This window comes from Streptomyces sp. NPDC002144, from assembly GCF_053593695.1.
On sequence record NZ_JBSFDB010000034.1, the window covers coordinates 1 to 56,987 of the forward strand.

46 protein-coding genes (1 of these 46 running past the window's edge) are annotated in these 56,987 nt (G+C 72.2%); 20 read left to right on the plus strand and 26 right to left on the minus strand.

What is annotated here, in order from left to right; genetic code table 11:
• Window positions 1-414 precede the first annotated feature (414 nt).
• Window positions 415-864 (plus strand): PTS sugar transporter subunit IIA, encoded by a 450-nt coding sequence (locus tag ACWCQ1_RS37255; protein ID WP_133044767.1) that lies wholly within the window; start codon window positions 415-417, stop codon window positions 862-864.
• 78 nt (window positions 865-942) lie between these two features.
• The gene (gene ptsP, locus ACWCQ1_RS37260; RefSeq protein WP_358603475.1) at window positions 943-2,613 is read left to right on the plus strand and encodes a phosphoenolpyruvate--protein phosphotransferase; all 1,671 of its coding nucleotides are present in this window, start codon (window positions 943-945) and stop codon (window positions 2,611-2,613) included.
• Between the two features lie 72 nt (window positions 2,614-2,685).
• Here ptsP and ACWCQ1_RS37265 read toward each other — a convergent pair whose 3' ends face one another.
• The 3 genes from ACWCQ1_RS37265 to ACWCQ1_RS37275 all read right to left on the minus strand — a co-directional run bounded on the left by ACWCQ1_RS37265 (window position 2,686) and on the right by ACWCQ1_RS37275 (window position 6,233).
• Window positions 2,686-3,579, minus strand: a complete 894-nt coding sequence (locus ACWCQ1_RS37265; RefSeq protein ID WP_451028357.1) for a hypothetical protein — start codon at window positions 3,577-3,579, stop codon at window positions 2,686-2,688.
• A gap of 22 nt (window positions 3,580-3,601) precedes the next feature.
• Window positions 3,602-4,042: a hypothetical protein gene (locus ACWCQ1_RS37270; protein WP_451028358.1), complete on the minus strand. Its 441-nt coding sequence runs from the start codon at window positions 4,040-4,042 to the stop codon at window positions 3,602-3,604.
• A 223-nt stretch (window positions 4,043-4,265) separates the two neighbouring features.
• Window positions 4,266-6,233: an acetoacetate--CoA ligase gene (locus ACWCQ1_RS37275; protein WP_451028359.1), complete on the minus strand. Its 1,968-nt coding sequence runs from the start codon at window positions 6,231-6,233 to the stop codon at window positions 4,266-4,268.
• A 213-nt stretch (window positions 6,234-6,446) separates the two neighbouring features.
• Between ACWCQ1_RS37275 and ACWCQ1_RS37280 the strand changes: the two genes are divergently transcribed.
• Window positions 6,447-8,825 carry a glycoside hydrolase family 31 protein gene (locus tag ACWCQ1_RS37280; protein WP_358603463.1) on the plus strand — a complete coding sequence of 793 codons (2,379 nt, stop codon included), beginning with the start codon at window positions 6,447-6,449 and terminating at the stop codon, window positions 8,823-8,825.
• On the opposite strand, the gene ACWCQ1_RS37285 is transcribed toward ACWCQ1_RS37280, so the two are convergent.
• Together ACWCQ1_RS37285 and ACWCQ1_RS37290 are read right to left on the minus strand one after the other, a co-directional pair.
• Entirely contained in the window at window positions 8,816-9,352 is a 537-nt protein-coding gene (locus tag ACWCQ1_RS37285; RefSeq protein ID WP_358603460.1) for an NUDIX domain-containing protein, read from the minus strand. The two genes, ACWCQ1_RS37280 and ACWCQ1_RS37285, sit on opposite strands and share 10 nt — an antisense overlap.
• Before the next feature lie 47 nt (window positions 9,353-9,399).
• Entirely contained in the window at window positions 9,400-10,209 is an 810-nt protein-coding gene (locus tag ACWCQ1_RS37290; protein ID WP_451028360.1) for a M15 family metallopeptidase, read from the minus strand.
• A gap of 97 nt (window positions 10,210-10,306) precedes the next feature.
• Between ACWCQ1_RS37290 and ACWCQ1_RS37295 the strand changes: the two genes are divergently transcribed.
• From ACWCQ1_RS37295 to glpK, 4 genes are all read left to right on the plus strand, one after another.
• The gene (locus ACWCQ1_RS37295) at window positions 10,307-10,732 is read left to right on the plus strand and encodes a zinc ribbon domain-containing protein (protein ID WP_133045036.1); all 426 of its coding nucleotides are present in this window, start codon (window positions 10,307-10,309) and stop codon (window positions 10,730-10,732) included.
• The gene (locus tag ACWCQ1_RS37300; protein ID WP_451028361.1) at window positions 10,729-11,919 is read left to right on the plus strand and encodes a lipid-transfer protein; all 1,191 of its coding nucleotides are present in this window, start codon (window positions 10,729-10,731) and stop codon (window positions 11,917-11,919) included. Before ACWCQ1_RS37295 ends, ACWCQ1_RS37300 begins: the two co-directional genes overlap by 4 nt.
• 134 nt (window positions 11,920-12,053) lie before the next feature.
• Window positions 12,054-13,703 carry an EAL domain-containing protein gene (locus ACWCQ1_RS37305; protein ID WP_451028362.1) on the plus strand — a complete coding sequence of 550 codons (1,650 nt, stop codon included), beginning with the start codon at window positions 12,054-12,056 and terminating at the stop codon, window positions 13,701-13,703.
• Window positions 13,704-14,108: 405 nt separating this feature from the next.
• Window positions 14,109-15,620 carry a glycerol kinase GlpK gene (gene glpK / locus ACWCQ1_RS37310; protein WP_358603445.1) on the plus strand — a complete coding sequence of 504 codons (1,512 nt, stop codon included), beginning with the start codon at window positions 14,109-14,111 and terminating at the stop codon, window positions 15,618-15,620.
• 77 nt (window positions 15,621-15,697) lie between these two features.
• On the opposite strand, the gene ACWCQ1_RS37315 is transcribed toward glpK, so the two are convergent.
• Genes ACWCQ1_RS37315 through ACWCQ1_RS37335 form a run of 5 tightly spaced genes read right to left on the minus strand, consistent with a single transcriptional unit; the run spans window position 15,698 to window position 23,686 of the window.
• Window positions 15,698-16,303, minus strand: coding sequence for a GTP-binding protein (locus ACWCQ1_RS37315; RefSeq protein ID WP_358603442.1), 606 nt, complete (start codon window positions 16,301-16,303; stop codon window positions 15,698-15,700).
• Window positions 16,284-19,901 (minus strand): hydantoinase B/oxoprolinase family protein, encoded by a 3,618-nt coding sequence (locus ACWCQ1_RS37320; RefSeq protein ID WP_451028363.1) that lies wholly within the window; start codon window positions 19,899-19,901, stop codon window positions 16,284-16,286. Before ACWCQ1_RS37320 ends, ACWCQ1_RS37315 begins: the two co-directional genes overlap by 20 nt.
• 24 nt (window positions 19,902-19,925) lie before the next feature.
• Window positions 19,926-20,321 (minus strand): DUF742 domain-containing protein, encoded by a 396-nt coding sequence (locus ACWCQ1_RS37325; protein WP_133044779.1) that lies wholly within the window; start codon window positions 20,319-20,321, stop codon window positions 19,926-19,928.
• 9 nt (window positions 20,322-20,330) lie between these two features.
• Complete coding sequence (locus tag ACWCQ1_RS37330) at window positions 20,331-20,765, minus strand: roadblock/LC7 domain-containing protein (protein WP_133044780.1); 435 nt, start codon at window positions 20,763-20,765, stop codon at window positions 20,331-20,333.
• Window positions 20,762-23,686: a nitrate- and nitrite sensing domain-containing protein gene (locus ACWCQ1_RS37335; protein WP_451028364.1), complete on the minus strand. Its 2,925-nt coding sequence runs from the start codon at window positions 23,684-23,686 to the stop codon at window positions 20,762-20,764. Before ACWCQ1_RS37335 ends, ACWCQ1_RS37330 begins: the two co-directional genes overlap by 4 nt.
• A gap of 418 nt (window positions 23,687-24,104) precedes the next feature.
• Between ACWCQ1_RS37335 and ACWCQ1_RS37340 the strand changes: the two genes are divergently transcribed.
• Window positions 24,105-24,635: a hypothetical protein gene (locus ACWCQ1_RS37340; RefSeq protein ID WP_133044783.1), complete on the plus strand. Its 531-nt coding sequence runs from the start codon at window positions 24,105-24,107 to the stop codon at window positions 24,633-24,635.
• 89 nt (window positions 24,636-24,724) lie between these two features.
• On the opposite strand, the gene ACWCQ1_RS37345 is transcribed toward ACWCQ1_RS37340, so the two are convergent.
• The 4 genes from ACWCQ1_RS37345 to ACWCQ1_RS37360 form a co-directional block, all read right to left on the minus strand.
• A complete protein-coding gene (locus ACWCQ1_RS37345; protein ID WP_451028365.1) occupies window positions 24,725-29,350 on the minus strand; it encodes a hypothetical protein in 4,626 nt (1,541 codons plus the stop codon).
• Between the two features lie 37 nt (window positions 29,351-29,387).
• Window positions 29,388-30,278 (minus strand): hypothetical protein, encoded by an 891-nt coding sequence (locus ACWCQ1_RS37350; protein ID WP_358603428.1) that lies wholly within the window; start codon window positions 30,276-30,278, stop codon window positions 29,388-29,390.
• Window positions 30,279-30,309: 31 nt separating this feature from the next.
• A complete protein-coding gene (locus ACWCQ1_RS37355; RefSeq protein ID WP_451028366.1) occupies window positions 30,310-31,836 on the minus strand; it encodes a hypothetical protein in 1,527 nt (508 codons plus the stop codon).
• 132 nt (window positions 31,837-31,968) lie between these two features.
• Window positions 31,969-32,670 (minus strand): GntR family transcriptional regulator, encoded by a 702-nt coding sequence (locus tag ACWCQ1_RS37360; protein ID WP_133044787.1) that lies wholly within the window; start codon window positions 32,668-32,670, stop codon window positions 31,969-31,971.
• A gap of 130 nt (window positions 32,671-32,800) precedes the next feature.
• On the opposite strand from ACWCQ1_RS37360, the gene ACWCQ1_RS37365 reads away from it, so the two are divergent.
• Genes ACWCQ1_RS37365 through ACWCQ1_RS37385 form a run of 5 tightly spaced genes read left to right on the plus strand, consistent with a single transcriptional unit; the run spans window position 32,801 to window position 37,266 of the window.
• Window positions 32,801-34,096 (plus strand): MFS transporter, encoded by a 1,296-nt coding sequence (locus ACWCQ1_RS37365; RefSeq protein ID WP_451028367.1) that lies wholly within the window; start codon window positions 32,801-32,803, stop codon window positions 34,094-34,096.
• On the plus strand, window positions 34,093-34,938 hold the full coding sequence (locus tag ACWCQ1_RS37370) for a putative hydro-lyase (RefSeq protein ID WP_358603421.1): 846 nt from the start codon (window positions 34,093-34,095) through the stop codon (window positions 34,936-34,938). Before ACWCQ1_RS37365 ends, ACWCQ1_RS37370 begins: the two co-directional genes overlap by 4 nt.
• 56 nt (window positions 34,939-34,994) lie before the next feature.
• Entirely contained in the window at window positions 34,995-35,753 is a 759-nt protein-coding gene (locus tag ACWCQ1_RS37375) for a LamB/YcsF family protein (RefSeq protein WP_451028368.1), read from the plus strand.
• Entirely contained in the window at window positions 35,750-36,367 is a 618-nt protein-coding gene (gene pxpB, locus ACWCQ1_RS37380) for a 5-oxoprolinase subunit PxpB (RefSeq protein WP_451028369.1), read from the plus strand. Before ACWCQ1_RS37375 ends, pxpB begins: the two co-directional genes overlap by 4 nt.
• Window positions 36,364-37,266 (plus strand): 5-oxoprolinase subunit C family protein, encoded by a 903-nt coding sequence (locus tag ACWCQ1_RS37385; protein WP_451028370.1) that lies wholly within the window; start codon window positions 36,364-36,366, stop codon window positions 37,264-37,266. Before pxpB ends, ACWCQ1_RS37385 begins: the two co-directional genes overlap by 4 nt.
• Before the next feature lie 86 nt (window positions 37,267-37,352).
• Here ACWCQ1_RS37385 and ACWCQ1_RS37390 read toward each other — a convergent pair whose 3' ends face one another.
• The 5 genes from ACWCQ1_RS37390 to ACWCQ1_RS37410 all read right to left on the minus strand — a co-directional run bounded on the left by ACWCQ1_RS37390 (window position 37,353) and on the right by ACWCQ1_RS37410 (window position 42,795).
• Window positions 37,353-38,198 (minus strand): SGNH/GDSL hydrolase family protein, encoded by an 846-nt coding sequence (locus tag ACWCQ1_RS37390; RefSeq protein ID WP_451028371.1) that lies wholly within the window; start codon window positions 38,196-38,198, stop codon window positions 37,353-37,355.
• Window positions 38,195-39,352 carry a glycosyltransferase gene (locus tag ACWCQ1_RS37395; RefSeq protein ID WP_133044794.1) on the minus strand — a complete coding sequence of 386 codons (1,158 nt, stop codon included), beginning with the start codon at window positions 39,350-39,352 and terminating at the stop codon, window positions 38,195-38,197. The genes ACWCQ1_RS37390 and ACWCQ1_RS37395 overlap by 4 nt, the downstream gene beginning before the upstream one ends.
• Window positions 39,349-40,485: a glycosyltransferase family 4 protein gene (locus tag ACWCQ1_RS37400; protein ID WP_451028372.1), complete on the minus strand. Its 1,137-nt coding sequence runs from the start codon at window positions 40,483-40,485 to the stop codon at window positions 39,349-39,351. The genes ACWCQ1_RS37395 and ACWCQ1_RS37400 overlap by 4 nt, the downstream gene beginning before the upstream one ends.
• Window positions 40,486-40,682: 197 nt before the next feature.
• Window positions 40,683-42,101 (minus strand): HEAT repeat domain-containing protein, encoded by a 1,419-nt coding sequence (locus ACWCQ1_RS37405; protein WP_133044796.1) that lies wholly within the window; start codon window positions 42,099-42,101, stop codon window positions 40,683-40,685.
• 301 nt (window positions 42,102-42,402) lie between these two features.
• On the minus strand, window positions 42,403-42,795 hold the full coding sequence (locus ACWCQ1_RS37410) for an ankyrin repeat domain-containing protein (protein WP_208778734.1): 393 nt from the start codon (window positions 42,793-42,795) through the stop codon (window positions 42,403-42,405).
• A 258-nt stretch (window positions 42,796-43,053) separates the two neighbouring features.
• On the opposite strand from ACWCQ1_RS37410, the gene ACWCQ1_RS37415 reads away from it, so the two are divergent.
• Both ACWCQ1_RS37415 and ACWCQ1_RS37420 read left to right on the plus strand, forming a co-directional pair.
• Window positions 43,054-43,248, plus strand: a complete 195-nt coding sequence (locus ACWCQ1_RS37415) for a hypothetical protein (RefSeq protein ID WP_133044798.1) — start codon at window positions 43,054-43,056, stop codon at window positions 43,246-43,248.
• 40 nt (window positions 43,249-43,288) lie between these two features.
• A complete protein-coding gene (locus ACWCQ1_RS37420; RefSeq protein WP_451028373.1) occupies window positions 43,289-44,896 on the plus strand; it encodes a hypothetical protein in 1,608 nt (535 codons plus the stop codon).
• A 78-nt stretch (window positions 44,897-44,974) separates the two neighbouring features.
• Here the strand turns inward: ACWCQ1_RS37420 and ACWCQ1_RS37425 are convergent, their stop codons facing one another.
• On the minus strand, window positions 44,975-46,474 hold the full coding sequence (locus ACWCQ1_RS37425) for an SCO1417 family MocR-like transcription factor (protein ID WP_133044800.1): 1,500 nt from the start codon (window positions 46,472-46,474) through the stop codon (window positions 44,975-44,977).
• Between the two features lie 64 nt (window positions 46,475-46,538).
• Here ACWCQ1_RS37425 and yczE point away from each other — a divergent pair, with 64 nt between their 5' ends.
• From yczE to ACWCQ1_RS37445, 4 genes are all read left to right on the plus strand, one after another.
• Window positions 46,539-47,243, plus strand: a complete 705-nt coding sequence (yczE, locus tag ACWCQ1_RS37430) for a membrane protein YczE (protein ID WP_451028374.1) — start codon at window positions 46,539-46,541, stop codon at window positions 47,241-47,243.
• The gene (locus ACWCQ1_RS37435; RefSeq protein WP_358603389.1) at window positions 47,240-48,016 is read left to right on the plus strand and encodes a glycerophosphodiester phosphodiesterase; all 777 of its coding nucleotides are present in this window, start codon (window positions 47,240-47,242) and stop codon (window positions 48,014-48,016) included. The genes yczE and ACWCQ1_RS37435 overlap by 4 nt, the downstream gene beginning before the upstream one ends.
• 58 nt (window positions 48,017-48,074) lie before the next feature.
• Window positions 48,075-49,409, plus strand: a complete 1,335-nt coding sequence (locus ACWCQ1_RS37440) for an MFS transporter (protein ID WP_451028375.1) — start codon at window positions 48,075-48,077, stop codon at window positions 49,407-49,409.
• A 267-nt stretch (window positions 49,410-49,676) separates the two neighbouring features.
• A complete protein-coding gene (locus ACWCQ1_RS37445) occupies window positions 49,677-50,051 on the plus strand; it encodes an RNA polymerase-binding protein RbpA (RefSeq protein WP_003977404.1) in 375 nt (124 codons plus the stop codon).
• Between the two features lie 98 nt (window positions 50,052-50,149).
• Here the strand turns inward: ACWCQ1_RS37445 and fxsA are convergent, their stop codons facing one another.
• The 4 genes from fxsA to ACWCQ1_RS37465 form a co-directional block, all read right to left on the minus strand.
• Entirely contained in the window at window positions 50,150-50,710 is a 561-nt protein-coding gene (fxsA, locus tag ACWCQ1_RS37450) for an FxsA family membrane protein (protein WP_133044804.1), read from the minus strand.
• 97 nt (window positions 50,711-50,807) lie between these two features.
• Entirely contained in the window at window positions 50,808-51,602 is a 795-nt protein-coding gene (locus tag ACWCQ1_RS37455; protein WP_133044805.1) for a polyprenol monophosphomannose synthase, read from the minus strand.
• Window positions 51,603-52,172: 570 nt separating this feature from the next.
• Window positions 52,173-53,774 carry an amidohydrolase gene (locus ACWCQ1_RS37460; protein ID WP_451028376.1) on the minus strand — a complete coding sequence of 534 codons (1,602 nt, stop codon included), beginning with the start codon at window positions 53,772-53,774 and terminating at the stop codon, window positions 52,173-52,175.
• Between the two features lie 57 nt (window positions 53,775-53,831).
• On the minus strand, window positions 53,832-54,272 hold the full coding sequence (locus ACWCQ1_RS37465) for an Lrp/AsnC family transcriptional regulator (RefSeq protein WP_020138156.1): 441 nt from the start codon (window positions 54,270-54,272) through the stop codon (window positions 53,832-53,834).
• A 268-nt stretch (window positions 54,273-54,540) separates the two neighbouring features.
• On the opposite strand from ACWCQ1_RS37465, the gene ACWCQ1_RS37470 reads away from it, so the two are divergent.
• Window positions 54,541-54,978 (plus strand): hypothetical protein, encoded by a 438-nt coding sequence (locus tag ACWCQ1_RS37470; RefSeq protein WP_133044807.1) that lies wholly within the window; start codon window positions 54,541-54,543, stop codon window positions 54,976-54,978.
• Between the two features lie 10 nt (window positions 54,979-54,988).
• Here ACWCQ1_RS37470 and ACWCQ1_RS37475 read toward each other — a convergent pair whose 3' ends face one another.
• Window positions 54,989-56,083 (minus strand): phosphotransferase family protein, encoded by a 1,095-nt coding sequence (locus tag ACWCQ1_RS37475; RefSeq protein WP_451028377.1) that lies wholly within the window; start codon window positions 56,081-56,083, stop codon window positions 54,989-54,991.
• A 13-nt stretch (window positions 56,084-56,096) separates the two neighbouring features.
• Window positions 56,097-56,987, minus strand: partial view of a hypothetical protein gene (locus tag ACWCQ1_RS37480; protein ID WP_451028378.1) — the 3' portion only. Its footprint extends 210 nt past the window's final position; only the last 891 of its 1,101 coding nucleotides appear in the window; its start codon lies beyond the right edge, outside the window — the gene reads right to left on this strand; the stop codon is at window positions 56,097-56,099.

Here is a 56,987-nt window from a genome sequence, read left to right on the forward strand (position 1 = left end):
GGCGTTGATTTTTGGCACGCTGTTGAGTTCTCAAGGAACGGACGCTTCCTTCGTACTCACCCTTCCGGGCTTTCCTCCGGGCGCTTCCCTTCGGTGTTCCAAACTCTATCAGCGTTTTTCCGTCCCCCTGACCACTCTCCTGCAGGCATGCAGAAGGCGACCCCGAGATAGGATCTGACGAGTTTGGTTCCTGCTGATCAAGCGCGCTCGTTCGCGTCGCTCGTCCTCAAGCAGGGGTACGACTGTACACGGGGCCTCGAAGGGCGTGCAAATCGATAGGGTTGGTGGTCTAGACCTCTACCCGGTACCTTCATGCGGAACCGTCACTTCGCCTGACATACGCTGCTGCACAGCGTGCCGTCAGGGACGGACAGTGACGGCCCCTGTATGCAACTCCACTCCGGGAGGCTTCCCATGACCACCGTGACGTCCCCGCTGGCCGGACGCGCCATCGGACTGGCGGCAGTGCCTGATCCGGTCTTCTCCGGGGCCATGGTCGGCCCGGGCACCGCCATCGACCCCGTCCGTGAGCCCTCCGAGGCCGTCGCCCCCGTGGACGGGGTCATCGTCTCTCTCCACCCGCATGCCTTTGTCGTGGTCGACGAGCAGGGGCACGGCGTCCTCACCCACCTCGGCATCGACACCGTGCAGCTCAACGGCGAGGGTTTCGAGCTGCTCGTGAACAAGGGGGACACCGTGACCCGCGGTCAGGGTGTCGTCCGCTGGAACCCGGCCGCCGTCGAGGCCGCCGGAAAGTCAGCGGTGTGCCCGGTCGTGGCGCTGGAAGCCACGGCGGAAGCTCTCTCCGATCTTCGTGACAGCGGCGAAGTGAAGGCTGGCGACAGTCTCTTCCTCTGGAAGTGACGTCAGTGCCGTCGTATGACGGCGAGTAGGACAACCACCGCGGCGGCGGGACCCGCCGCACTATCGGAGACGGGTGAGATGGAGACAACGCTGCGAGGCGTCGGCGTGAGCCACGGTGTGGCGATCGGCGAGGTTCGGCACATGGGAACGGCGGTGCTGGAGCCGCCTGCCAAACAGATCCCGGCGGAGGACGCGGAGCGGGAGCAGGGGCGGGCCCGCCAGGCGGTGGAGGCTGTGGCGGCCGATCTGATCGCGCGCGGCAATCTGGCGGGCGGAGAGGCCCAGGCGGTGCTCGAGGCCCAGGCCATGATGGCGCAGGACCCCGAGCTGATGGCGGACGTCGAGAGGCGCATCGCCGTCGGCAGCACGGCGGAGCGGGCGGTGTACGACGCGTTCGCCGCCTACCGTGCCCTGCTGGCCGGTGCCGGTGAGTACCTCGCCGGTCGCGTGGCCGACCTGGATGACGTGCGGAATCGTATCGTCGCCCGGCTGCTGGGAGTGCCGATGCCCGGCGTCCCGGACAGCGACGAGCCGTACGTCCTGATCGCCCGTGATCTCGCGCCCGCGGACACCGCGCTGCTGGATCCCGCCCTGGTCCTCGGTTTCGTCACCGAGGAGGGCGGGCCGACCAGTCACAGTGCGATCCTCGCGCGGGCGCTCGGTGTGCCGGCCGTGGTAGCGCTGCCGGGGGCCGGTGAGCTGGCCGAGGGGACGTTGGTCGCCGTCGACGGCAGCACCGGTGAGATCTTCGTGAACCCCAGCGAGGAGAAGAAGGCGCAGCTGGAGGCCGCGGCTGCCGAGCGGAAGGCCGCGCTGGCCGCCGCCACCGGGCCGGGTGCCACCTCCGATGGTCACAAGGTGCCGCTGCTGGCCAACGTCGGTGGTCCGGCCGACGTTCCGGCCGCCGTCGAGGCGGGCGCCGAGGGTGTCGGTCTGTTCCGTACGGAGTTCCTCTTCCTGGACGACAGCAAGAACGCCCCGTCGGAGGAGAAGCAGGTCGAGGCCTACCGACAGGTTCTCCAGGCGTTCCCCGAGGGCCGTGTCGTCGTACGTGTTCTGGACGCGGGGGCGGACAAGCCGCTGGACTTCCTCACGCCGGCCGATGAGCCGAACCCCGCGCTGGGCGTGCGGGGTCTGCGGACGCTGCTCGACCACCCGGAGGTGCTGCGCACGCAGCTGACCGCGCTGGCGAAGGCCGCCGAGGGTCTGCCGGTCTACCTCGAGGTCATGGCCCCGATGGTGGCGGACCGTGCCGATGCCAAGGCTTTCGCGGACGCGTGCCGTGAGGCGGGGCTGCGGGCAAAGTTCGGGGCGATGGTCGAGATCCCGTCGGCCGCGCTGCGGGCCCGCTCGATCCTGCAGGAGGTGGAGTTCCTGTCACTGGGGACCAATGACCTCGCTCAGTACACGTTCGCCGCGGACCGTCAGGTGGGTGCGGTGTCCCGGCTGCAGGACCCGTGGCAGCCCGCGCTGCTCGACCTGGTGGCACTGTCGGCGGAGGCGGCCAAGGCCGAGGGCAAGAGCTGTGGTGTGTGTGGTGAGGCCGCGTCCGATCCGCTGCTCGCGTGTGTGCTGACCGGTCTGGGTGTCACCTCTCTTTCCATGGGTGCGGCGTCGATTCCATATGTGCGGGCGGCGCTGGCGAAGTACACGCTGGCCCAGTGCGAGCGTGCCGCCGCGGCCGCCCGGGCCACGGAGAGCGCCGAGGAGGCGCGCAACGCGGCCCAGGCAGTGCTGTCCGGCGAGTAGCCGGGCCGGGTCGGTCGCCGGCTGTCGTCTGCCGAGGGGCGTTCCACCTGTGGGTGGGGCGCCCCTCGGGTGTCAGTGGCGGTGGCCCGGTGTCTCTCCTCCCTCTCCGAGGTCGGGCGGTACGCAGTAGTCGACGTCGGATTCCGGGGAGATGATGTCGCCGGATTCGATGTCGGTGCAGTAGGCGTCGAACACCTCACCGGCGGTGAGGGGGCGCAGACCGTCTCCGCGCAGGCGCCAGCCGTAGACGCGGTCGGTGGTGCCGGGGCCGCTGGTACGGATGACGAGTCCGCCGGGGCTCTGGGTGGCGATGCCGAGGGCGAGGACGGTGGTGAACTCGAGCGCTTCGGCCTCGTCGAGTTGGAGGGCCCCGTGCTCGTCCTCGTCCGCGTGGAGAACGGAGACGAGCGTTTCGGCCGGTGCCGAGACGCTGCACACGAGGTGTCGGTTGCTTCCTCCGGCGGTGTCGAGGATGCGGACGAGTAGGCGGGACGCTCGTGTGAACGCGGCTCGGCCGATGTCCTCGCCGCAGGAGGCGCAGGCTCCCAGTCGGGCGAGGAGCGTCGAGGCGTACTCCCAGGTGGCCTGGCGTACGGCTTCGTCGACGAGGGCGGGGACGAGGTCGGACAGGGGCTGGCCCTCGTAGGGAAGGACGGGGCCCGTGCTCGCCAGTTCGGCGGTGAACCGGGTGCGGCTGGAGGGGAGGTCGGGGTCGAGGTCCGCGTCTGCGCAGAACTCGGCGTATTCCTGCGGGTCGAACAGGGCCACCGTGGTGTGGCTGCCTTGGGCGGCGCGGACCTTGAGGAGCGCCTCGACCTGTTGGAGATAGGTCTGGTGGTCGTCGAAGGCGAAGCTGCGGTACCGCCGCATGGCGCGGAAGTCGTGCTCGTCGGTCAGCAGGCCGATGGTGCCCGCGATTTCGCGGCGCAGGACGCGTCGCATGGTCTGGTGGTCGGTGTGCGCCATCTTTCCCCCTGTGCACGGTCGATCAATGCTCACTCACAGTAACGGGCAGCACTGACAACGGGGTCCGGGCAAGGCGATCGCGGACCAGGCGGTGCTGAATGACGCAGGTCAGCGCGATGAGAGCGCCGAAGGCGGTCCAGCCGGCCGGGCCGGTGGCGATGGCCGCGGTGACTGCGAGTGGCCCGATGCTGCGCTGGGCGGACTGGGCCAGGCCGTGGACGCCGAGGAGGGCGCCCTGGGCGGCGCAGGGTGCGAGGGCGACGGACAGTTCCCAGGAGACGCTGTCGTGCAGCAGCTCGGCCAGGGGTGAAGCCGCCCGTGGCGAAGGCGGCGGACCGCGGGAGCAGCAACCTGCGGGCGGCTGGTGTCGTGGTGCCGAACCGGGCCAGGGGGACTTGCAGGAGCGACCATCCTGGTCCGCCACGACGGGCCGGCTGCTGCTGACGTCGGGCGACGACGGCACGCAGCGGGATGTGTCTCTGGGTTGCGGTGCGGGACGAGTGGGCCGTCGTGAACGGTCTGCGGTCGTACGGCTGGTGGGTGGCGGCGGGGCCAGGTTCCGGCTGTCATCGGCACCGGGAGTACGGATCTCCGTGGCCGAGTTGGAGCCCGCCGACGGGGCGCGGCTGGCCTCGGGCTTTGCCGCGGTACTCGGTGAGTCCGAGGCCACCTACGGGGGCTGACGATCAGGCGCGTTTACGGGCGAGTTCCTCGTAGAAGTGCAGCAGGTCGAGGTTGTCGATGGAGCCCGGGTTGACAGCCTTCTCCATCGGGGTGCCCTGCAGGAGGCGCTTGACCGGGACCTCGATGCGCTTGCCGGTGAGGGTGTGCGGCACGCCGGGCACCTCGATGATCTCGTCCGGGACATGACGGGGGGAGAGCTGTTCGCGGATGGTCTGCTTGATCCGGCCCAGAAGGTCCTCGTCCAGGGTGGCGCCGGGCACCAGGTGCACGAACAGCGGCATCCAGTAGCCGCCGTCGGGCTGCTCGATGCCGATGACGAGGGACTCCCTGATCTCCGGGAGGCGCTCGACAGCCTCGTAGATGTCCGCGGAGCCCATGCGCACACCCTGACGGTTGAGCGTGGAGTCGGAGCGGCCGTGGATGACGACGGAGCCCCGGGAGGTGACGGTGATCCAGTCGCCGTGCCGCCACACACCGGGATACGTGTCGAAGTAGCTGTCGTGATAGCGGCTGCCGTCGGGGTCGTTCCAGAAGTAGATCGGCATGGACGGCATGGGATTGGTGACCACGAGCTCGCCGACCTCGTCGATCAGGGGCTTGCCGCTCGGGTCCCAGGACTGCAGGTCGGTGCCGAGGCCGGGGGCCTGCAGTTCGCCGATGTGGACAGGGAGGGTGGGTACGGCCCCCGCGAAGCAGGAGCACACGTCCGTGCCGCCGCTGACGGATGCGATCCACAGGTCGTCGCGGACCTCGTCGTGCAGCCAGCGGAAGCCGTCCGGCGGCAGCGGTGATCCGGTGGTGGCGACGCACTCGACCTGGGAGAGGTCGAAGTCGCGGGCGGGGTGCACGCCGGCTTTTCTGCAGGCCATGACGTACGCGGCCGAGGTGCCGTAGAGGGTGGCGCCGGTGCGTTCGGCGATCCGCCACTGGGCCGCCGTGTCGGGGAATCCGGGGCTGCCGTCGTAGAGCACGATCGTGGTGCCGGTGAGGAGGCCGGAGACGAGGAAGTTCCACATCATCCAGCCGGTCGAGGTGTACCAGAAGAAACGATCCTCGGGGCCGAGGTCGCAGTGCAGGCCGAGCTGCTTGAGGTGCTCGACGAGGATGCCGCCCTGGGACTGGACGATGGCCTTGGGCAGGCCGGTCGTGCCCGAGGAGTAGAGCACCCACAGAGGGTGGTCGAAGGGGACCTGTTCGAAGACGGGTTCGGTGTCCGCACCGGTCAGGGCCGACCACTCCAGGGCGCCCTCGGGCGCGTCGGTGCCAAGGAGCGGGATGTGGACGACGGCACGCAGCGTGGGCAGTTCGCGGCGCAGCTCGGCGACGATCTCCCGGCGGTCGTGCTCCTTGCCGCCGTAGCGGTAGCCGTCGACGGTGAACAGGACGACCGGTTCGACCTGCTGGAAACGGTCCAGGACGCTGCGGGCCCCGAAGTCGGGGGCGCAGGAGGTCCAGACACCGCCCACGGCCGCCGTGGCGAGCAGGGCGACGACGGCCTCCGGGATGTTCGGCAGATAGCCGCTGACACGGTCTCCCGGGCGTACACCGAGGGCGCGCAGCTCGGCGGCCAGGGAGCCGACCTCGCGGCGCAGCTGCGACCAGGTGACGGGCCGGGCTTCGTGGGTCTCGTCGACATACAGGAGGGCCGGTTCGTCCGCGCGGGTCGGGGACGCACGCAGGGCGTGCTCGGCGTAGTTGAGGGTCGCCCCGGGGAACCACTGGGCGCCCGGCATCGAACGGTCGCCGAGCACGCGCGCGTAGGGCGTCGAGAAGCGGACGTCGAACCACTCCGTGACGGCCTGCCAGAAGGTCTCCAGCTCGGCCACGGACCAGCGGTGCAGTGCCGCGTAGCCGCCCTCGGCGGGAGCGCCGTGGCGTTCGGCCGCCCAGGCCTGGAACCTGGTGACCTGTGCCTGCTCGATACGTTCCGGATCCGGCTGCCAGAGCGGCTGGGGGTTCACGGTCGACATGGGGCGGCTCCCGGACTGTGCGCGTCGTGTGCGTCGGTCGCGCACGGGCTGGGGTGTGCGCGTGACGCGGCTGACAGGGACGATGCCATGTGATCGACTTCTACACCAGGGTGCCCCCCACATAGTCCGTGTCGTAAAGATGTGCTCCCAGCACGGGTGAACGGCAGTTGAACGGCACGCGCGTGTGGGGCGGTCAGTGGCAGGGTGAGCAGCATGGACGGTCGTGACCTGGTGCGTTCGATAAGGGTGGTCGGTTCGGTGGGGGCGTCCCAGGGGTTGCGGGCCGTGAAGGCGGCATGGCGCAGGAGGCGCGCGGACGCCACGGCGCTGCCACCGCGGGGTGCCGAGCGTGCGCGGGTGCCCGGTCGCGTGCGGGAGGTGGAACCGGCCGCGGGTGGCGGTGTCGTGCGGTTCGGCCGCTCGGAGCTGAGGATCGTGGTGACCGTGAACGGGGCGGTGTTCTGGGGCTGGGACGGGGCCGGTCCTGAGCCGTCGTACGCGCTGGCGGGCCGCTCTCCGGAGCCCGATCCCCGGGCGGTCCTGGAGCCCGACAAGGACGGTGGCTGGCGGGTCGTGGCCGAGCGGGTGACGGTCGTCGTCTCGCGGCACGGCGCGGTCGAGGTGCGTACGCCCGGCGGCGTGACCCTGCGGCGGGATCTGCCGCCCCGGTGGTGGGAGCCGGTCGGTGGCGGGCCGGCGCGCTGGTTGCAGCGCTCGGAGGTGCCGGCGGACGCGCGGTTCTTCGGGCTGGGGGGCCGCTCGTCGGGGCCGCGGCTGCGGGAGGGGACGTACCGGCTGTGGAACACGGACCCGGGCGGCAGCTTCGCTCCCGGGGACGATCCGCTGTACATCACCATGCCGGTACAGATGGTGGTGGCCGACGCGGCCACGCATCTGGTCTTCCACGACTCCTCCTGGGACGGCACGGTGTCGCTGCGGGAGGGCGAGGAGGGCGCCGGTTCCGGGCACGATCGGCCGGGCATGAGCGAGCTGCGGATGGACGGCGGTCCGCTGCGCTGCTGGGTGATGGTGGGCACCCCCGCGCGCGTGCTGCTCGCCTGGGCGTCGTTGACCGGCGCGCCGGCGCTGCCGCCCGCGTGGGCGCTGGGGCATCATCACGCGCGCTGGGGCTTCGGCAGCGAACAGGAGGTCCGGCGGATCGTCGCGGGCTACCGGGAGCGCGGGCTGCCGCTCGACGCCGTCCATCTGGACATCGACCACTACGACGAGCACCAGGTGTTCACCGTCGACCGCGAGCACTTCCCCAAGCTGCCGGTGCTGGCGGAGGAGCTGCGCCGCGAGGGGATCCGGTTGGTGTCGATCGTCGACCCTGCGGTCAAGGCGGAGGAGGGCAACGCCGTGTACGACGGCGGCACGGCCGAGGACGCGTTCGTCCGGGACGCCTCGGGACGGGTCGTGCACGGAGTCGCGTGGCCCGGGGAGGCCGTTTTCCCGGACTTCACCGACGCGCGCGTGCGTGAGTGGTGGGGCGGACTCCACGCGGAGCGGCTGGCTCAGGGGTTCTCGGGTTTCTGGCACGACATGAACGAGCCCACGTCGTTCACCGCGTTCGGGGAGAAGACGCTGCCGCGCTCGGCCAGGCACTCCCTGGAGGGGCGTGGCGGAGATCACCAGGAGGCGCACAACGTCTACGGTCTGTGCATGGCCAGGGCGGGCTACGAGGGCCTGCTGGAGCTGGCTCCCCATGAGCGGCCGTTCCTCTTCTCGCGCTCCGGCTGGGCCGGCCTGCAGCGCTACGGTGGCACCTGGTCCGGCGACGTGGCCACGGGCTGGCCGGGACTGCGGGCCTCGCTGTCGCTGGTCCTGGGACTCGGGCTGTGCGGGGTGCCCTACTCGGGACCGGACATCGGCGGCTTCGACGGAAGTCCGTCTCCCGAGCTGTACCTGCGGTGGTTCCAGCTGGGCGCGTATCTGCCGCTGTTCCGTACACACGCCGGTCTGCGCGCGGGGCGGCGGGAGCCCTGGGAGTTCGGTCCGGAGGTGCTGGAGCACGCGCGCGTGGCGCTCGAGGAACGCCGGCGGCTGCTGCCGTACCTCATGACGCTGGCGCATCTCGCGCGGCGCACCGGAGCACCCTACGTACGGCCTTTGTGGTGGAATGCGCCCGAGGACCGCGCGCTGCGTGACTGCGAGGACGCCTTCCTGCTGGGCGACTGCCTGCTGGTGGCACCGGTGCTCGACCCGGGCACGGACCGGCGGGCGGTTCAGCTGCCGCGGGGCCGCTGGTACGACGCGGTCACCGAGCAGGTGTACGAGGGGCCGGCGCAGGTGCTCATCGACGCCCCCCTGTCACGGATCCCGGTGCTGGTACGCGCGGGTGCCGTCCTTCCGGTGCGCGGCAGCGACGGCGGGCTGGAGCTGGAGGCGTGGGCGCCGGCGCAGGGCCGCACGGGGGGCGGGCTGGTGGTGCCGGACGCGGGTGACGGGTGGGACGAACCGGACCTGGAGCGCTACGTCACCCGTTGGCAGGGACGCAGGCCGGTGGTCGAACTGGAGGGTGAGGGCGGCCCTTCCGAGCCGCCCTATCCGGTGCGTGTACGTGGCCTCGGGGAGGCCGGAGCTCAGACGTAGCGGCCCTCGAACCAGGCGCGCACCGCCAGCGTGTGCAGCGGGAAGGCGAGTTCCTCCGGCCGGCGCAGGAGGTGCCAGCCCTCCGTCTCGTCCGTGGCGGCCGACTGCGGCAGCCCCTCCGCGGGCCGTTCGGGGAGCAGACCGAACAGCAGCAGATGGCCGTCGGGGGAGCTCATGGCGTCGACGAGGCGGACGTCGCGGCCGGCCGCGTCGATGCCGGTCTCCTCCTTGAGCTCGCGCACGACGGCCTGCCGCCAGTCCTCGCGGTCGTCGAGGAACCCGCCGGGCAGGGCGACGCCCCCGCGCGCGGGAGCGACGGTTCGCGTGATGACGACCAGGGCGGTGCCTTTGGTGTCGTACACGGGCTGGAGTGCGACCGCGACCGGCAGCGGGTTGCGGTAGGCCACGGTATGGCAGGCCGGGCAGGTGCGCGGCCAGCCGGAGACGCCCTCTCCATAGGGCGCTCCGCAGCTCGAACAGTGTGAGTCGGGCGCGGAGTTGGGGGTGGAGGCTTGAGTTTCGGACACGAAGCGGAATGTATCCGATCGGGGGAATGGCGTCTCGCGGAGGTTGCTCAACGGCGGCCGTCGAGCGACTTCCAGGACACGGGGAAGTTGAAATAGGTGTCCGGGTAGGGCTCGGGCCGGTACGTGTAGTGCCACCACTCCTCGGCGAGGTTGACGAATCCGAGGCTCTCCATGGTGCTCTTCAGCAGCAGACGGTTGGCGCGCTGTGGGCCCTGGACACGCGGGTCGAGGGTGTGCGCGAGGGTGTCGAAGCAGTCGAAGCCGGTGCCCATGTCGACGGAGTTGTCGGGGAAGCGTTCGTCCTTGGGTGCGAAGCAGGGCACGAGCGGCTCTCCGGGGTGGTAGGGCCGGGTGGGCCTCGCCGGGAGCTTCACGATGGTGAGGTCCATGGTCGAGCCGCGGCTGTGGCCGGACTTCTCCGCGATGTAGCCGTCCGCGAACAGCCGGGTCTTGTCGACGTTCGGATAGAACTCGCCCTTCGTCGCCTGGTCGTCGAGGTCCTCGGCCCAGCGCACGAAGTGGTTCACGGCGCGCTGCGGCCGGTAACAGTCGTACACCTTGAGCGTGTAGCCCTCGCGCAGGAGCTTTTGCTGGGCCTTGTGGAGGGCTTCGGCGGCGGGGCGGGTGAGGATGCACACCGGTTGCTCGTAGCCGTCGATGCGTTCGCCGACGAAGTTGTGCGGGGTGAAGTACCGCATCTCCTGGATGATCGTCGGGTCCACGCTTCTCAGGGCCACGAAGTCCTTCGGCGCCTTGGGGTCCGTCTCGGCCCGGGCGGGTGCGGAGGCGGCGGTCACGGCCAGCAGGGCGGCGAGGGCGGTGACGAGACCGCGTACTGCACTGGTGAGTCGTGTCATGTCTCCTGCACTGCCCAATTCCGGACGCGCGTGACACACTTCTGACGTTCCGTCAGATTCGGCGTCGGGAGGGATTGTGACTCGAGCGCGAACACCTGTGGTCGACGGATGGTTCACCGGGGACGGTGACGACTTCAGACTCCTCGGTACCCGCTGCGCCGCCTGCGCCTCGGTGTTCTTCCCTCGTGAGGACGGCCACTGCCGCAATCCCGGGTGTCCCGGCGGAGACCTCGAGGAGGTTCCCCTCTCACGGCGCGGGCGGATTTGGTCCTACACGGACAGCCGGTACCGGCCCCCGTCACCCTATGTGACGAACCCGGAACTTCCCTGGGAGCCGTACGCGTTGATCGCTGTGGAGCTGGCGGCCGAGCGGATCGTGGTGCTGGGCCAGGCGGTTCCCGGGATCACCGTCGGCGATCTGACGGTGGGCATGGAGGTGGAGGTCGTCCCCGGTGTGCTGCACGAGGACGCGGAGACGGCCTGGACGACGTGGCACTGGCGGCCGACGGGGGGTGGGGCATGACGGGCGAGGTGGCGGTGCTCGGCGCGGGGATGCACCCGTGGGGCAAGTGGGGTCGCAGCTTCGTCGAGTACGGCGTGGCCGCGGCGCGGGCGGCACTCGCCGACGCGGGGATCGAGTGGCGTGACGTCGGCTCCGTGGTCGGCGCGGACACCGTGCGCGGCGGCTATCCGGGCTATGTGGCCGGGGCGACCTTCGCGAAGGCGCTGGGCTGGCAGGGAGCGCGGGTGACGAGCGTGTACGCGGCGTGCGCGTCGGGAGCGCAGGCCGTCAACACCGCGCGGGCGCAGATCCTTTCGGGTCTGGCGGACGTGGTCCTCGTGGTGGGCGCGGACGCGGCGCCCAAGGGGTTCTTCCGGCCGGCGGGCGGCGACCGGCCGGACGACCCCGACTGGCTGCGCTTCCGCGTCCTGGGCGCGACGAATCCGACGTACTTCGGGCTGTACGCGCGCCGGCGCATGGCCCTGCACGGGGACACGCCCGAGGACTTCGCGCAGGTCAAGGTGAAGAACGCAGCTTCAGGGGCGCTCAATCCGAATGCCCGCTACCGCAAGCGGGTCACCGCCGAGGAGGTCGCCGCCTCCGCGGTGGTGGCCGATCCGCTACGGCTGCTCGACATCTGCGCGACGTCGGACGGCGGGGCGGCCCTGGTGCTGTCCAGCATGGAGTTCGCGCGGCGGCACGGGGTGGTGGAGCCGGTGCGGATCAGGGCGGTGTCGACGGTGACCCCGCGCTACCCGAGCACCGTGCTCGATCTGCCGGACATCGCGACGGACTCCGCGGTGGCCGTCGAACCGGCCGCCGCGACCTTCCGGGCCTCGATCGCGCTCGCCGCCTACGAGGAGGCGGGCATCGGGCCGGAGGACCTCTCCCTGGCCGAGGTGTACGACCTGTCCACCGCGCTGGAGTTGCAGTGGTACGAGGACCTGGGGCTGTGCGGTGAGGGCGAGGGCGCGAAGCTGCTGCGGGAGGGCGCGACTGCCCCGGGGGGTCGTATACCGGTGAACGCGAGCGGCGGACTGGCCTCCTTCGGGGAGGCGGTACCGGCTCAGGCGATCGCCCAAGTGTGCGAGCTGACCTGGCAGTTGAGGGAGCGGGCCGGTGACCGGCAGGTCGCGGGGGCCCGCGTCGGGATCACCGCCAACCAGGGGCTGTTCGGGCACGGGTCGGCGGTGATCGCTGTGCGCTGAGAGAGGAGCCGCGAATGCCGGCGGTGGGGCCGGACGCAAGCCCTGTCTCGCACGCTGCGTGATCACCCCAGAATCCTGCGTGAACGTCTCATGAACTGGGCTTGGGCGTGCGCCGGTCGAGTCATCATGCTGCCGTGCGCTCCTGGACGGACACTCTGCGCTTCGCCTTCCAACCAGTGGTCAACCTGGCGACCGGTGGAGTCGCGGGGTTGGAGATACTCGCCCGCCCGGAGACCGGGGACATCCTGGCCGAGGCCCGTCGTGATCCCGAACTCGACGGCAGTCTCGCGGTGTTGGCGATCCGCGCGGCGGCGAGCAAGGAGACGCTGCTGCCGCTGCACGTCAACGTCTTCGCGGGCACCCTCGCCGACCTCGGCGGCCTGACCCCGCTGCACGACGCGGTACGCCAGGCGGGACGGCTGCCCTGGGAGGTGACCATCGACGTCGGACCGCCCTACACGCACGTGCCCCAGCCGGCCCTCCTGGAGGCGGTGGGCGCGGTTCGGGCCCAGGGCTTCCGGATCTGCGCCGACGGCATCGGGGACGGGGACGTACCCCTGCGGCTGCTCACCGACCTCGCGCCCGACCTGGTGAAGCTCGACGCCTCGCTGCTGGCCCGGCCGGCGGCCGTGCGGGCGATGCGGACACTGTGCGAGGAGCTGGGGGCCCTCCTGTCCGTCGAGGGCGTGGAGACGGAGCTGCAGTTCGCCGCCGCGGTGACGGCCGGTGCCCAGCTGGCGCAGGGCGACCTGTTCGCGCCCCCGACGAGGCTGCCCGCGGCGGACGTATACGTTCCGCCCCGCTCCCCCGGCGCCGTGGCGGTGCCGAGGTCCGGCCCGTCGGTGCGCGAGTTCGTCCGGCCGGCCGCCCTGCTGCCCGCGACCGCGTCCGCGGGCCAGGTACGGGCGCTGCTGACCGGGGCTCCCGAGGTGTCCGGGGTACTGCTGGTGGACCCGCACGGCGTTCCGGTCCGCTCGGTGCACCGCTCACGCTTCCTGCTGTCGATGTCGGGCCGCTACGGACACGCCCTGTACGCCGACCGTCCCGCCGCCAAGCTCGGCGATCCCCCGCGGACGGTGGGCGTCGACGCCACCGCCTGGGAGGTGCTGGACGTGGTCGCCGTCGGCGCCCGTGACCGCACGTCGGACGACGTGGCGGTGGTCGACCGGTACGGGCGGTGCGTGGGCGTCGTACGCCTCGCCGACCTGGTGCGGGCGCTGGCCGAGAGCCGGGTCGAGGAGGCGGCCGGGCTCAATCCGCTGACCCGGCTGCCCGGCTCGGACGTGATCACCTCGGAGGTGGACCGGCGCATCTCGGACGGCCGGGCGTTCGCGCTCAGCTGGCTCGACGTGGACCACTTCAAGCAGGTCAACGACGGGGCCGGGTTCGCGGCGGGCGACGAGCTGATCCGGTCGGTGGGACGGGCACTGCAGCAGGCGGCGACCGGCAGCACGCGCGTGGGCCACATCGGCGGCGACGACTTCCTGGTTCTCGCCGATCCCGAGCGGCTGGATCCGCTGGCCGCCACCGTGCTGGACGTGCCGTGGTCGGCGGGCGGGCGACCCGTCACGCTGTCCCTGGCCACGGTCCTGTGCCCGCCGGGCAGCGTGGCGGACCACCGGCAGGCAGCAGCCGCTCTGGCGCCGCTGAAGAAGGCCGCCAAGGCGCTGCACGGGGCCAGCTGGGTGCTGGGGCAGGCGGGCCTTCCCGGTCATGAGATCGTGCGCGGCACGGGGGCACCCGCCCCGGCGGGCTGCGCGGTGGCGGAACCCGGCCTAGGCTGATCTGGTGTCGCCTCGCCGAAGCGTCTCCCGTACGGACGTTCAGGCGGCTGTCACCGTTGGTGTCCGCGACCTTGACGCTCTCTGGGCGCCGGTGAACACTTCCGGTGTCGGCCGACATCGCCGTACATAGACGGTGTAACCAGGCACACGCCGCGCGGGCCACGCCTGCAGAACAGGCCCATTCCCCCACGGGCGATTCGGCTGCGACGGCACGCTCGTCACCGCACCCTGCGCGCAGGGCCGGGGCCTAGGAGCCGACATGAGCAACGGAAACACGGTCGTACCGAGCCACTGGGTCGTCATGGCGTGCGACCGGGGCTTCGGGGCGCCGACCCGTGCACTGGCTCATCCTCCGCGCAGCCTTCTCATCGAGCAGCCTCCTGAAGGAACGACGAAGGGGACGTCATGACGGACAAGTTCGTCGCCGCTATCGACCAGGGCACCACCTCGAGCCGTTGCATCGTCTTCAACCAGGACGGCGCGATCGTCGCCGTCGACCAGCGCGAACACCGCCAGATCTTTCCCAAGCCCGGCTGGGTCGAGCACGACGCGACCGAGATCTGGTCGAAGGTGCAGGCGGTGGTCGCGGGAGCGATCGCCAAGGCCGGACTGCGCGCCGACCAGCTCAGCGCGCTCGGCATCACCAACCAGCGCGAGACCACCCTCCTGTGGGACCGCGCGACCGGCAAGCCCGTGCACAACGCGATCGTCTGGCAGGACACCCGCACCGACGCGCTGACCAGGCAGCTCGGCGGATCGGACGGGCAGGACCGGTTCCGCGAGCAGACCGGACTGCCGCTCGCGACCTACTTCTCCGGCCCCAAGGCGGCCTGGCTGCTCGACAACGTGCCCGGCCTGCGGGCGCGCGCCGAGAACGGCGAGATCGCCTTCGGCACCATGGACTCCTGGCTCATCTGGAACCTGACCGGCGGCACCGACGGCGGGCAGCACGTCACCGACGTCACCAACGCCGGCCGGACGATGCTGATGAACCTGGAGACCCTGCAGTGGGACCCGTCCATCCTCTCCGCGATGAACATCCCCGAGGCCGTCCTGCCCGAGATCAAGTCCTCCGCCGAGGTGTACGGCACCGCCGTGGGCCAGCTCGCCGGGGTACCCGTGGCCTCGGCCCTCGGTGACCAGCAGGCGGCCGTGTTCGGACAGGCCTGCTACGACGTGGGCACGGCGAAGAACACGTACGGCACGGGCTCCTTCCTGCTGCTCAACACGGGCAACCGGCCGGTGGCGTCGAAGAGCGGCCTGCTGACGACGATGGGGTACAAGATCGGCACTGAGGCGCCGGTCTACTGCCTGGAGGGCTCCATCGCGATCACGGGCGCGCTAGTGCAGTGGTTCCGCGACCAGCTCGGGATCATCCGCACCGCGGACGAGATCGAGCCGCTGGCGGCGAGCGTCGAGGACAACGGCGGCGCCTACATCGTCCCCGCCTTCTCCGGCCTGTTCGCACCCTACTGGCGCTCCGACGCCCGCGGTGTCGTCACCGGCCTGACCCGTTACGTCACCAAGGCGCACCTCGCGCGGGCCGTGCTGGAGGCGACGAGCTGGCAGACGCGCGAAGTCGTGGACGCCATGTACCAGGACTCCGGGGTCCAGATCACCACCCTGAAGGTGGACGGCGGCATGACCAAGAACAACCTGCTCATGCAGCACCAGGCCGACGTGCTCGACGTGCCGGTGGTCCGTCCGAAGGTCTCCGAGACCACCTGCCTCGGCGCCGCCTACGCCGCCGGGCTCGCCACGGGTGTGTGGAACGACCTCGACGAGCTGAAGGCCCACTGGCAGAAGGACGTCGAGTGGACGCCCTCCATGGACGCCTCCGTCCGCGACCGGGAGTACCACAACTGGCGCAAGGCCGTGGAGAAGAGCTTCGGCTGGCTGGAGGACGACGCGAGCTGAGCACCCACGCGCGCGTGCGCCCGTGACTACGGCCCGTACCCCGGTCGGCGGGGGTACGGGCCGTACCCGTGTCCGTCTCAGGTGGTGACGGTCTGCCGTCGCTCGGCGGCGTGTTCCATCGCGTGCCGGACGACGCCGATGAGGATCTCCTTGACCGACTCTCGGTCCCGGGCGTCGCACAGCAGGAGCGGCACGTCGTCGTCCAGGTCGAGCGCCCGGCGGATGTCCTCGGCCGGATAGCGGGCGGCGCCCTCGAAGCAGTTGACACCGACCAGGAACGGTATGGAGCGCCGCTCGAAGTAGTCGACGGCGGCGAAGCAGTCCTCCAGGCGCCGCGTGTCGGCCAGCACGACGGCCCCGAGGGCGCCCTCGGACAGCTCGTCCCACATGAACCAGAACCGTTCCTGGCCGGGCGTACCGAACAGATACAGCACCAGGTCCTCGCGCAGGGTGATACGCCCGAAGTCCATGGCCACCGTGGTGGTGCTCTTGCCCTCCACGCCGCTCGTGTCGTCGACCGGACGTCCGGCCTCGGTGAGCAGTTCCTCGGTGCGCAGCGGCCTGATCTCGCTGACCGCCCCGACCAGGGTGGTCTTGCCCACGCCGAAGCCGCCGGCCACCAGGATCTTGAGCGTGACGGGCTCGACCGGGGGCTTGCCGCGCTCAGAACGCCCGAAGATCATCGATCTGTTCTCCTGCTAGATGGGGGTGGGGCGCCGGTGGGCCGTAGCCTCCGCCGCCAGGGGTTTCGACGACGAGTACGTCGCCGGGAGAGACGTCCGCCGAGTCGCTTCCGGCGAGGACGGTGACCGTGCCGTCCGCGCGCTCCACGCGGTTGGCGCCCAGCGCGCCGGGCTCGCCGCCCGCCATGCCGTAGGGCGGAACTCTGCGGTGCTGGGAGAGGGTGGAGACCGTCATGGGCTCGTGGAAGCGGATCCGGCGCACGGCGCCGTCCCCGCCGCGCCACCGCCCGGCCCCTCCGCTGCCCCGGCGGACGGCGAACTCGTCGAGTTCCACGGGCAGCCGCCACTCCAGGACCTCGGGGTCGGTGAGCCGCGAGTTGGTCATGTGGGTCTGTACGACGGGGGCGCCGGGGAAACCGTCGCCCGCGCCGGATCCGGAGGCGACGGTCTCGTAGTACTGGTGCCGGTCGTTGCCGAAGGTGACGTTGTTCATGGTCCCGGAGCCCTCGGCCTGCACCCCGAGCGCCGCGTACAGGGCTCCGGTGATCGCCTGCGAGGTCTCGACGTTGCCCGCGACCACGGCGGCCGGTGGCTCCGGCGCGAGCAGGGAGCCGCGCGGCACGACGATGTCCAGGGGGCGCAGACAGCCGTCGTTGAGCGGGATGTCGTCGTCCACGAGGGTGCGGAAGACGTACAGGACGGCCGCGTTGACCACGGCGAAGGGGGCGTTGAAGTTGCCGGCCAGCTGGGGTGACGTACCGGTGAAGTCGACGGTGGCGGAGCGGTTCTCACGGTCCACGCGCACGCGTACCCGGATGACGGCGCCGGAGTCGGTCTCGTAGGCGTACTCGCCGTCGTCGAGGGCGTCGATGACCCGGCGCACCGCTTCCTCGGCGTTGTCCTGGACATGCTTCATGTACGCCTGGACGACGTCGAGTCCGAAGTCGTCGATCATCCGGGCGACCTCGTCGACGCCCTTCTGGTTGGCGGCGATCTGGGCGCGCAGGTCGGCGAGGTTGGTCGCGGGGTTGCGGGAGGGATAGGGCGCCTCGGTGAGCAGGCGCCGGGTCTCCTCCTCGCGGAAGCGGCCGTCCTCGGCGAGGAGCCAGTTGTCGAAGAGGACGCCCTCCTCGTCGATGGTGCGGCTGTTCGCCGGCATCGAGCCGGGGGCGATACCGCCGATCTCCGCGTGATGGCCACGGGAGGCGACGTAGAAGAGGATCCGGTCACCCTCCGTGTCGAAGACAGGGGTGATCACCGTGACGTCGGGCAGATGGGTGCCGCCGTGGTACGGGTCGTTGACGGCGTAGGTGTCCCCGGGCCGCATCGACGGGCCGCGCCGCCGGATGACCTCCTTGACGCTGGTGCCCATGGAGCCCAGGTGGACGGGGATGTGCGGGGCGTTGGCCACCAGGCTTCCGTCCGGGTCGAAGAGGGCGCAGGAGAAGTCGAGGCGCTCCTTGATGTTGACGGACTGCGCGGTGGACTCCAGCCGTGCGCCCATCTGTTCGGCGATCGACATGAAGAGGTTGTTGAAGACCTCGAGCAGAACAGGGTCGGCTTCTGTGTCGAGATCGGAACTCTGCGTAATCGCCGCACGTTCCATGACCAGATGCCCGTCGTCTCGCGCCACGGCCCGCCAGCCGTCGTCGACGACGGTGGTCGCGCCGGCCTCGGTGATGATCGCCGGGCCGGTGACGGTCTCGCCGGGAGGGAGGTCCTCCCGGCGGTGGAGGGGTACGTCGCGCCAGGCGCCGCCCGTGTGGAGACGGACGGTGTCGGCGGCGGCGGATCGGCCTTCGTACGGGGCGAGGGCGGAGAGATCGGGGGGTTCGGTGATGCCGGTGGCTTCCACGGAGAGGGCTTCGACGACGATCGGACGGTCGAGCGTGAAGGAGTACGTGGCGCGATGACGTTCTTCGAAGGCGTGACGCATGGTGCCGGGCTCGGTCAGCTCGACGGTGAGGGTGGTGTCGGTGCCGTCGTAGCGGAGCTGGGCGCGGCGGGTGACGCGGATGCGGGTGTCGGGGACGTCCTCGGCGAGGAGTTCGGCGCGGGCCGCTCCTTCGAGGTCGTCGGCCGTCTTGAGGACGGCGGGCATGGAGGCGGGCTCCAGGGGCGCCTCGACGGACTGTTCGCGCATGGCGGTGGTGTCGGCGAGGCCGATACCCAGGGCGGACAGGACGCCGGCCATGGGCGGGACGAGGACGGTGCGGATGCCGAGCGAGTCGGCGACCATGCACGCGTGCTGGCCGCCCGCACCACCGAAGGTGGTGAGGGCGTAGCGGGTGACGTCGTGGCCCTTCTGGACGGAGATCCGTTTGACGGCGTTGGCGATGTTGGCGACGGCGATCTGCAGGTAGCCCTCGGCGACCTGCTCGGGTGTGCGCTCGTCGCCGGTCCGCTCGTGGATCTCGCGGGCGAGAGCCAAGAAGCGGTCCCGGACCAGTTCCTCGTCCAGGGGCTGGTCGCCTTCGGGGCCGAACACCCGCGGGAAGTGGCCGGGCTGGATGCGGCCGAGCATGACGTTGGCGTCGGTGACGGCGAGCGGGCCACCGCCGCGGTAGCAGGCGGGCCCGGGGTCCGCACCCGCGGAGTCCGGCCCCACGCGGTAGCGGGAGCCGTCGAAGTGGAGGACCGAGCCGCCTCCGGCCGCGACGGTGTGGATGTCCAGCATGGGCGCGCGCAGCCGGACACCGGCGATCAGGGTGGTGAAGACCCGCTCGTACTCGCCGGCGAAGTGCGAGACGTCGGTGGAGGTGCCGCCCATGTCGAAGCCGATGACCCGGTCGAAGCCGGCCAGCTGCGACATGCGGGCCATGCCGACGATGCCTCCGGCGGGCCCGGACAGGACGGCGTCCTTGCCGCGGAACTGCCCGGCCTCGGCGAGACCGCCGTTGGACTGCATGAACATCAGCCGTACGTCCTCGAGTTCGCCGGCGACGTGCCGCACGTAGCGGCGCAGCACGGGCGACAGGTAGGCGTCGACGACGGCGGTGTCCCCGCGCGGTACGAGCTTCATCAGCGGGCTGACCTCGCTGGAGAGCGAGATCTGCGGAAACCCGATGCGGGCGGCCAGTTCGCCGACGGCGTGCTCGTGGGCGGGGTGCAGATGGCTGTGCATGCAGACGACGGCGACGGCGCGGATCCCGTCGTCGTACGCCTCCTGCAGGGGCCCCGCGAGGGCTCCCAGGTCGGGGGCGCGCAGGACGGTGCCGTCCGCGGCGATGCGCTCGTCGACCTCCACGACCCGCTCGTGGAGCAGTTCGGGGAGCTCGATACGGCGGGCGAAGATGTGCGGCCGGTTCTGGTAGGCGATGCGCAGGGCGTCGCGGAAGCCGCGTGTGACGACCAGGAGGGTGCGTTCGCCCTTGCGCTCCAGGAGGGCGTTGGTGGCGACCGTCGTGCCCATCCGGACGGCGTCGACCGGCTCCCGGGAGCCGTCCAGCAGGGCGCGTACGCCCGCCACGGCCGCGTCGGAGTACCGCGCGGGGTTCTCCGACAGCAGCTTGTGGGTGAGGAGGCGGCCGTCCGGGCGTCGCGCGACGATGTCGGTGAACGTACCGCCCCGGTCGACCCAGAACTGCCAGCCAGTCACGTCACTACCCCGCTTCCGCGCCGCTCACAGCGCCCGGAGGCCGTTGATCACGTCGCGCAGAATACTCTCGTCCACCAGCTCGGCAGGAGGTACGGGCCGGTTCACATGGACGAATTCCGCCGCCACGAGGTCGCCGACGAGGACCCGTACCACCCCGATGGGCAGATCGAGCCCGGCGGCGAGCTCGGCGACCGACTGGGGGGCGTCACGGCACAGGTCGACGATGTCGACGTGTTCGGGGGACAGCGTCGCGTCGGCGTCCGGGTCGTCCGCCTGGGGTTCGGCGACGACCACCGCGATCAGGTCGAGGCGGTGCTGGCCGGGACTGGAGGTACGGCCGCGCGTCATCGCGTACGGACGGACGACCGGTCCGGCCTCGTCGTCGAACCAGTGGCTTCTTCCCTGACCGTCTGCGCTCATGACATCCCACTACCCGCCTGCGGGCAGATCGGTGCGCGGGGTGGTGCCCAGATGCACGCCGACCCGCTTCACGAGCAGCGTCATCTCGTACGCGACCTGGCCGACGTCCGAGTCGGCGTCCGAGAGGACGGCGAGGCAGCTGCCGTCGCCGGCGGCCGTCACGAACAGGAAGGCATCGTCGAGCTCGACGACGGTCTGCCGGACGTTGCCCGCCTCGAAGTGCCGGCCGACGCCCTTGGCGAGGCTGTGGAAGCCGGAGGCGACGGCGGCGAGGTGCTCACTGTCCTCACGGCTGAGGTCCTTGGAGACACCGGTCGGCAGGCCGTCGCCGGAGAGCACGAGGGCTTTGCGGATGCTCGCGACGCGTTCCACCAGTTCGTCCAGGAGCCAGTTGAGCTCGCCGGAGTTGGTCGCGGTGTGGCCGGTCGCCTTCGGTGCGGTCATCGACCGTCCCCCTTTGTCGTTCCGTGTGGTGCTGTGCCGCTGTGGGCGTCGTCGCCCGCGGCGTTCTCCTCGCGGCCGCGCTGCCAGCCGCGCTGGAGCGAGGCCATGCGGCTGCGTACCTCGTCGGCGTCCCGCTCCGCGAAGTCCGTGCTGCTCTGCTGGGGCCGGCCGGCGCTCTGCTTGAGCTGCGGTGCCAGGTTGGCCTGGCGCACCCGCCGGGGCAGCGGGCCGATGCCGCCACCCGAACCGCCCGACGGTTGTGCCCCGGCACGCCTGCCGCTGGTGTCCGCCCCGCCCGGTGTGCCGGCCGCGAGACGGGCATGTGCCGGGAGGACGGGGGCCTGCGGTGCCTCACCGATGCCGTGGTCGTCGGGTGTCGGGGCCGCGCCGGTCTCGCCGAACCCCTCGGAGCCGCCCACGCCCGGGCGCAGCGGTGAGGCACCGCGTCGACGGGTCGGCAGCGGCGGCGCGCCGTCCTGGCCCGGCCGGCCGTGGCCGTCGGCCGCGAGGGGGTCGTCCCCCCGGCGACGGGTCGCCGGGGACACCGAGCCCTGGGGCTCGGATCGCCGAGCCGCTTCCGGCGACTCGTCCGGCGCGTCCTCGCGGCGGAACCGCTGCTCGGTGACCGGGCGTCCGTGCGAGCTGACCAGCTTGGGGGCCCCGCGCCGGGGCAGGGAGACCGGGGCGCCCAGCTGGTCGTCCGCGCCGTCCCGCGCGTGGCCGGCGTCGTCGCCGTGGGGGTGCTCGCCATGACGGCCGGTGGCCTCGTCCTCCACACGGGCGATGGAGCGCCGGGGGCGGAACAGGCCGCCCTCCTCGCCGTCCTCCTCCAGCGCCGCCGGGAAGTCGTCGACGGCGTCGAGGTCGACGGGCGCCTCCAGCTCCACCGGGCCGTCCAGGAGCGAGGCGGGGAGGCCGGGCAGCTGCGCGGGCACGCGCGGAAGCGCGGTCCGGCGGCCCTCCTCCAGCTCGGCCTCCTTGGACGGGTGGGGACGGTCGAGGCGGAAGCCGATGCCGTTGGTATCGGGCACGTCGTCCGTGAGCAGGGCGTCGGGAATGAAGACGACGGCGGTGGTGCCGCCGTAGGGGGACGGCTGCAGGGAGACCCGGACGTTCTGCCGCTGGGCGAGCCGGCTGACCACGAACAGGCCGAGCCGGTCGGTGTCGGACAGCTCGAACTCGGGTGTCTCGGCGAGCCGGAGGTTGGCGTCCAGCAGCGCGTCGGCCGCCATGCCGAGGCCGCGGTCGTGGATCTCCAGCGTGAAGCCGTTGGCGACCCGTTCGCCCACGACCTGAACGGCGGTGTGCGGCGGAGAGAACACCGTGGCGTTCTCCAGGAGTTCGGCCACGAGGTGGGTGAGGTCGGCGACGGCCGGGCCGGTGACGGCGACCCGGGGCAGCCGGCGGACCTCGATGCGCTCGTAGTCCTCGACCTCGGCCACGGCGGCCCGTACGACGTCCATGAGCTGGACGGGCTTGCGCCACTGCCGGGACGGGGCGGCCCCGGAGAGGATCACCAGGCCCTCGGCGTGCCGGCGCATACGGGTGGTCAGGTGGTCGAGCCGGAAGAGGTCGGCGAGTTCCTCGGTGTCCTCGGTACGCCGCTCCATGCTGTCCAGCAGGGTGAGCTGCTTGTGCAGCAGGACCTGGCTGCGGCGGGCCAGGTTGACGAACACCTCGGAGACACCGGCCCGCAGTTCGGCCTGTTTGACGGCCGCCTCGACGGCGGCCCGCTGCAGGGTGTTGAGGGCCTGGCCGACCTCGCCGATCTCGTTCTTGTCGTACTCGAGGCGCGGGACCTCGGTCTCCACGTCGACCTGTTCGCCCGCGGACAGACGGCGCATCACGCTGGGCAGCCGGACGCCGGACGCCTCGTGCGCCTCCAGACGCAGTTGCCGCAGGTCGCGGATGAGGGTGCGGCCGACGCGCACGGACAGGAACAGCGACAGCAGCAGGGCGACCAGACCGAGGACGCCGGCGACGGCCGCCTTGGCGATGACACCGACGGCGACCGGGCGGACGCGGTCCTGATAACGGTCGCTCGCCTGGTCGTTGAGGGTGCCGAGCTTGGCGAGCACGCTTCCGGCGGCGGTGTCCCAGCTCTGCGCGGTGACCTCGCCGGGCCTGCCCGTGGTGGAGGAGATCGCCGCCTGCTCGTCCGCACGCAGCGGGGCGGTGGTGGCGTTCTTCCAGAAGCGCTGGTAGCGGTCGCGTTCGGAGGAGGGCAGCAGCGGCAGGTTGACGTCGTACATCAGACCCCGCTGGGCCACGAGGTCGGTGATGTCACGGACTTCGTCACGGGTGAGCTTGCCGACGATCAGGGAGGAGCCGAGCAGGGCGTCCTCGCGGGAGAGCAACTCGCGGGCGCGCGCGAGGTTGACGAGGGCGCGGTACTGCTTGTCCATCTCGACGTTGTCGACGACGTGCAGATTGGCGAGCAGCACGTAGCACGGGTCGACCAGGCTGTTGTAGAGGTCGAGGGCGTGTGCCCGGTCGACGGTGCCGTCCTCGACACTGCGGCGCAGCGAGGCGAGACCGTCGAAGGTGTCCAGCACGGTGCTCAGACGCTCGCTCGTCACTTGGCCCATGGCATCGCGGACGTCCGGGTTCTTGGAGTTCCGCCGGATCTCGGCGATGGCCTCGTCCGTGGCGGCCCGGCTGCGCCTGAGGTCCGACAGACCGTCAGAGGCCCGGGGATCGGCGAGGTAGACCAGGGACTGACGGCGTTCCTGCTGCACGACGCGGACGGTGTCCTCGATCGGGTACGCGACCTTCTCGACCACGTCGGAGACGTTGAACAGGTCCTCCGCCTGACGGCCCGTGAGTACCGTGGCGAAGCCCCAGATGGCCGTCAGGGACACCAGCGGCACGAGAAGCAGCGCCACGATCTTCCGGCGGATGGACTTCCCGCGAAAGCGCATGGCCTCCCCCAGCTCGACCCCCGCCGGCCGGGGGTACACATGTACGTCAACAAACGGCGCGAGCCTACTACCGACACACAGGTAACTCGAAGAGCCGTCCGGAGGGTGAACTTCCGCGCGGGCGACGAGACATGGCGAGTTGTCCGGCCATGGGGGGAGATTGCGTCCCTGTTTGCCCGCCCGGTGACGGGAACTCATCCGCCAGGTGCTCTTGGGCTGTTGGCCGAAATTTTTCGCCTCTCGGGAATCTTCGGGGCACGTCGTTCGTCCTTCTTGATGGGAAACGGGGACGGAATCGGCCACATGAGCCGCATCTCGCACCCGGGCGGCGTAAAACAGCGCAAGCCGGGCAACCACAGGGGAGCCGTGCCGTCGGGCACGGACGAGCGGTCTGCTGGCGGTGGGGAGTGACACTTTGATGGGCACGGCGGAGCGGCGCGAGGCGCCCGGGGACGGCATGGCGGCGAGCCTGGTCGAGGACCGGGTTCCCGAAGCACCGGATCCCGACATTCCGGCAGCCAGGAGCAGGATCGAGCGAGACGAGGAGCGGGAGCAGGGCTATCGGCCCCTGTGGGTCGAGGAGCCGGCCAAGCGACGCCGGCTGCCTGATCCCGTGCGTACGGCGGCGGTGCGGGCGGGCCTGATCATCGCCGTGACGCTTCTGCTGGCGATGGTGGCCTTCCTGTGCACCATGGCCGGGTCCTGGCCGGCCTTCCCCATGGTGATCAGCGCTGTGGTGAGCACGGTGGTGGCCACCTGGAGCGCTCTCGACGTCTGGGTGACCCGCCAGGTGTGGAACCAGCGCAACGGCGTGGTGTCGACGCCGAGCAGCACGGCCCGGGCCCTGCGGCGCGAGAAGCGCCGGACCCGGCGGCAGGCGAAGGCCACCGAGCGGGCGCAGGCGCGAATACGCCGACGCGGCGGCACCGGACAGCTCTCGCACCCCTGAGGACCGCCGGTTCGATTCGGCGTCGTCGGCGTCGTCGGCGCCGAGGCGGCCGGGCCGCGGATCGGCTGCGGCGAGGGTCGGCCAGGGCGCTAAGGCGCGGTCGGTGCCGGGCGCTTGAACATCCGTGTCGCGGTGATCTCGCTGTGTCCGGCCTCCCCCGCGGGAGCCTGGCTCGGCAGTCCCGGCCGCAGGTGTTCCTCCACGCTGATGTACTTCAGCCCGGCCCGTAGGTCGGCGTCGTTGCGCAGCCGGATGACCAGGGGGAACTCGGCCAGCGCGGTGGTGTCGAACAGGCCGGTGGTGTACAGGAGCTGAACGCCCAGCGCGTCGGACACCGCGCGCTGGAGCTCCAGCAGATACGTGGCGTTGGCGCGGCCGATGGGGTTGTCGAGGAACAGCGTGCCGGCGTGCCGGTGCTTGTCGCGGCCCCGGTCGTTGGAGCGAAGTGCCGCCATCGTGCAGTACAGGGCGATGGCGGCGGTGAGCAGTTGGCCGCCCGAGAACACGTCGCCCATCTGCCCGACGGGCACACGCTCGGCACGCAGCACGGCGTCCGGCTTGAGGATCTCCACGGAAACGCCCTTGGGCTGCAGGGCGGCGCCCACGCCTCGCAGCAGCAGGGACATGCCGTCGCGGCGCAGGTCGGAGTTCTTCTTCACGGCGGCCCGGGTCGCCTCGTCGATGACCTCGCCGAGGCGCTCGGTCAGGGTGGCCTGGTCGGGTTCCTCGAAGCGGATCCGCAGGAACTCCTGACCGGACCATTCGCCGAGCCCCTCGGGCAGCCGGGAGAGCCGCTGGGCGGAGCGCAGCGTCGCCAGCGCCGACTCGACCAGCCCGCGCAGCCGGTCCACGATCGAGTCGCGGTTGCGCTCCAATTGAGCCAACTCGTCGGTGAGGACCCGCAGTCGGGGTGCGAAGGCGTCCGCCCACTTCTGCGCGTGCTCCGGCAGTGCGGAGGCGGGCAGTTCACGGATCTGCTGGCGGGCGGGGGTGCGCACCTGTTCGTAGCGCGTCGAGTTGGCGTGCCGGACGAGGACGTCGCAGGCCTCGCGGACTGCGCCCTCGGCGGCGGACAGGTCGGCGGCACAGCCGCGCAGCGAGCGCCGGGCCTCGGCGGCCGACTGCCGGGCCTCGTCCAGGGTGCCGGGGTAGGGCTCCGGTTCCTCCTGGTCGTCCTCCATGGCGTGCTCGCGCAGCAGGTCCCGCAGCATCGCGGCCGTCTCGTCGAAGCCGCCGGCCGCGTCCTCGGCCGCGCGATGGGCGTCGAGCAGCTCGGCGTGGGCCTCCCGGGCCTGGGTCAACGCCTCGGTGCGGGAGGCGAGTTCGGCGGTCGCTGTGCGCAGCAGGGCCTGGGCGTGCTCGGCGTCGCGCGGCTGGAGCTCCTCGGGCAGCTCGGTGTGGGCATCGCCGTCCTCGGGGGCGTGCCGTTCGGCCTCGCCGCGCAGGCGGCCCAACTGCTCGCTCGCGCTGGACATCCGGGTCTCCAGAAGCTGCACCAGCTCCTCGGCACGGGCGGCGGCGGCCTGCCGGGACGGCCCGTCGGAGCCGTCCGGTGACTGCAGCAGCTGCTCCGCGCGGGTGCGGACCTTGTTGCTGAGCCGGTCCAGTTCGGCACGGGCCGCGCTCTCGTCGCTCTCCGCGCGGGCCTGTTCGGCCCGCAGATCGGCGCCGACGCCGACCTTCTCGTACACCTGGGAGGCGGCCCGGTAGGCCTCGCGCAGGGCGGGCAGGGACGCCTTGGGAGCGCCGGTGTCCGCGTCGGTGTCCGATACGTCGTCGGGGGCGCCGGCGATCTCCGAGCGCTCGGCGCGCAGCGCGCGGGCGGTGCGGCGGGCGTCGTCGGCGGCGCGCTGGGCGGCGCGCCGGTCCTCGTCGGCGGCGCGGGCGCGCTCCAGGCAGGCCTGCGCGCGGGCCTCGGACTCGGCGCCCTCGTCGGCGAGTTCGCGCAGCTTCACCTGCCAGCCGGCGCGCTCGCGCAGCCGGAAAGCGAGCCCGGCGAGGGCGTCGGCGGCGCGGCGGGCCTTCTGTGCGGCCTCCTGGCTCTCGTCCCGGGTCTGCGCGGCCTCGGCGGCGGTCTCGTCGGCCTCGGCCCGTACCGTGCGTGCCTCGGCCAGCTCGGCCTCGGCCTCTTCCGCGAAGGAGCGCGCGTCGTGGGCGGCCTGTGCCAGTTCGACCAGCCGTCCGGCCGGGCATCCGGTGCGCCAGGAGGCGAGGCGTGCCGCCAGCTCGCGGTCCTTGCCGAGGCGGGCCGCGAGCGCCCGGATCTCCTCGTCCCGCTCGGCCGCCCGGGCCCGCAGGGCCTGCCGTTCCTCGTCGGCGGCGTGTTCGTCGTGCATGGCCGGGTTCGGCGGGACGAGGAAGACGTCACCGCTGTCGGTGTCGGGGGCCGGGGTCGGTGCCAGCAGGGCGGCGGCCGTGCCGACGGCGACGGCGGAGCGCGGGAGCAGGGCCGCGTCGGTGAGCGCGTCGCGGGCACGCGCGTGGGTGGCCGGGTCGGTGATGATGACGCCGTCGACCAGTTCCGGGCGGGCGGCCAGCACCCGCGCGTGGTCGGCCGGGTCGACGGCCTGGGCGAGGTAGCGCCAGCCGGGCAGGGCGGGGATGCCGTGCTCGCCGAGGAACTCGACGGTGGCCAGCACGTCCGGCCCGGGTGGCAGCAGCCCGCCGTCGCCGAGCGCGCCGAGGATGCGGGAGTCGTCGGCCGCCGCGGTCCGCAGTTCGAAGAGCTGGCGTTCGGCGGAGGACACGGAGTCGTCGAGCAGTTCGCGCAGTTCGTCGGCGAAACGGTCCAACTCCTCGGGGGTGAGCGCCGCTTCGTCGTCGTCCGTCTCGTGGCGGGGGTGCGGGACGGAGGAGCGCGTCCGGCCGCTTCCGGACAGGCTCAGCAGTTCCGCCAGCCGCTCCTCGGCGGCCAGCGACTCGGCGATGCGCAGTTCGGCCTCGTAGGAGCGCTGGGTGGCCGTGGCCGCGTCCGCCGCGCGGGCGGCCGTCAGCTCGGCGCGGGACTCCGCCGCGGCCGCCTCCCGGGCGTGCTCCGTGGCCTTGCGGGACGCCTCACGGGCCGTGTCCCAGGCGGCGACGGCGCTCTTCTCGGCGTCGCTGGCCGCGAGGGCGGCACGGGCCGGGTCGGCGTCGGGCGCGCTGTCGTCGAGCCAGCCGGCGCGCACCGCCTCCGCGGTCTCCTGTTCCACCTCGCTGAGGCGCTGGCGGAGGTGGCCGATCTCGCTGCGGGCCCGCTGCGCCTCCGTGGCGGCGGCGGTCGAGTCGCGGTGGGCGGCCTCGCCGGCTTCCTGGAGTGCGGCGGAGCGCTCCTCCTCCTCATTGGCGAGGGTCTCGGCGCTCTCGGCGGCCGCTTGCAGGGCCCGTACGAGGTCCACGGCGGCCCTGGCGCGGGCGGCGAGCGCGGGGGCCGCGTCCCGCTCGGCCTCCTGGATCGCGGCGGCCACGCGCGCGACCCGGTCGGCGGCGGCGCGGTGGCGCAGCACCGCCTCGGCGGCCTGCCAGGCGGAGTGCAGGGTGCGCGCGTCGGCCAGCTCGCGCTTCTGTCCGGCGGCGGACTTCTCGGCGGCCGCCAGTGCCAAGGAGGCGTTGCGGAAGGCGAGTTCGGCGGCGATCAGCGCACTGCGCTCCCGGGCCGCCTCGGAGTGCGTGACCGCGTACGCGGCGGCCGTGACGCGCTGGGCGAGGTCGGCGGCCCGGACCCGCTCCTGGCCGCTGCGCGCCGACAGACGGCGGGCGAGCGTACGGGTACGGCGTTCGGCGCCGGCGTGGATGTCACGCGCGCGTGCGCGGGCCTCGGCGGCCTCGACGATCCGTCCGAGCAGGTCCACCGAGCCGGCGGTGAAGTCCCGTTCGGCGATCAGCTCGGCGCGACGGCCCAGCTTGTTGCCGAAGCCGCTGACCAGGTCGGCGAGTCCGTCGGTGTCCCGGGTGTCGGTGACGGCGCGCAGCAGCAGGTCGGTGAAGTCGGAGTCCTTCTTCACCGCGAAGAGGCCGGCGGCCTCACCCTCGTCGGCGTTCATCTCCCGCTGGTAGCGGAAGAGTTCGGGGTCGAGGCCCAGGTCGCCGAGGTGTTCGATCCACCGGTCGTGGATCTCCTCCCAGTGCACCTCCAGGTGCGGATACGCCTTGCCCGCCTCCGTGATGGCGTCCCGGAAGCCCTTCATCGTGCGCCGGCGCCCCTGCGCCCCCGACTGGCCCTCGGCGGGCGGCCGTACCGAAGTGGCCTCGGCGACCGGCAGGTTGTCCAGGGACAGCCCGGGTCCGGGCCGGAAGGAGTACCATGCCTCGGCGAACTTCCGCGGGTCGCTCGAGACCTGGCGCCCGCGCCACTCGCTGACCTTGCCGACGACGACGCACTCGCCGGTGAGCGTGTGCTGCCACTCCAGGGCCACGTGCCCGCAGTCGTCGGCGAGCAGGAACTTGCGCAGCACACCGGAGCTGGCGCCGCCCAGGGTGTTGCGGTGTCCCGGCAGCATCACCGAGAAGATCAGCTTCAGCAGCACCGACTTGCCGCCGCCGTTCTCCAGGAAGAGCACGCCCGCGGGCGCCGGGCGGCGTGGCGGGCCGACGGGCTCCTCCTCGAAGAACTCCGCCTGGGTGGGCGCGGGGTCGGGCACCGGCTCGCCGACGCCCCGCAGGTCGAGCACGGTGTCGGCGTAGCGCGCACCGGCGGGACCGATGGAGTAGAGGCGGATCCGGGACAGCTCGTACATGGCGGACTCTCGTAGGTCTTCGGCAGGTCGGGGGGGTTCAGGAGGGCGTGGAGGAGTGGAACGGCAGCCCGGCGTCGGCCGCCAGGTCCAGGTCCTCGCCGTCCTGGGGCGGCAGCAGGGTGGGGGTGCCGTCCGTCACCGGGACCACGCCCAGCTCCAGCAGTTCGGCCATCGCGGCGCTGCCCGCCATGTCCCGCACCTGGAGCTGGTAGCGGGCCGTGGTGCGGTACGTGCCGCCGTTGTCGTCGCCGGTGCGCTGCAGGAAGCCGGAGTCGGTGAGGAAGGCCACCGCCTTGCCGACGATGCCGGTCGTCGATCCGGCGAGTCTGCGGGCGTCCTTGGTGGCGCCGGCCGCGCTGCGTCTCACCCAGATCCGCCACGCGGCCTCCAGGCCGGGCGCGTCCGTGGCCGGGTCGGTGTTCTCGCCCTGTGCCTCGGCGCGTTCCTCCAGCCGCCGGCACGCCTGCCGTACGAAGGCGTCGACGCCGTTGATCGTCACGCGTCCGATGTACCCGTCGTCGGCCAGGTCCTCCGGGCGCGGGAACGCCATGGCGGCGACGGCGAGATGGGCCAGCCCGTGCAGGAACCGGTCCCCGCCGTCGGCGGACGTACGACGCGCATAGTCGCCCATCCGCACCGCGAACACCGAGTCCTCGGCGGCCGTCACGGCCATCCCCGCGCGCGGGGAGACCTCCAGCACCACCAGCCCGAGTCCGGCGGCCACGGCGTCCGCGAGCCGCGCGAACGCCGGGTCCTCCCGGTAGCGCCGCAGCAGTTCCGCGTACTCCTGGTCACGCGCGGGCTGCAGCTTGGGCTGCAGGCCGAAGGCGACGAGCCGGGCCGCGTCGGCGGCGTCGGCGGGCGTGACGGCACTCGGGGCCGACGGAGCCGGGGCCTCCGTGTCACTCCACTCGATGTGCTCGGTCACTGCTCGGGCTCCTTGTCGCGCTGTCGTCCACTCATGCTGCTTCCGTCCGGTCCGCCGCCATCCCGGCCGCGTCCAGCAGGGCCGTCCCCACGATCAGGTCGGCGCCGCCGAACTCTGGATCGTCCAGCTCCGTCCCGTCGTCCACGGCGAACAGCAGCTTCTCCTCGCCCTGCCGGTAGGCGGTTCCGACCGGCGGACTGGCCGCGTGCACCGCCAACAGGGCCACCAGGTAGGGCAGTTCCGGATCCAGCCGACGCGCCTCCGCGAGGAGCCCCGACAGCCGGCGGGGCGCGTCGGCCGGCAGGTCCAGCAGCTCGGTCGCCGCCGCCAGTTGCTCCTCGCTGAACCGGCTGTCGTCCGGCGTGGCGATCAGATCCGGCTCCGGCATCTCCGCGCCGAGGTGCTCCCGCTCCACCGGAGGCGTCAGCAGTATGTCGACGAGATCGCCCACCCGCACCGACACCGGTGTCCGCAGTCCCGTTCCGCGCGCGAAGAACGCGTCCGTGACCCGGACCGCCTGCTCCAGCGGCAACGGCAGCACGGGGGCGAACAGATGGCCGTAGAGGTCGATCCCGGAGGACGTCATGGGCGTCGCGAACGCCTGCCGGTCCTGCTCGGCGCGGAAGAGCGGGCCCGCCTCCAGCAGTCGCGACTGCAACTGCGTGTGCCGTCGGATGCAGTCCTTGACGATGTCGACGAGTTCGGCGGCCCGGCGCTTGTGCTCGGCCTCCTCCGTCTCGTCCCGCGCCTTGCGGATGTTGGTGAGGATCGCGTTCTCGTGGCGGTAGCGGTCGGCCACGTGGTCCAGCGCCTCGGCGATCATGTCGGGCACGGAGTTGAGCCAGTCCACCGCGCGGACATTGCGCCGGGTCGCGTCCAGGGCGCGGCGCAGGCTCTCCGAGTACTGCACGGTCCGGTAGCGGGCCTGTTCGGCGGCGAGCTGGGCGTCCGCCAGTCGCCCCCGGTTGATCAGGACCTCGAGCTTGACCTCGGCGGCGATCTGGGCGCTGGTGACGTCGGTGTCCAGGGCGCCGACCAGGACGTTGACCGCCTCGTCCGTGGTGCGGAGATAGACCGTGCCGCCGGGACCGGGCACCTCCTCGATCAGCTTGAAGTCGTAGTCACGGCGGACATAGCTGCCGTCCGTCGTGAAGGTGCCGTACACCGCCCGGAAGCCGCGGTCGACGCTGCCGACGTTGATCAGGTTCTCCAGGACCCAGCGGGCCACGCGCTCGTGCTCGGCGACCGGCCGCTGCGGGGCCTGCGCGGCGATGCGCGGGATGAGCCGGGCGACGATCTGATCGTGGTCGGCGCCCGTGTCGAAGTCCATGTTCAGAGTGACCAGGTCGATGGCGGCGAGCGCGACCTCCGCCATGCCGTACACCGAGTACTCGCCCGCCAGGTTGGCCTTGCGCGCGTCCAGGTCGTGCAGCGGCGCGGTGCAGGCGAGCGCGCGCAGCCGCCGCGCCAGTCCCTCGTCGGCGGCCGGGCCCGGCGCGGGGCGCGGCCCCGCGCTGAACTGGGGCGGAACGCTGTCCGTCGATGCAGGCGAAGTCACGGTGCACAGACTAGGTGGTGGGTCTGACAACTCCCCAAACGACGAGTACGGCCACGCGGCGCCTCCCCTCGTCGTTACTGCTCCGCAGCCTTGAGGTGCCCTGGAGATGCCTGGAGGGCGTCCTCAGCAGCCCTAGAGGGCGTCCTCCGCGCCGACCCTTCTTCGGTACACCTCGACCACTCGTTCGAGTGAGTCGGCGAGGTAGACGGCGAGCAGTTCCTCCGCCGTCGCCCTCTCGCCCGCCTGGAGCGACCGCAGGATCTGTTCGTTGCGGGTGAGGTACGGCTCGTGGAGGGCCCTGGGGTCGTCCACGACGTGGAAGGCGAGGCGGAGTTCGGCGAAGACGCTGCGCATCAGTTCGTCGGTGCGGGCGCTGCCGGCCAGGGACACCAGTTCGCGGTGGAAGTGGATGTTGGCGGTACCCACCGCTTTCCAGTCACCTTCGCGCGCCGCGCGCCGCCCCTCGTCCACGGCCCGGGCGAGCGCGTCCAGGTCGTACGGCGGGTCGCCGAGGCCGCGTACGACGGCGCACTCGACGAGCCCGCGGGTGCGGTAGATGTCCTCGACGTCCTCGACGGTGAGCACCCGGACGAAGACGCCCCGGTTGAGTTCGTGGACCAGCAGGCGTTCGTGGGTGAGCAGGCGGAACGCCTCGCGCAGGGTGTTGCGGGAGACCCCGAGGGCGCCGCCGATGCTGTCCTCCGACAGCCGGGTGCCGGGCGGGAAGAACCCCTCGGCGATCCGGCTCCTGAGGATGTCCGAGACCCGTTCGGCGGTACTGGTGCGACCGAGGAGGGCGCGGTCGTCGGCCAGTCCGCTCAGCTGCTCTGCCATGCCCGGAATTCAATCGCACACAGGAGAACGAAACAACGCGGGTATTGAAGGATCGTTGAACGATCCTCTACCTTACTGCTCACCGCACGGCTCAGCTCCGCACCCTCCGTCCTCCCTCTGCGAGGTGCCCATGAGCACGACCCCTCCACCGCAGGCCCTGCCCACCGGCGCATCGGGCGCCGAACTCACCGAGCACGACGGCGCGTTGGGCTGGCTGCGCGCCCTCGGTCCGCGCGGCCGGCGTGCGTTCGCCGGCGCGTTCGGCGGCTATGCCCTGGATTCGTACGACTACTTCACGCTGCCGCTGAGCATGGTGGCGCTGGCCGCGTACTTCGGTCTGGACAGCGGGCAGACCGGCCTCTTCACGACGGTCACGCTGGTGGTCTCCGCGGTCGGCGGCGCCGTCGCCGGCGTGGTCGCGGACCGGTTCGGCCGGGTCAGGGCCCTGATGATCACGGTGATCACGTACGCCGTCTTCACGGTGGCCTGCGGATTCGCGCCCACCTACGAGACGTTGCTGGTGTTCCGGGCGCTGCAGGGCCTCGGCTTCGGCGGCGAGTGGGCGGTCGGCGCGATCCTGGTCGCCGAGTACGCGAGCGCGAGGCACCGGGGCCGCACCCTGGGGGCGGTCCAGAGTTCCTGGGCCGTGGGCTGGGCGCTGGCCGCCGTCGTGTACACCCTGGTGTTCTCGTTCGCGGGGGACGACCTGGCCTGGCGGATCATGTTCTGGACCGGTGCGCTGCCGGCCCTGCTGGTGATCTGGATGCGGCGCCGGGTGCACGACGCCCCACAGGCGGTCGCGGTCCGGGAGAGGAGCGCGGAGAAGGGTTCGTTCGCCGCGATCTTCAAACCCGGTCTGCTGCGCACCACGGTCTTCGCCGGGCTGCTGTCCACGGGCGTGCAGGGCGGCTACTACACGCTGGCCACCTGGGTACCGACGTACCTGAAGACCGACCGGGGCCTGTCCGTGGTCGGAACCGGCGGCTACCTGACGTTCCTCATCTCCGGCGCCTTCCTCGGCTATCTCACCGGCGGCTATCTCACCGACCGGCTGGGCCGCCGGCGCAACATCTGGCTGTTCGCGCTGCTGTCGGCGATCTGCATCCTGGCGTACGCGAACATCCCGCACGGCGCCAACACCCTGCTCCTGGTGCTCGGTTTCCCGCTCGGGTTCTGCATGTCGGCGATCTTCAGCGGATTCGGCTCCTACCTGAGCGAGCTCTACCCGACGGCGGTGCGCGGCACGGGACAGGGCTTCACGTACAACACCGGGCGCGCGGTGGGCGCCGTCTTCCCCACCGCGGTCGGTTTCCTGGCCGACAGCTGGGGCGTGGGCGGTGCGCTGGTCTTCGGCGCGATCGGTTACGGCCTCGCGGCGCTGGCGCTCCTGGGCCTGCCGGAGACACGCGGAAGGGAACTGGCGTGAACCGAACCGAGAACCTCACCTCGACCGTGACCGACGACCGCCCCCTGGTGCTCATCGACGAGCACGCGCACGCGTGGAGCCCGCGAACCGCCCGCGCCCGCTTCCGGGAAGGGCTCTGCGGACCCACCGCCGGGGTCGCGGCCGGCTACACCCAGGTCAACCTGATCTCGCTGCCCGCCGACTGGGCGTACGAGATGCTGTTGTTCGGGCAGCGCAACCCCAAACCCTGCCCGGTGCTCGAGGTCACGGACGCCGGGTCCTGGACCAGCACCCTCGCCGAGGGCGCGGACCTGCGCACCGATCTGCCGCGCTACCGGGTGTGGCGGGACGGCGAGTTGGTGGACGAGCCGACGGACGTGCGCCGGTACTGGCGCGAGGACCTGGTGTCGTTCCTGATCGGCTGCAGCTTCACCTTCGAGTGGGCGCTGGCCGAGGCGGGCGTCCCGATCCGCCATGTCGAGCAGGGCCGCAACGTCCCGATGTACGTGACGAGCCGTCAGTGCCACCCGGCGGGGCGGCTGCGCGGCCCGATGGTGGTGTCGATGCGGCCGGTGCCTCCCGAACATCTGGCGGCGGCGATCCGGGAGAGCAGCCTGCTTCCGGCCGTGCACGGCGGCCCCGTGCACTGCGGTGATCCGGCGGCGCTCGGCATCGAGGACCTCAACCGCCCCGACTTCGGCGACCCGGTGGACCTGGCACCGGACGACATCCCGGTGTTCTGGGCCTGCGGTGTGACCCCGCAGGCCGCGGTGACGGCCTCCCGCCCGCCGTTCGCCATCACCCACGCCCCGGGGCAGATGTTCCTGACCGACGCCCGCGACACGCAGTACCGCGTGCTCTGAGAAAACAGCCCGCTCCACGGGACGTAGCGTCCACCCCGCGAGAAGAAGAAGGATCCATGGCCTCGATCGATCTGAACGCCGACCTCGGCGAGGGCTTCGGCCGCTGGCGGCTGACCGACGACGAGCGGCTGCTCTCCGTCGTCACCAGCGCCAACGTGGCCTGCGGCTTCCACGCCGGGGACGCGGCCACCATGCGGCGGGTGTGCGAGCTGGCCGCCGAGCGCGGTGTGCGGATCGGCGCCCAGGTCTCCTACCGGGACCTCGCCGGCTTCGGGCGGCGCGCGATGGACGTGCCGCCCGAGGAGCTCACGGCCGAGGTCGCCTATCAGATCGGCGCTCTGGAGGTCTTCGCGCGCGCGGCGGGCACGCGCGTGTCGTACGTCAAACCGCACGGCGCGCTCTACAACCGCGTCGTGCACGACGAGGAACAGGCGGGCGCGGTGGTGGACGGCGTACGGCTCGCCGACCCGTCCCTGCCCGTGCTCGGCCTGCCGGGTTCGCGGCTGCTGGAGTACGCCGGCAAAGCGGGTCTGCCGGCCGTCACCGAGGCGTTCGCGGACCGCGCCTACACCGCGGAGGGCACGCTCGTCCCGCGCGGTCGGGACGGTGCCGTGGTGACCGATCCGGAGGCCGTCGTGGAGCGCTCGGTGGGCCTGGCCCGCGACGGAGCGGTGACCTCGCACTCCGGCACGCGCGTGGACGTACGCGCGCGTTCCCTGTGTGTACACGGGGACACGCCGGGCGCGGTGGAACTGGCCCGGCTGGTCCGGCAGCGCCTGCAGGAGTCCGGCGTCCGGGTGGAGGCCTTCGCATGATGGCGCTGCCCGTGGGCGACGACGCCCTGCTCGTCGAGGTCACCTCCGGCGAGGAGGCCCAGGCCCTGCACGCGGATCTGCTGCGCCGTCGCGCGGAGGGCACGCTGTCGGTCCGCGAGATCGTCCCCGCCGCCCGCACGGTCCTCCTCGACGGCCTCACCGACCGCTCCCGCCTGGCCGCCGAACTGACCGCCGCCGAGGCCCCGGCCGCTCCCCCACGCGCGCGTGAGGTCGTCGAGATCCCGGTGCGGTACGACGGCCCCGACCTCGCGGATGTCGCCGCGCACTGGGGCGTCACCGAACGGGAGGCGGCCCGCATCCACGCGGACACCGAGTTCAGCGTCGCCTTCTGCGGTTTCGCCCCCGGCTTCGGCTATCTGACCGGTCTTCCGCGGCGCTACGACGTCCCGCGCCGGGCCACCCCGCGCACGGCCGTCCCGGCGGGCTCGGTGGCCCTGGCGGGCCCGTACACGGGCGTGTACCCGCGGTCGTCACCGGGCGGCTGGCAGCTGATCGGCACTACGGACACCGTCCTGTGGGACCACGCGCGCGTACCGGCCGCGCTGCTCTCACCCGGCACGCGTGTCCGCTTCGTCCCGGGGTCCGGCTCATGACCGACCGCGCGCTCGTCGTCGTACGGGCCGGGGCCCTGACCACCGTCCAGGACGAGGGCCGTCCCGGACACGCCCACCTCGGCGTCCCCCGCTCCGGCGCGCTCGACGCCCCCACGGCGGCCCTGGCCAACCGCCTGGTCGGCAACCCGCCGGGCGCGGCCGTCCTGGAGACCACGGTCAACGGCTGTGCCCTGCGCCCCCGTTCGACGGTCACCGTGGCGGTCGCCGGGGCCCCCTGCCCTGTCACCGTGGACGGCCGTCCGGCCGCGTGGGGCGCCGCGGTGCGCGTGCCCGCGGGCGCGCTGCTGGAGGTCGGAACCGTCGTCTCCGGAGTGCGCGGTTACGTGGCCGTCTCCGGAGGCATCGCCGTGGAGCCGGTGCTGGGCAGCCGTTCCACGGACCTCCTGTCGGGGCTGGGGCCGCCGCCGCTCACGGACGGCACGGTGCTGCCCCTGGGCACGCCCGGTGCCGTCCACGCGCGCGTGGACGTGGCTCCCCAGCCGGCGCCTCCGGCGGAGCTCGTGCTGCGGGTGTCCCTGGGGCCGCGCGACGACTGGTTCACGCGCGAGGCACTCGACACCTTCACGTCCCGCACCTACCGCGTCTCCCCCGCCAGCAACCGCATCGGCCTGCGCACGGAGGGCCCCACCCTGGAACGGGCCCGCCCGGGCGAACTCCCCAGCGAGGGCATGGTGCTGGGCGCGGTCCAGGTCCCTCCGGACGGCAGGCCGGTGGTGTTCCTGGCCGACCATCCGACGACCGGGGGCTACCCGGTGATCGCGGTGGTCAACATGCGCGACCTGCCGATCGCGGCCCAGGCGGCGCCGGGGACCCCGGTCCGTTTCGTGGCGGTACGCCGGCGTCGACGTAGTCGTGGCGGTACGCCGGCGTCGACGTAGTCGTGGCGGTACGCCGGCGTCGACGTCGTGAAGCAGCGCGCCGGCCGGCCACGACGGTCCCGCAGCGCACCACCCGCCGGCACGGTTCAGGCGGCATCCGGCTCCGAGATCGACACCGCGGCCAACGCCGCCGACACCGCGGCGGCGGCGCGCACGTCCAGCCGCGCGCTCGTCCCCCGTGCCCGGTGCCCCATCTCGTCCGCGGCCAGCCGCAGCAGCTGCGGCAACAGGTCGGTGCACCGGCGGGCGACCCAGGCCGTACCCGCCGTGGCCAGCCACAGCAGGCTCGCCGACCTGGTCGGTACGGGGAACTCCGGTTCGGACGAAGGGGCGATCCCCGTCGCCCGGTCCGTCTCCGCCAGCAGGGCGTGGAAGCGCAGGGCCAGTTGCCGGTGCCCCTGCTCCCCCGGATGCAGCCGGTCCGCGCTCCACATCGCGCGGTCCGTGATCCACTCCTCCTCCGCCGCGTGCAGATGGACGGCGCCGTAGCGGTCGGAGAGGGCGTGCACCACCCGGTTCACCGCCCGCTGCCGCCGGGCCAGCGGACGGGCGAGGGAGCCCGGCAGCCCGAGCATCGAGCCGGGGTCGGGCAGACAGGCCGTCAGCAGTGTCGCCCCCTGCCCCGTGAAGGCCGCGTACACCTTGTCCAGCCGCTCGGCGACGGCATGGATGTCGAAGGTGCAGCGCAGCGTGTCGTTGACGCCGATGACCACGGACACGACGTCCGGCTTCAGCTCGAGAGCGGCCGGAGTCTGCACCTCCAGCACCTCCCGGGTCTGCGCGCCGCTGACCGCCAGGTTGGTGAACTCCACCGGCTCCTCGGCCAGCCCGCCGGCGAGCAGCGCGGCCCAGCCGCGCCACCCCTCGCCGACGGGATCGCCCACGCCCTCGGTCAGCGAGTCGCCGAGGGCGACGAAACGCACCGCTCTCATCCCACGCCCCCGGGCACGAAACGACGCACCGGTACCGTCGCGTCGTGTGCGGCGAGGAAGGCGTCCACCGCGGTGTTCCAGCCGAAGCACTCCGCACGCGCGCGTGCCGCCTCCCGCCGCTCCCGCTCGGGGAGCCCGAGCATCATGTCGACGGCGTCGGCGAAGGCTTCCCCGTGGTCGGCCGCGACGGCGCCCGCCGACCCGACGACCTCGGGCAGCGCGGACGACGTGCTCACGACGACGGGCGTGCCGCAGGCCATGGCCTCGAGCGCGGCCAGCCCGAACGTCTCGGCGGGCCCGGGAGCCAGGCACACGTCGGCCGAGGCCTGCAGCGCGCCCAGCGCGTCGCGGTCGGAGACGTGCCCTAGGAAGGTCACCGGCAGTCCGCGCTCGCGCGCCCGCAGTTCGAGCCGGGCCCGCAGCGGCCCGTCCCCGGCCACCACCAGCACGGCCTTCCTTCCGCGGCGCAGCAGCGCCTCGAGGGCGTCCAGCGCGGTGCCGGGCCGTTTCTCGACGGACAGCCGGGTGCAGGTGACCAGGAGCGTCTCGTCCACGCGCGCGTACCGGGCGCGCAGTGCCGCGTCGTAGAGCGCGGGGTGCCGCTCCACCAGGTCGACGCCCAGCGGGGCGCGCACGACGTTGCGGGCGCCGATCCGTACGAACTCCCGCTCGGCGAACTCGGTGGTGCACACCACGCGCGCGTACGTGTGCGCCGTACGGACGTTGAGGGCGTCGGCGGCGCGCCGGGCCGCGTTCTCGGGCAGACCCCAGGTACGCAGCACGCCGTCGGCGGTCTCGTGGGAGACCATCACGGCGGGAACCCGGGCCCGCCGCGCCCACTTGCCGGTCCAGCGCAGGGTGGTCCGGTCGGAGACCTCCAGGCGGTCCGGGGCCAACTCCTCCAGCAGCCGGGCCACGCGCCGCTTGTCGGTCAGGACCCGGTATCCGCCGGTGCCGGGCAGCAGCGGCCCGGGCAGGGTGATGACGCGGCCCTGCTCGGTGTCCCGGTCGTCGGCACGCTCGCCCGGCACGATGAGGACGGGTTCGTGTCCGGCGGCCTTGTAGCCCTTGCCCAGCTCGCGCAGGGCGGTGCGCAGACCGCCGGACGCGGGGGCCACGAAGTTGGCCAGTCGCACGATGCGCAGGGGGGTCATGCCGCCACCGCCGTCTTCCGGCGGGCACCGAGGACCGCCCCGTAGTGACCGATCAGCTGGTCGCCGACGGCGGCCCAGGTGCGCCCCTCGACGGTGGCGCGCGCGGTGGCGCCGAAGGCGATCCGGCGCTCCGTGTCCGCCGCCAGCAGGCGCACGGCCTCCATGACGGCGCCTGCGTCGCGTGGCGGGACCAGCAGCCCGGTGCGGTCGTGGGCGACGAGGTCCAGGGGGCCGCCGACCGCCGGGGCGACCACCGGGACACCGCTGGCCATGGCCTCCTGGACCGTCTGGCAGAAGGTCTCGAAGGGCCCGGTGTGCGCGAAGACGTCCAGCGACGCGTAGATCCGGGCGAGGTCGTCGCCGGTGCGGCGGCCCAGGAAGACCGCGCCCGGCAGCACCTCCTGCAGGCTCGGCCGGCTCGGGCCGTAACCGACGATCACGACCTTCACGCCGTCCAGTCCGCAGACCCCGGCGAGCAGCTCGATGTGCTTCTCGGGGGCGAGCCGGCCGACGTAGCCGACGATCAGCTCCCCGTTCGGGGCGAGTTCGCGGCGCAGGGCGTTGTCGCGCAGGTCCGGGCGGAAGCGGACGGTGTCCACGCCGCGCGGCCAGAGCTTGACCCGGGGCACGCCGTGGGTCTCGAGGTCGTGCAGGGAGGCGCTGGAGGGGGCCAGGGTGAGGTCGGCGGCCGAGTGGACGGAGCGGATGCGCCGCCAGGCGGCGGCCTCTCCGGCGCCCATGTAGGTGCGGGCGTATCCGGCCAGGTCCGTCTGGTAGACGGCGACGGCCGGGACACCGAGCCGGGCGGCGGCCGCCATGCCGCGGACGCCGAGGACGAAGGGGCTCGCCAGGTGCACGATGTCGGCACGGTGCTCGACGATCGCCGCGGCGAGGCGCCGGCTGGGCAGCGCCACGCGGACCTGGGGATAGCCCGGGAGGGGGAGGGAGGGGACACGGATGACGGGGCACGGCGCCGAGGCGTCGGGCCGCTTGCCGGCGGTGGGAGGCGGGGCCGGCGCGACGACGAGCGGGGAATGACCGCGATCCACGAGGTGCCGGGCGGTCTGGAGCGCGCAGTGGGCCACGCCGTTCACATCGGGGGGAAAGGATTCGGTCACGATGACGACACGCATACCCGTGTTCTCGCCGGGCTGGACGTGGTCGCATCAACGTGGATCTTTGCGAACGATGAACGTACCGTGAGCGTTCCTTCGCACACCCAAGCAGGTCAGACCGCGTCCATGACCGTCTGACCCGCGGGTCACCCGCTGTTCACCTGCCGGCACCGAAAGGGCCCGGTGAACCTCTGTGCCTTCTCACACGGGCCTCTTCACACGGCGGGTCCGTCGGGGGCGATGCGGCTGCGTACGGCCGTCTGGACCTCGGCCTCCTCGGCCGGGTCGGCGGCCAGCCTGCGGAGCTGTTCCACGACCCTCGCGTCACCGGTCTCGGCGTGCCGGGCGGCGATCTCACGGGTGGACTCCTCGCAGTCCCAGAGGCATTCCACGGCGAAGCCGGCGGGGAACGAGGGGTCGGTGGCGGCGAGGGCGCGGGCGGCCCTGCCGCGCAGATGGGAGGAGGCGGTCTCGCGGTAGATGTGGCGCAGGACGGGAGCGGCGCAGCCGATGCCGAGCCGTCCGGTGCCGTCGACGAGGGTCCACAGGGTCGGGGCGTCGGGCCCCTCGCCCCGTACGGCCTCGCGCAGTGCCCCCAGGACGAGGTCCTTGTCCTCGGCGCCGCCCCGGCAGGCGAGCATGCGCCCGGCGGCGGCGCCCAGCGGGTCGGGCCGGTGGGCCCAGCCACGCGCGCGGTCGACGGCGGCGATGCTGCGCATCCGTTCGAAGGCGTCGACGGCGGCCTCCACGACGACCGTCGAGCCGGTGGTCACGGCGCCCTCGATCAGGTCGAGGGCGCTTGGATCATTGCTGTCGGCGAGGTAGCGCAGGGCGGTGCAGCGGGCTCCGTCGCTGCCGTCGACGGCGGCCCGCAGGATCTCGGGACGGTCCTCGGGGCCGGCGACGGCGACGAGACAGCGGGCGGCGGGCACGTGCAGCGCGGCACCGCGCTCGACGCCCTGCTGGGCCCACTCGAACACCGCTTGGACGCTCCACCCCGGACGGGGCCCGGTCGGTCGCATCTGGCGTTGCCATCGGTCGAAGCAGCCGGTCTCCTGGGCGGCACGCACGCGTGTGGCGATCGATTCGCGCGGGTCCTCCGCCCACAGCCGCCAGGGCCGTGGCTCAAAAGCGTCGCGTACGGCGACGGCCAGCTCGGCCTCGCCCTCGGCGTCGGTGGCGAAGCGGGCGAGCACGGGCGCGGCGAGGGCCCGTAGGCCGGCGTCGTCGTCGCGCAGCGCCAGCTCGTCCAGGGCCCAGGCCCAGTTGGAGCCGCTCGCGGCGTACCTGCGCAGCAACGCGAGCGCGTCCAGACGGCCGTAGGAGGCCAGGTGGCCGAGGACGGCCAGGGCGAGGCCGGTGCGGGACTCCTCGGTGTCGAAGGCGTCCTCGACGTCGAAGAGGTGGGCCTCGATCTCGTCCAGCTCGCCGTTGAGGTCGAGGTAGAGACGGGCGTAGTAGAGGGAGCGGTTCTCCACCTGCCAGTCGTGGCGGGGATCGCGCAGCACGCAGTGGTTCAGGGCCGCGAGCGCCTCGGCGCGCGGGGCGGTGAGCGCGTGCAGCGTACCGTCGCCGCGGCCCCGCTGGAGCAGGCCGAGCAGCGTACCGCTGGGCGCTATGACCGGTTCGAACATGGGAAACAGCCTCACATCAAGCGTCGACGCAACCGGGGGTCCTGCTTCACCTGGCCGCGTGACAACACGTCGGGGCGCCCGCCGTTTCCTGCTTGCTGTAGACCATCTTCCTCTGCCTCTCGTCAGTGGCCCGTGCGGACCGCATCACGGTCCGCGCGGTGCGGCAACCTCTGCCCTGCCATCGCGTCCGTGAATCACGACGTCATGATGACTCGGCACTTCGACCTGCCGCGACCGAAATTTCGGCGGCCCTGTACCGCCTCCCCCGTTTTCTGTGTTTTCGCTGGTCAGAACATGTGTATCAGTGTGCGCCGAACAATTCGAGCAGATCTGTCTTGCCGAACATCCGGGCCGTGTCGACGGCCGAGGGAGTCCCCAGGGAGGGGTCAGCGCCCCCCTCCAGAAGAACCTTGATCACGTCCGTCTCACCCTTGAAGACGGCACCGGCGAGCGGGGTCTGACCCCGGTCGTTGACCTCGTCGGCGGGGGCGCCCCGGTCGAGCAGCGCGCGGACCGCCTCGGCGTGACCGTGATAGGCGGCGAGCATCACGAGCGAGTCGCCCCGGTCGTTGGTGAGGCTGGCCGGAACACCCGCGTCGACATACGCCACGAGCGCATCGGTGCGCCCCTGCCGGGCCAGATCGAAGATCTTGGTCGCCAGCTCCACGACCGCGGGGTCGGGGGCTTCAGTCATCGGCCGGACCGCCTCTCATACAACCGTTCAGGTGAATCGCAAGGGTACTGGTTGGCGCCGCACATGACCCGATGCGCCGGAGGTAAAGATCACCACAGACCCGGTCGGACGCAAGTGTGCTGCTCACCGGCCCGGAAGAGCTGGGCCGATGGGGGGAAATCTAGCGAATTTCACCCATTTGCACCTTTTATCGTATGGATACATCCTGTGATCCTGGAAGTACTCATGGTGACTGTCCCCACGAACCAGGAGATCCAAATGATCCTGTCCATCTCAGGCGTGGTCCTGCTCGGCATCGTCGTCTTCCTCTTCTTCCGCAAGGACGGCCTGAAGGCGTCGCACGCGATGATCTCTGCACTCTTCGGCTTCTACCTGTCGAGCACGGCGATCGCCCCGAGCATCAAGGCCGGCGGCGAGAGCCTGGCCAGCCTGCTCGGCGGCATCAGGTTCTGACGCCGCCCGTCCCGTCCGTACGCACCATCAGGAGACAGCCGTGGCCCGCCGCCCCCTCCCCCGCATCCTGAGCACAGGCAGCGCGCAGATCGCCAAGAGCCGGGAGCTGGCCCGGACGGCGGCCGCCAGCGCCACCGACGTGCTCCATCCGCTGATCACGATCACGCGCGGTCTGCGCCGGCTGGCGGGGGCCGGGCGGCGCAGATGGGCCGAGACCCCCAAGGACAAGCGCGGACCGCTGCTGTTCCTGGTGGCGTCGGTGGTCCTGGTCGTGGCGCTCGTGCCGTACGGCCCGCTGCTCGCCGCCATCGTCGTGATGGCGGCGGCGGCCTGGCAGGGCCGCGACCGCAAACCGCCCGCCCCGGACGGCCCCGACGAGTCGCAGACGGAGCGCCTCAAGTCGCTCTACGAGGCCCTGGTCCCCTACTTCTCGACCCCGGAGGATCCCGCCCCCCTCTACGCCCACGGCGGCGAGTGGGAGAAGGCCTTCCCGACGTACGAGTTCGACGAGTCCGGCCGGGTCACCGAGCTCGTGATCCGCTACCCCGCCTACTTCCCGGACGGCGAGTCCGAGGCCCGCGCGCGGATCGAGCAGCTGCTGCACGCCAAGTCGGGCCGCGACCGCGAGTACCGCTTCGCCTGGGACGAGGAGGGCAACCAGCTCACGGTCACCGTCCTGTCCCCGCTGCCCACCGGCCTGTGCGCCCAGCGCTTCGTCACCGCACCGGGCGAGACGGTCCTCGGCTTCACCGACCCCTCCCAGGTCCAGCGCACGCTCCCCCTCACCTACGGTGCGGAACAGCGCGACGTCCCGCCGGTCGTCTGGCGCACCGGCGTCCGCTCCACCGAGCCGCACCTGCTGGTGATGGGCCAGCCGGGCAGCGGCACCTCGACCCTGCTGCGCTCCATCGCCCTGCAGGCCCTGCAGCACGGCGATATCGTGATCGTCGACGGGGGTGGCACCGGCGAGTACGCGTGTCTGACCGGCCGGGACGGCGTGCTCGCCGTCGAATGCGGGCTGGCCGGGGCGCTGGCCAGCCTCGAATGGGCCGCCACCGAGACGGAGCGCCGGCTGATCGCGGCCAACCGCGCCCGTCAGGCCGGGCACCCGCCGCCGGAGGACACCAAGCGCCCGCTGTGGGTCCTGCTGGACCACCCCACGGCCTTCACCCACCTCGCCGCCGCGGACGGCCGCAAGGACCCGCAGGCCCTGCTCCAGGTCCCGCTGCGGCACGGCCGCGCCGCCAACGTCACGGTGGTGGTGGCCGACCAGTTCGACAACAAGGACACGCTGACCGACGCGGTACGGCAGCACACACGCGCGCGTGTCGTGCTGGGACCGGCGACGGCAGGGCAACTGGAGGCGGTGCTGGGCGCACCGCCGCACACGACGCCGGTCGCCGACGTCCCGCCCGGCCGCGGCTACGCCCGTCTCGGCGCCGGACCGGTGCACCGGCTCCAGGTCCCCGCCACTCCGGACCCCTACGACGACGCGACCAGCGACGCGGACCGGCAGGCGGTGCTGGCCCTCCTGCCCCCGCGGACCGCCCCCGCCGACGCGGAGGGGATGGCGGCCGACGGGATCGAGGCCGAGGTGGTCGACACCGAACCGGTGGCCGCGAAGGCCGTGGCGGCCGAGACGTCCTAGGGACACAGCGAAGCCGGCGCGGGCCGATGTCACTCGCCCGCGCCGGCGACCCGCAGCCTCAGCGCCCGGCCACCACGGCTACGCGACGAACGTCCTCGGCGTCTCCCCGCCCCCGGAGGCCCCCGTCTCCACCAGCTTCGCCGCGGCGGCCAGCCTCACCGCCGCCTCGTCGGCCACCGCACCGCCCACGGTGAACGGCAGCCGCACATACCCCTCGAAGGCACCGTCGACCCCGAAACGCGGCCCGGAGGGGACCCGTACGCCGACCCGCTCCCCCGCCTCCGCCAACCGGGACCCGGACAGACCCCCCGTGCGGACCCAGAGCGTCAGACCGCCCCGGGGCACCTCGAACTCCCAGTCCGGCAGCTCCCGCCGTACCGCCGCGACCAGGGCGTCCCGGTTCTCCCGGGCCTGCTCCCGGCGGATGTCGACGGCCTGGGCCCAGCCGCCCGTGTTGAACAGCCAGTTCACCGCCAGCTGCTCCAGCACCGGCGTTCCCAGATCCGCGTACGCACGCGCGGCGACCAGGCTGCGGATCACGTCGGGTGCCGCGCGCACCCAGCCGATGCGCATGCCCGCCCAGAACGCCTTGCTGGCCGAGCCGACGGTGATGACGCTGGACCCGGCCGGGTCGAAGGCGCACACCGTCCGCGGCATCTCGACGTCCTCGTCCAGCCACAGCTCGCTCATCGTCTCGTCCGCGATCAGCACCGTCCCCGCCGACCGGGCCGCCTCCACGAGCTGCCGCCGCTGGTCCTCACCCGCGAGCGCGCCGGTGGGGTTGTGGAAGTCGGCGACGATGTAGGCGAGCCGCGGTGCGGCGTCGCGCAGCACCTGACGCCAGCGGTCCAGATCCCAGCCCTCGAGCCCGTCGGCCATCGCGACCGGCACCAGCCGCGCCCCCGCCTCCCGCATCAGCTGCAGGATGTTGGCGTACGAGGGCGACTCGACGGCGATGCGCTCGCCGCGGCCCGCGAAGAGATGGCAGATGGCGTCGATGGCGCCCATGGCACCCGTGGTGACCATGATCTGCTCGGGCATCGTCGGGATCCCGCGCGCGGTGTAACGATCGGCGATCATCGAGCGCAGGGCCGGGAGCCCAGCCGGATAGTCGCCGTGGGTGTGGGCGTACGGCGGCAGTTCCTCCAGCGCGCCCTGCACGGCCCGGGTCAGCCAGGGTTCGGGTGCGGGCAGCGCCGCGCAGCCCAGGTCGATCATCGAGCCGAGAGCCTCGGGGGGCAGCGGTTCCAGCCCGCGCGCGGGGAGCGGATTTCCCGCCGGTACGGCCGTCCAGCTGCCCGCGCCGCGCCTGGACTCCAGGAAGCCCTCGGTGCGCAGTGCCTCGTAGGCCGCGGCGACCGTCGTACGGCTCACGGACAGGGCGAGGGCCAGTTCGCGCTCCGCGGGCAGTCGGGCGGCCACCGGGACGCGGCCCTCCAGCACCAGCAGCCGGATGCCGTCGGCCAGCGCCCGGTAGGCCGGCGGTCGGCGGGTGCCTGGGCCGGCGGGGCGGTCCTGCTGGGAGTTGAGCAGCCGAGCGAGCTGCGCGGCACCCATCGCCGACGTCCAATGGGCCATGGGAATCAGTCCACCTTCCTCGAATTGGCCATGGATGACACTTCCACCCACGCCCCAGGGTGACATGCACCAGGCCACCACGACCACCAGGGGGTACGACTTGAGATCCGCGAAGCCCGGTTCCAGCAGCCGCCGTCTCCGACGGCTGATCCAGCTCTACGCCGGACTCGTCCTGTACGGCGTGAGTTCCGCGCTGCTCGTCGAGGCGGGCCTGGGACTGGAGCCCTGGGGCGTGCTGCACCAGGGCCTGGCCCGGCTCACCGGCCTGACGATCGGCGTCGTGTCGATCATCGTGGGCGCGGCGGTGCTGCTCCTGTGGATCCCGCTGCGTCAGCGTCCGGGCCTCGGCACGGTCTCCAACGTCTTCGTCGTCGGGCTCGCCATGGACGGCACCCTCGACCTCGTGCCCAATGTGCGCTCCCTCCTCGTGCGGATCCCGCTCCTCGTGGCCGCCGTCCTGCTCAACGGTGTCGCCACCGGGCTCTACATCTCCGCCCGCTTCGGGCCGGGTCCGCGGGACGGTCTGATGACGGGGCTGCACCGCCGTACCGGACGGTCGATCCGGCTGATGCGGACGGGGATCGAAGTGGCGGTCGTGGCCACCGGATTCGCCCTGGGCGGCACGGTCGGCGTCGGTACGGTCCTGTACGCGCTCTCCATCGGTCCGCTCGCCCAGCTCTTCCTGCGGGTGTTCGACGTCCCCGCGGCATCCGGCGGCAGCACGGTCGTTGCCGAAGGGCAACCGGAGGGAGCGATACTGCGACGGTGACCTCGCGGATACGCCACCCCTATCTCGACCATCCCGGCCCGATCGCCTTCGCCCACCGGGGCGGGGCCGCGGACGGTCTGGAGAACACCGTGCTGCAGTTCCGGCGGGCGGTGGAGACGGGGTACCGGTACATCGAGACCGATGTGCACACCACGGCGGACGGCAGGCTGGTCGCCTTCCACGACGCGACACTCGACCGGGTGACGGACGGTGCCGGGCGCATAGCCGATCTGCCGTGGAAGGAAGTAAGCCACGCGCGCGTGGCGGGCAAGGAGCCGGTGCCGCTCTTCGAGGAGCTGCTGGAGACCTTCCCCGAGGTGCGCTGGAACGTCGACCTCAAGGCCGAGGCCTCCCTCCACCCCTTCCTGGAGCTCGTCGAGCGCGCGAACGCCTGGGACCGCGTCTGTGTCGGCTCCTTCTCCGAGGCCCGGGTGATCCGCGCCCAGCGGCTGGCCGGACCGCGTCTGGCGACGTCGTACGGCACCCGGGGCGTGCTCAATCTGCGGCTGCGTTCCTGGGGTGTGCCGGCCGCGCTGCGCCGCTCCGCGGTCGCCGCCCAGGTGCCCGAGGCGCAGTCCGGCATCCAGGTCGTCGACCATCGCTTCGTCCGCGCCGCCCACGCGCGCGGGCTGCAGGTGCACGTGTGGACCATCAACGAGGCCGACAGGATGCACCGGCTCCTGGACCTGGGAGTCGATGGCATCATGACCGATCACATCGACACGTTGCGCAAGGTCATGGAGGACCGCGGCGTCTGGGTGCCCCACACCTGACACTCCCCGCACCACCGCCCCCTTGGCACGGCACTTCGGCGGGGAAGCGAGGGCACGGGTGAGCACCGACACCGTGCGGGCGGAAGCCATCGGCCTGCGGCGCGAACAGCGCGGCTGGTACTTCTACGACTGGGCCTGCTCCGTCTACTCGACGAGCGTGCTCACCGTGTTCCTGGGCCCCTATCTGACCTCGGTCGCCAAGGCGGCGGCCGACGCCGACGGATACGTCCGTCCGCTCGGGATCCCGGTGCGGGCCGGGTCGTTCTTCGCGTACTGCGTGTCGGCGTCCGTGATCGTGTCGATCCTGGTGATGCCCCTGGTGGGCGCCGCCGCCGACCGCACGGGACGCAAGAAGCCGCTGCTGGCCGCCTGCGCCTACGTGGGGGCGGCCGCCACGACCGGGCTGTTCTTCCTGTCCGGGGACCGCTATCTGCTGGGCGGACTGCTGCTGATCGTCGCCAACTCGTCCGTGGCCGTCTCGATGGTCGTCTACAACTCCTATCTGCCGCAGATCGCCCCGCCCGAGGACCGCGACCGGGTCTCCTCGCGCGGCTGGGCCTTCGGCTACGCGGCCGGTTCGTCGATGCTGATCGTCAACCTGCTGCTGTTCACTGCACACGACTCCTTCGGCCTGACCGAGTCGACGGCCGTCCGCATCTGCCTGGCCTCTGCGGGCCTGTGGTGGGGCGCCTTCACCCTCGTACCGCTCAGGCGGCTGCGCGACCGCCGTACGACCGCCTCGGCACCGGCCGTCCACGGCTGGCGGCAGCTCGCGACCACCGCCCGGGACATGCGCACCAAGCCCCTCACGCTCTCCTTCCTGCTCGCCTACCTCATCTACAACGACGGCATCCAGACCGTGATCTCGCAGGCATCGGTCTACGGCTCCGAGGAACTCGGCCTGAGCCAGTCCACGCTGATCACGGCGGTGCTGATGGTCCAGGTGCTGGCGGTCGCGGGGGCGCTCGGGATGGGGCGGCTGGCACGGACCTACGGGGCCAAGCGCACCATCCTCGGCTCGCTGGTGGCGTGGACGGTGACGCTGGCGGCCGGGTACTTCCTGCCGGCCGGTGCGCCGTTGTGGTTCTTCGTCCTGGCGGCCGGCATCGGCCTGGTGCTCGGCGGCAGTCAGGCCCTGTCCCGCTCCCTGTTCTCCCATCTGGTCCCGCCGGGCAAGGAGGCCGAGTACTTCTCGGCGTACGAGATGAGCGATCGGGGTATGAGCTGGCTCGGTCCGCTTCTGTTCGGGATCACCTACCAGCTGACCGGAAGTTATCGGGACGCGATCATCTCGCTGGTGGCCTTCTTCGTCATCGGATTCGCCCTGCTCGCACGGGTTCCGGTGCGGCAGGCGATCAACGACGCGGGCAATCCCGTTCCCGAGAGGATTTAGCGCCGGAGGCGAAAGGGCTGTAGTGTACGCGTTTGGCCTGCCAGGCGTACCGTTACTGCGCGTCAAAGATGACGAAACGCTGGGTGACATCTGCTAGCAGATGTGACAAACCGGGCGACGGTGGGTACAACAAGGGGCGGCTACGACGGCGACGCATGACCCGGAACGGGACTCGGAACGGGAATCTTTACCGCCGACCGGACGTTGACCGGATGACGACGACAGCGACACCTGTCCTGTGGGCGACAAGCCCGGGAGGCACGATTCATGAGTGAGCGAGCTCTTCGCGGCACGCGCCTCGTGGTGACCAGCTACGAGACGGACCGCGGCATCGACCTGGCCCCGCGCCAGGCCGTGGAGTACGCATGCGAGAAGGGGCACCGCTTCGAGATGCCCTTCTCGGTCGAGGCGGAGATCCCGCCGGAGTGGGAGTGCAAGGTCTGCGGGGCCCAGGCACTCCTCGTCGATGGCGACGGCCCGGAAGAGAAGAAGGCCAAGCCCGCGCGTACGCATTGGGACATGCTGATGGAGCGGCGCACCCGCGAGGAACTCGAAGAGGTCCTCGAGGAGCGCCTGGCCGTTCTGCGTTCGGGGGCGATGAACATCGCCGTCCATCCGCGGGACAGCCGCAAGTCGGCCTAGTCCCTCCCAGGGCCGGGCGCACGACAACGAAACACACGACTGCGGGCGCCCTACGTGATTTCACGTAGGGCGCCCGCAGTCGTGCGTCCACGGAGTGCTCAGCGCGTCAGCGGCGGGCGCGGCCCCTGCGGGGCGTCACCGCGCGGCTCGTCGTCCCGCACGACCTCGCCCTGCACGACCTTGCCGTCGGGGCGGTGGATGCGGGCCTGCTGGAAGGCGTCCCCGAAGCTGCCCGCGGCCGCCTCGCGCAGCTTGCGGTCGAAGGTGCGCTCAGCACTGCGGCTGAGGGCCTTCTGGACCGGCGGAACGAGCAGGAGCAGACCGACCGCGTCCGAGATCAGGCCCGGGATCATGAGCAGCAGACCGCCCAGCATCAGCAGACCGTTGCCACCGCCGCGCTGCGGGGTTCCGCCGCGCTGCAGCGCCTCGTTGAGGTTCTGGAAGGCGCGCCGGCCCGCCTTCTTGATCACCGCGCCGCCGAGCACGAACCCGGCGAGCAGCAGCAGGAACACCACGAACCCGCTCGACGCCCCGGCCACCACGGTCAGCAGCCAGATCTCCAGCACCAGCCAGGCCGCGACACCGAGCGGCAGGAAGGTACGCAGCCGGGAACGCCGGGGCCGGGCGGGATACGTGGGGGTCGGAGCACCAGTCGTCATGCGTCCAGTGTGCCTGGCCCCGGCTCAGAGCGGGATAAACCTCAGAGCGGGACAAACGGGCGATCAGCCGGGCCTGTGAGCAGTAGGCCTGCGGCGATCAGGCCTTCTTCGCGCGGCCCCGGACCCTGGCGACCCGCTCCGAGGCGCCCCACGCGGTGACCCGCCACAGCGCCTCGACGAGGATGTCGCGGCTCATCTTGGAGTCGCCGAGTTCGCGCTCGACGAAGGTGATGGGGACCTCGACGACGTGGTATCCGGCCTTGACCGCGCGCCGGGCGAGGTCCACCTGGAAGCAGTAGCCCTGAGAGGCGACCTGGTCGAGGCCGAGGCCCTCGAGGGTCTCGCGGCGGAAGGCGCGGTAACCGCCGGTGATGTCGCGCAGCGGCAGGTCCAGGGCGAGGCGGGAGTACAGGCTGCCGCCACGCGAGATGAACTCGCGGGACTTGGGCCAGTTCACGACGCGGCCCCCGGGCACCCAGCGGGAGCCGAGGACGAGGTCGGCGCTCTTGAGGGCGGTGAGCAGACGGGGCAGTTCCTCGGGCTGGTGGGAGCCGTCGGCGTCCATCTCGACGACCACGCCGTAGCCGTTGTCCAGGCCCCAGCGGAAGCCCGCGAGGTAGGCGGCGCCGAGGCCCTCCTTACCCTTGCGGTGCATGACGTGGACGTGGTCGTCCTCGGCCGCCAGCTCGTCGGCGAGCTTTCCGGTGCCGTCAGGGCTGTTGTCGTCGGCCACGAGGACGTGCGCCTCGGGAACGGACTTGCGGACCCGGCCGACGATCTTCTTGATGTTCTCCGCCTCGTTGTAGGTCGGGATGATCACCAAGGCCGTGCCGAGCGGGCCGAACTGCCTCTTGCCGGCCTGTGCCGCGAGGGTTCCGTCGCCGTCGTTCACTGCTGCCCCTTCATGTCCGTACGCAGGACGTCCACCATAGTGGCCGCGGCCTGCGCAGACGTGCCAGGACGTTCGTATGGTGGTGTCGATTCCACAAGAGTGGGGTAAGAGTGCCGTTCCAGGCCTTTTGCCCCCGTGGCGTCCTCGCATGCCTGGCAGTGACATGCTGCGGATGGGGGCCCGGCGCCCTTCGGGCCGACCTGGGACCCGCTGGCTGCGGGTCGACCGAAAGCCGTTGTCTACTGAACGACCGGGCCCCACCCGGGTCACACCTCCCCGACCGGCCGGAACGTTCCCTCGCCGCGTCGCGGGCGCTGAGCCTGGCTCCCAGTGGCGGTGCCCCGGTGCGGCACACCGTCCCTGACCCAGCGGCGCCGCGGGCGAGTGCGCGGAAGTTCCCCGGTAGGGCGTCCGGTGGTGGACTCGGCCGAACCTACCGGCCCCGTGCGGCCGCCTGTCAACAGCCGTTTGACCTGCGGCTATTCGATCAACGACCTGGTCAGCGGGGCGGAGGCGCAGGTCGCGCGACGAGGCCCGGGGCCCCGTTCGGACCTGCGCCACCCCGGGAGATCACTCGCCCGGCCGTACGAAGACCGTCCGCCCGCGGACCACCGTGCGCAGACAGACGGGCAGGTCACGACCCGGGGTGAGGTCGGGCAGGCCCGGGGTGCCGGAGCGGGGATCGGTGGACCAGCGCGCGACCCGGTCGTCGGGGGCCTGCACGACCAGTTCGTCGGTACGCCATACGACGTAGTCGGCCGGCGCGCCCGGGACGAGCACGCCCGCGTCGTCACGGCCGATCGCACGCCAGCCGCCGCGCGTGTGGGCGGTGAAGGCGGCGCGGACGGAGACGCGGTGCTCCGGAGTGCGGTGGAAGGCGGCCGCGCGGACCGTGCCCCACGGATCGAGCGGGGTGACCGGGCTGTCGGACCCGAAGGCGAGGGGCACCCCGGCCCGCAGCAGGGCGGCGAAGGGATTGAGCGTGCGGGCCCGCTCCGCCCCCAGCCGCTGGGCGTAGAGGCCGTCCTCGCCGCCCCACAGGGCGTCGAAGGCGGGCTGCACCGAGGCGGTCAGGCCGAGTTCGGCGAAGGCGGCGATCGTCTCCGGCGTCAGCATCTCGGCGTGCTCGACGCGATGCCGGGCGGCGCGGATACGGGCGAGGCCCAGCTTCTCGGCGGCGGCCCGGACCCCGTCGACCACGGCGGTCACGGCCGCGTCGCCGATCGCGTGGAAGCCCCCCTGGAGGCCGGCCTCGGTGCACGCGACGACATGGGCGGCGACGGCGGCCGCGTCGAGGTAGGCGGCGCCCGTGTGGTCGGCGTCGGTGTACGGCTGGTGCAGACAGGCGGTGTGGGAGCCGAGGGCGCCGTCGACGAAGAGGTCTCCGGCCGCGCCGACCGCGCCCAGCCCGCGGGCCTTCTCCACGTCCTGTTCGGCCCAGTAGCCGACCACCCGGGGGGTCGGCTCCTCGGCGGCGAGCCGTAGCAGACCGGTGAAGTCGTCCTCGGAGGAGATCTCGGGCCCACCGCACTCGTGGACCGAGCCGATGCCGAGGGAGGCCGCGTGGGCGAGGGCCGCGCGCTGCGCCTCAGTGCGCTGCTGCGGCGTCACGGCTGCGAACGCGGCCGCGCGGACGGCGTGGTGGGCGTCGGCGGTGAGGGGTCCGTCGAGGGCGCCGAGCCCTGGGACCATGTCCAGCAGGGCCGTGGTCACCACCGCCGAGTGGACGTCGATCCGGCTCAGATACAGCGGACGTCCGCCGGTGGCCTCGTCCAGTTCCGTGCGCGTCGGCGGCCGTCCACCCGGCCACCGGGAGGCGTCCCAGCCGTGCCCGAGCAGGACACGGTCCTCGGGCCGACCTGCGGCGAACTCCCGTACGAGAGCGAGGGCAGCCTCCAGCGTGGGCGCGCCGGACAGATCGAGGCCAGTGAGCGCGAGCCCGGTGGAGGTGGTGTGCACATGGGCGTCGGTGAAGGCGGGGGTGACGAGGGCGCCGTCGAGATCGACCACTTCGTCGACCCCGTCCGCGAACGCGTCGGCGGCCCCTTCGGATCCGACCCAGGCGACCTGTCCGGCCTCCACGACCATCGCGGTCGCGAAGGGGTCTGCGGGGCTGTGGACCTCGCCGCGGCGGAGGAGGACGGTGCTGGGCTCGGGGCTGCGCTCACTCATGGGGACAGTCTCCCGTGCCCCCGCGCGCCCCCTGCACACGGGGCCGCGCCCGTGCGGTCAGATCCTCGGCGGGCGGGCCTCGTAGGGCGTGGAGAGAACCACCGTCGTCCGCGTGGAGACCCCCGCCAGCGTGCGCAGCCGGGCCAGGAGCTCCTCCAGCTCGTGGGGGGTGGCCACCCGGACCTTGAGGATGTAGTTCTCGTCGCCCGCGACGCTGTGGCAGGCCTCGATCTCGGGTACGCCGGCGAGGCGTTCCGCGATGTCGTCCGGCGCGCTCGGATCGAAGGGTTTCACCGAGATGAACGCGGTCATGGGCAGCCCGACGGCCTCGGGGTCGACCACCGCGGCATAGCCGCGGATGACGCCACGCTGTTCCAGCCGCCGCACCCGCTGGTGCACGGCCGACGTGGACAGGCCCGTGGCCTTGCCCAGGTCTGTGTAGCTCATCCGCCCGTCCTTGACGAGCAGCTGCACGATCTGACGGTCCAGCTCCTCCATGCGGCAGAACCTACAGTGCGGGTGATCTCCTCGGATACCTGAGCAGCCCAGGTCATACCCGGTTTGTGATGTGGGCGAGAGCGGTCCGTGAGCCGTTCGGGCGACGGACGGTCCGCCAGAGGCACCTGCGAGCGGCATGTGACGAACGCCACATACGCCGGGACATCTCCGTGATGTTCTCGTGATTACCTCCGAGAGCGGACGGGAAGTGCTTGCTGTGGTCGAGGCCGCAGCGCCTTCACGGCCCCAGCCCAAGGGGGAGTTATCCATGCAGAGTCTCAAGCGCCCTGGTCGCACCGCGTCCAAGCGGCTCCATCCGGTGGTCGAGCCCGAGCCGGAGGGCGTCGAACCCGACGCCTACGACGACGAGGAACTCGACGCGTACGACACCTTCGAGATGTACCGGGTGGTCTGCCCGGACTGCGCGCAGCCCATCGCCCTGCTGGCCGACGAGGAGGTCCTGCCGGAGCACGCGCTGTGCGCCTCGCCGTGGAACCCGTTCGGCCTGACGGTCTGTGCCGGTACGGGCCGCAGGGCCGCCGAGGCCCGTTCCGCGGACGACTCCGCCGAGGTCCAGGAGCAGGACACCGCCCTTCTGTTGACGCTCCCTCAGGGGCTCGACTGGCGGACGCAGCCGTTCTCGCACGTCGGCGGCCCGGGCTCACGCCCGATGCGCGTGCCGGTGATGCGCCGCCAGGCCGCCTGAACCGCCTCGCTCAATCCCAGTAGCTGCCCTGCACCATGGCTCGCAGGCTGCCGTGGTGCAGGATCAGTGTGTCCGGGTCCGCCGGGACGGCCACCTCGCCGAAGTGCACCTGCCGGTAGGCGACGCGCAGCATCACGATGGCGTGCCGCAGCGCCGCGTACAGGGTGTGGAAGTCCATGTCGCGCGGTGTGTGACCCGTGAGGCCGGCGTAGCGGGCCTCGACGCGGTCGCGGCGCAGGAAGTCCGGCAGGCCGCGCTGGCCGAAGGCGACCGTCAGGTCCTGGAAGAAGCGGTGCAGGTAGACGGTCCAGCCGAGGTCGACCTCGCGCGGGGCCACGGCCGCCATCTCCCAGTCGAGCACCGCGACTGGCTCGAACCCGTCGTAGACGACGTTCCCGATGCGCGCGTCGCCCCAGTTGAGGACCGGCGTGCCCGGATCGTCGGGCCAGAGGTCCTCGAGCCGGTCGAACGCGGCCTCGATGAGCGGTGAGCGGGCGTGTCCGTCCACCACCCAGTCGTAGTAGGCGCGTTGGGCGGTGACATGGCGGCGCAGCGCGTCGCCGTCACCGGGCAGGGTGAGGAACTCGGCTGCCTCCGGCGGCACTTGGTCGTGCAGCCGGGCCAGGAGTCCGATCGAGGCCGCCTCCAGCCGCTCGCGCTCGGCGTCGCTCGCCGCGTGCAGCCAGTTGCCCTGGTAGGTGTACGGCATCACGTCCGGCGGCACGCGCCCCGCGACCCGCTCCATCACGAAGAACGGCGCCCCGAGCGGCCCCGGGTCCTCCTCCAGCCACAGCACCTTCGGCACGGGCAGGTCGGTGTGCTCGGCCACGACACGCATCGTGCGGTACTGGCGCGGCATGTCGTACACCGGGAAGACGGTGTACGCCGCCGGGTCCGCCGCCAGCCTCAACGCGCAGGAGACGACCGGCGGCCGGGGGTGCTCGATGTCGAAGAGCAGGGTCTCGCTGGACAGTCCGTTGGACTCGGGGACGCTGACACCGACCGCCTTGGCGCCGGGCAGCCGGGTGCCCAGCCAGGCGGTGAGGCGACGGGCGAGTTCCTCCGGGTCCCGGGTGGTGGTGCGGGGGCGGGGTGCCGTGGCCATGTCGTGAACCCCCTTACGGTGCGACCGAGGTGAAGTCCGTGAAGCCGCTCGGGTCGTGCCGCCCGAACGAGCCGTGCTCGAAGATGCCGTGGCCGACCTGCCCGTCGAGCCGGAAGCGCGCCGCGTGGTCGGTGACGCCGTACGCGGCGAGAGGGTGGGGCTGCGTCAGGTCGTACGTGCGCCGGTCGGTCCAGCCGCGGCCCTGCCAGGTGCCGTGCTGCCAGTCGTCGGCGGGCGGATAGCCGGCGCCGATCGCGAGCGGGGACGAGGTGAGGATCTCGGCCCGCAGTTCCTGCGGCTTGCGGAGGTCGCCGAGGTGGACGACGGCGCGTTCTGGCTGGCGGGTGCCGGAGCGGTAGGTGATCTCGGGCTGGGGCCAGCCGAGTTGGCGGTCGCGGTGGCCGGGGCGGACGAGGGTGGCGTCGTTGAGGGAGCGGTAACCGTCGGCGTCCTCCTGGACGATCACCATCAGGAACCGGTCCTCGAAGCGGACCGGACACCACAGCCAGTGGAACCCCTCGGTCGGCCGCTCCTCGGCGAACCGGCCGCCCTCCTCCCCCGGTATGGGCCGCACTCCCCAACTCCGGTCCCGGGTGCCGGTCCAGCGCGCGGCGCTGACCCGGAACTCCTCGCCGGCCGCCCGGATCACCCCCTCCACGCTCCCCGCCTGCACGAACCGGCGCCCTTCGAGCATGAGCCGGTCGCCGCGGCGCTGGACGTGGTGGGGCTCCCACAGGGCCGGGAAGTCGGCGGTCCAGGTGAGGTCGTACGACAACGCCTCGTCGTCGCTGAACAGCCGGAGCTTGCGCAGCGGTTGCCCGACCTCGATGCGCAACGGCCCGACGGCGAGCCGCATCCGGTCCTCGCCGAGCGCGTCGGACGCCCGTACCGCGTGGACCGTGTC

Bases quoted from the DNA above. Each gene is read 5' to 3' on its own strand.
- pxpB (WP_451028369.1), top strand. From the start codon at position 35,750: ATGATGGCGCTGCCCGTGGGCGACGACGCCCTGCTCGTCGAGGTCACC.
- ACWCQ1_RS37335 (WP_451028364.1), bottom strand. From the start codon at position 23,686: ATGCGCTTTCGCGGGAAGTCCATCCGCCGGAAGATCGTGGCGCTGCTT.
- glpK (WP_358603445.1), top strand. From the start codon at position 14,109: ATGACGGACAAGTTCGTCGCCGCTATCGACCAGGGCACCACCTCGAGC.
- ACWCQ1_RS37360 (WP_133044787.1), bottom strand. From the start codon at position 32,670: ATGGCAGAGCAGCTGAGCGGACTGGCCGACGACCGCGCCCTCCTCGGT.
- ACWCQ1_RS37275 (WP_451028359.1), bottom strand. From the start codon at position 6,233: ATGTCGACCGTGAACCCCCAGCCGCTCTGGCAGCCGGATCCGGAACGT.
- ACWCQ1_RS37465 (WP_020138156.1), bottom strand. From the start codon at position 54,272: ATGGAGGAGCTGGACCGTCAGATCGTGCAGCTGCTCGTCAAGGACGGG.
- ACWCQ1_RS37395 (WP_133044794.1), bottom strand. From the start codon at position 39,352: ATGACCCCCCTGCGCATCGTGCGACTGGCCAACTTCGTGGCCCCCGCG.
- ACWCQ1_RS37300 (WP_451028361.1), top strand. From the start codon at position 10,729: ATGACGGGCGAGGTGGCGGTGCTCGGCGCGGGGATGCACCCGTGGGGC.
- ACWCQ1_RS37400 (WP_451028372.1), bottom strand. From the start codon at position 40,485: ATGCGTGTCGTCATCGTGACCGAATCCTTTCCCCCCGATGTGAACGGC.
- ACWCQ1_RS37345 (WP_451028365.1), bottom strand. From the start codon at position 29,350: ATGTACGAGCTGTCCCGGATCCGCCTCTACTCCATCGGTCCCGCCGGT.
- ACWCQ1_RS37385 (WP_451028370.1), top strand. From the start codon at position 36,364: ATGACCGACCGCGCGCTCGTCGTCGTACGGGCCGGGGCCCTGACCACC.
- ACWCQ1_RS37410 (WP_208778734.1), bottom strand. From the start codon at position 42,795: ATGACTGAAGCCCCCGACCCCGCGGTCGTGGAGCTGGCGACCAAGATC.
- ACWCQ1_RS37280 (WP_358603463.1), top strand. From the start codon at position 6,447: ATGGACGGTCGTGACCTGGTGCGTTCGATAAGGGTGGTCGGTTCGGTG.
- yczE (WP_451028374.1), top strand. From the start codon at position 46,539: ATGCACCAGGCCACCACGACCACCAGGGGGTACGACTTGAGATCCGCG.
- fxsA (WP_133044804.1), bottom strand. From the start codon at position 50,710: ATGACGACTGGTGCTCCGACCCCCACGTATCCCGCCCGGCCCCGGCGT.
- ACWCQ1_RS37330 (WP_133044780.1), bottom strand. From the start codon at position 20,765: ATGACCGCACCGAAGGCGACCGGCCACACCGCGACCAACTCCGGCGAG.
- ptsP (WP_358603475.1), top strand. From the start codon at position 943: ATGGAGACAACGCTGCGAGGCGTCGGCGTGAGCCACGGTGTGGCGATC.
- ACWCQ1_RS37265 (WP_451028357.1), bottom strand. From the start codon at position 3,579: ATGGCGCACACCGACCACCAGACCATGCGACGCGTCCTGCGCCGCGAA.
- ACWCQ1_RS37325 (WP_133044779.1), bottom strand. From the start codon at position 20,321: ATGAGCGCAGACGGTCAGGGAAGAAGCCACTGGTTCGACGACGAGGCC.
- ACWCQ1_RS37365 (WP_451028367.1), top strand. From the start codon at position 32,801: ATGAGCACGACCCCTCCACCGCAGGCCCTGCCCACCGGCGCATCGGGC.
- ACWCQ1_RS37470 (WP_133044807.1), top strand. From the start codon at position 54,541: ATGCAGAGTCTCAAGCGCCCTGGTCGCACCGCGTCCAAGCGGCTCCAT.
- ACWCQ1_RS37340 (WP_133044783.1), top strand. From the start codon at position 24,105: ATGGGCACGGCGGAGCGGCGCGAGGCGCCCGGGGACGGCATGGCGGCG.
- ACWCQ1_RS37445 (WP_003977404.1), top strand. From the start codon at position 49,677: ATGAGTGAGCGAGCTCTTCGCGGCACGCGCCTCGTGGTGACCAGCTAC.
- ACWCQ1_RS37290 (WP_451028360.1), bottom strand. From the start codon at position 10,209: ATGACACGACTCACCAGTGCAGTACGCGGTCTCGTCACCGCCCTCGCC.
- ACWCQ1_RS37405 (WP_133044796.1), bottom strand. From the start codon at position 42,101: ATGTTCGAACCGGTCATAGCGCCCAGCGGTACGCTGCTCGGCCTGCTC.
- ACWCQ1_RS37415 (WP_133044798.1), top strand. From the start codon at position 43,054: ATGATCCTGTCCATCTCAGGCGTGGTCCTGCTCGGCATCGTCGTCTTC.
- ACWCQ1_RS37315 (WP_358603442.1), bottom strand. From the start codon at position 16,303: ATGATCTTCGGGCGTTCTGAGCGCGGCAAGCCCCCGGTCGAGCCCGTC.
- ACWCQ1_RS37390 (WP_451028371.1), bottom strand. From the start codon at position 38,198: ATGAGAGCGGTGCGTTTCGTCGCCCTCGGCGACTCGCTGACCGAGGGC.
- ACWCQ1_RS37255 (WP_133044767.1), top strand. From the start codon at position 415: ATGACCACCGTGACGTCCCCGCTGGCCGGACGCGCCATCGGACTGGCG.
- ACWCQ1_RS37460 (WP_451028376.1), bottom strand. From the start codon at position 53,774: ATGAGTGAGCGCAGCCCCGAGCCCAGCACCGTCCTCCTCCGCCGCGGC.
- ACWCQ1_RS37425 (WP_133044800.1), bottom strand. From the start codon at position 46,474: ATGGCCCATTGGACGTCGGCGATGGGTGCCGCGCAGCTCGCTCGGCTG.
- ACWCQ1_RS37375 (WP_451028368.1), top strand. From the start codon at position 34,995: ATGGCCTCGATCGATCTGAACGCCGACCTCGGCGAGGGCTTCGGCCGC.
- ACWCQ1_RS37475 (WP_451028377.1), bottom strand. From the start codon at position 56,083: ATGGCCACGGCACCCCGCCCCCGCACCACCACCCGGGACCCGGAGGAA.